This is a genomic window from Streptomyces sp. NPDC051963, from assembly GCF_044593495.1.
GTDB lineage: Bacteria > Actinomycetota > Actinomycetes > Streptomycetales > Streptomycetaceae > Streptomyces.
Genome location: NZ_JBIUCC010000002.1, coordinates 713,025 through 770,695 on the forward strand (window position 1 = coordinate 713,025; position 57,671 = coordinate 770,695).

A 57,671-nucleotide genomic window follows, 5' to 3' on the forward strand; every position below is an offset into this window, starting at 1 on the left:
GGGGGGTGGGCGCCAACCCCCGCCCCTGCCCCGCGCGCTCCCCCCGCCCGGCGCCCCGCGGGGGGGGGGGCGCCGCCGCGGGCGCGGCGGGGGCGGGGGGGGGGGGGGGGGGGTGTCCGTCCTCGGAACGTCGCGAAATCGGTCTCTCACCAACGCACCCGTGTTGACGCGACAACCCTGCGGGCAGACACCCCCCACCCCGCCCCCTTCTCGCCGCGCGCGACAGCGGCTACACGGTGGCCAGGCCTACCGCCGCCCAGCTGCGGGCATTCGTGCGGCTTGGCTGCGCCGCCCAGCTGCGGCTCCCGTCCGCCCGCCCAGCTGCGGGCATTCGTGCCGCCTGGGGCGGCACGGGTGGGCGCAGGCGGCACCCCGGTAGCGCCGGGCTGTGTGACCCACCTCGCCTCCCCCTTGCGCCGGGCGGTGTTTCAATGCCGGGGTGACTGATTACGACGTGGTGCGTGTGTTCTGTGGGGCCGGGGGTGGATACGGGAACGAACTCGGCGTCGTACGGGAAGGTTCCGTCATACCCGAGCGGGCAGACCGCCAGGCGTTCGCGGCGAAACTGGGCTTCAGCGAGACCGTGTTCGTGGACGACCCCGAGCGGGGGGTCATCGACATCTACACGCCGTCCGTGCGGCTGGCGTTCGCCGGATACCCCTGCGTCGGCGCGGCCTGGCTGCTGGACGTTCCGGAGCTGGTGACACCGGCCGGTGTCGTGGGCGCCCGGCTGGACGGGGAGTTCAGCTGGATCGAGGCGCGGGCGGAGTGGCCCGCGCCGCGTACCTTCCGGCAGTACGCCACGGCCGGTGAAGTCGATGACCTCGCCGTACCGCCGCCGGGGGAGTGGGTCTATGCGTGGGCCTGGGAGGACGAGGCGGGGGGACGGGTTCGGGCCCGTGGATTTCCCGGGCGGGGGGACGGGGTGGTGGAGGACGAGGCCACGGGTGCGGCCGCGCTCCAGTTGACCGCGAAACTGGGTCGCGCCCTGAACATCACCCAGGGCGCGGGATCCCAGATCCTCACGGCGCCGCAGCCGGAGGGGTGGGTGGAGGTCGGTGGGCGCGTCGTTCTTGAGCGGTGACCTCAGGCTGAGAGGCGGAACTCCTGGCCCAGCGCCTGGAAGACCCCCGTGTTCAAGGCGAACGCCCTCTTGCACTCCGCGATGATGCGCTGCTTCTCCAGGTCGTCCGCGTGGACCTCGTCCAGCAGCTCCCGGTAACCCCGCTTGAACGCCGCCGGGTTGGCGATCTCCTCGAAGACGTAGAACCGGACCCCGTCGCCCTTGCGCGCGAACCCCCACGTCTTCTCGGCCTTGTCGCGGATGATCTGGCCGCCGGAGAGGTCGCCGAGGTAGCGGGTGTAGTGGTGGGCGATGTAGCCCGCCGGCCAGGTGTCGGCGCACTCGGCGATGCGGGTTGCGTAGGTCCGGGTCGCTGGGAGTGCTGTGAGGGTTGCGCGCCAGTCCGGGCCGCGCAGGTGCTCCAGGTCCCGCTCCAGTGCCGGTAGCCGGAACAGTTCCGGCTGGATGAACGAGCCGGCCGCCGGGTCCGATGTCAGCCGCTCGGCATTGGTCTCCAATGCCTCGTACACGAACCACAACTGCTCGGTGTAGCGCGCGTACGCGTCGACGCCGAGTTTTCCGCCGAGCAGGTCACTCATGAACGTCGAGGTCTCTGCCTCCACGTGCTGTTCGTGGGACGCGGTGCGGATGAGAGTCGAGAAGGAGTCCATGAACCCAGATTTTCTATGGTTAGGCTTACCTAAGTCAACCTCTTCCCGACCTCCTGTCGGGAAACTTGCCGACGGCTTGTCGGTAAAAGGATACCCGTGGTTGGGGTTCGGCACCCATGCATGCGAAAGCCCGCCCTCCTGGGGGAGGGGGGCGGGCTTGGGGGTGTGGTGCTACGGGAGCGTCAGGATTTCCGCTCCGGTTTCTGTCACCACGAGCGTGTGCTCGAACTGGGCCGTTCGTCGGCGGTCCTTCGTGACGACCGTCCAGCCGTCGTCCCACATGTCGTACTCGTGGGTTCCCAGCGTCAGCATCGGCTCGATCGTGAAGGTCATGCCGGGCTGGATGGTCGTGGTGGCGTGCGGGCTGTCGTAGTGCGGGACGATCAGGCCCGAGTGGAAGGAGGAGTTGATGCCGTGGCCCGTGAAGTCCCGGACGACTCCGTAGCCGAAGCGTTTCGCGTACGACTCGATCACGCGGCCGATGATGTTGATCTGGCGGCCCGGCTTCACCGCCTTGATCGCCCGGGTCAGGGACTCTCGGGTGCGTTCCACGAGGAGGCGGCTCTCGTCGTCCACCTCGCCCACCAGGTAAGTCGCGTTGTTGTCGCCGTGCACCCCGCCGATGTACGCCGTCACATCGAGGTTGATGATGTCGCCGTCCCGCAGGACCGTGGAGTCGGGGATGCCATGGCAGATGACCTCGTTGAGGCTGGTGCACAGGGACTTCGGGAAGCCCCGGTAGCCGAGCGTCGACGGGTAGGCGCCGTGGTCGCACATGTAGTCGTGCGCCGCCTTGTCCAGTTCGTCCGTGGTCACCCCGGGGGCGATCAGCTTCGCGGCCTCCGCCATCGCCTGCGCCGCGATCCGGCCGGCGATGCGCATCGCCTCGATCGTCTCGGGCGTCTGCACCTCCGGTCCGGTGTACGGCGTCGGCGCGGGCTTGCCGACGTACTCGGGGCGACGGATGTTTCCGGGCACGGAACGGGTGGGAGACAGCTCCCCTGGTACGAGCAGCGACTGGCCAGACATGCCAGCGAGTCTAACCAGCGGGCGTGGGGCTGATGGTTGCTGGGCAATCGATCGTAGCCACTCTCGACTTGTGTCCCCGGACGAAAACAGGCGTTCCCTCGTCGAATATGTGACCTTTACGGGCGGTGCTCGTTGGGTGCGGTGGGGAGATCTTCGAAGCGGGGGTGAGGTCGCCGAGTGAGCGGGAAGTTCCGGCCGCAGTCCGGGCGTGTGGTGCAGGCCTACAGGTTCGCTCTCGATCCGCACGCCGGGCAGGAGCGGGCGCTGCGCTCGCACTGCGGTGCCGCGCGCGCCGCCTACAACTGGGCTGTGTCGTGGGTGACCGCCTCGTGGTGGCAGCGCAGGGCCGAGGCCACCTACGGCATCGGTGAGGAGGAGTTGACGCCGTGGCGGCCGTGGTCGCTGCCCGCGCTGCGCAAGGAGTTCAACCGCATCAAGACCACCGACGCGAGATTCGCCGACTGGTGGCAGGAGAACTCCAAGGAGGCCTACAGCACCGGCGTCGCGAACGCGTCCGCCGCGTTCGAGGCCTACGCCAAGTCCGAGCAGGGCAGACGCAAGGGCGCCAGGGTGGGCATCCCGCGCCGGAAGCCGAAGCGGAAGGCCCGCCTGGCCTGCCGGTTCACCACCGGCACGATCCGCGTCGAGCCGGACGGCCGGCACGTCACCCTGCCCCGGCTGGGCACGATCCGTACCCACGAACGCACGGTCAAGCTGCTGACCCGCGTTCAGGCCGGAACGGCGCGCATCCTGTCCGCGACCGTCCGGCATGAGCGCGGGCGCTGGTTCGTCTCCTACCAGGTCGAAACCTCCCGGGAGATCAGCCGCGTCGACCGGCCGGACACGGTGGTCGGGATCGACCTGGGCGTCAAGCACCTGGCGGTCCTGGCCGACAGCTCGGGCGAGATCCGCTACGAGCCGAACCCGAAGCATCTGGACGGCGCTCTCAAGCTGCTGCGGTTCCACTCCCGCCGAGTCTCCCGGCGGGAGGGACCGGACCGCAGGACCGGCCGGAAACCGTCGAAACGGTGGGAGAAGGCCAACGCCGAGCGCAACAGGATCCATCACCGAGTGGCGAACCTGCGCACCGACGCACTTCACAAGTTCACCACTCGCATCAGGGCCGAGTACGGCACGGTGGTGGTCGAAGACCTCAACGTCGCCGGAATGCTCCGCAACAAACGGCTGGCCCGCCGTGTATCGGATGCCGGGTTCGGGGAGATCCGGCGCCAGCTCACCTACAAGGGCCGACGCAACGCCTGCCGCACCATCGTGGCCGGCCGCTGGTATCCCTCCTCCAAGACCTGCTCGAACTGCGGCGCGGTGAAAGCCAAGCTTCCGCTGCACGTCCGAGTCTTCGACTGCGACGAGTGCCCGCTTGTGATGGACCGGGACGCGAACGCAGCCCGCAACCTGGTCGCCCTCGCGGCGGCCTGCACCACTGGTACCGGAGTGGCCGGAGACCAGGACACGCCCCGCGTGTCCAAACCCCGTGGAGCCGACCGTAAGACCCGCCGCCAACGCCCCGACCGGAACACCGGCCGAGGCGGGCGGGCAGGTGGCGCAGCCCTGCCGCACCAGCGGCAGACGGAAACGGGAGACCGTCGTCAGGACACCGAAGCGCAACCCACGCTTCGGTGACACCGCCACGGACCTTCCAGACGGAAACGCCTGGAAGACTGAGAGTCACTGAGACTTGAGTAACGGAACATGTCGGTGGCGAGAAGAAGAGGAAGGAAGTTGGTCATGGCGCTGTTCAAGAAGCGGACCGTCGGGAAGCCCGGCGAGTGGTACTACTGCCTCGAACACAAGAAGGTGGAGGAGGGGCCGGAGTGTCCCGCCAAGGACCGCTTCGGGCCGTACGCCACCCGTGCGGAGGCCGAGCACGCGATGGAGACCGCCCGCGAGCGGAACCTGGAGTGGGAGAACGATCCGCGGTGGCACGACGCCTCGGCGGGCGGCAAGACCGACGATGACTGACTGACGATTGCTGATCAGGCCTCTGCCGGTGCCGTGCGCTGGTTGCGCATCTTTGTTGCGTGCTCGTTGGTGCGTACGTCGTACGTCATCAGCTTCGGCAGGCACAGAGCCAGTACCCCTACGGCCCCTGCGCACAGCAGGCCGCCCGACCAGACGGATGCCCGTACGCCCCACAGTGCGGCGAAGCCGCCCGAGCGGACCTGGCCCACGGTCGGGCCGACCGAGTACGACAGCAGTTCGATCCCGGCGAGCCTGCCGCGCAGCTCGTCCGGGATCGTCTGGTTCCACATGGCCGCGCGGAAGATCCCGCTGACCATGTCGCAGCCGCCGGCCACGGTCAGGAACAGCAGCACGAGCCATACGTTGCCGACGACGCCGGCGGCCGCGATCGCCAGGCCCCACAGGGCTGCCGAGACCACCACCATCCGGCCGTGGAAGTGGATCCGTGACGTCCAGCCGCTCGTCCCGCTCACCAGCATCGCGCCGAGCGGGACCGACGCGTACATCAGGCCCAGCGACCACTCGGCGTTCAGTTCGTCCGCGAGGAACGGCAGCACCGCCAGCGGCATCGCCAAGAACATCGCGGCCAGGTCGACGGCGTAGGTGCCGAGGAGTTCCTTGCGGCTCCACGCGTACCGGGCGCCCTCGGCGATGGCCTTCAGGGACGGTTTCGCCGCCTCGTGGGAGGCGGGGGAGGAGGCGATACGGATCATCAGTACGGCAGAGACGGCGAACGTGGCCAGGTCGGCGCCGTACGCCCAGCCCAGCCCCGCGTACGCCACCACCACGCCCGCCAGGGCCGGGCCCGCGACCCCGCCAAGGGTCCAGCGGAAGGCGTTCAGCGAGGCCGCCGCCGGCAGATGCTCATGGGCCACGATCCGGGGCCAGAGGGAGTCCAGCGCGGGCCGCTGCACGGAGAACAGGGCGGACGACAGGGCGGCGACGACGTACAGCGGCCAGATCGCGGGGTCCGGGAGGAGTGCGTTGACCAGCAGTGCCGCGCTGAGCAGGCCCTGGCCGGCCTCCGTCCACACGATCAGCTTCCGCTTGTCCCAGGCGTCCGCGAGCGCCCCGCCGTACAGGCCGAAGACCAGCAGCGGTACGAGTTCCACGGCGCCGATCGCGCCCACCGCCGCCGCCGATCCCGTCAGCTCCTTCAACTGCACCGGCAGTGCGACGAAGGTCAGGAAGCTTCCGAAGTTCGAGATCAGGCCCGACCACCACAGACGCCGGAAATCACGGGACGCCCGCCAAGGGGAGAGGTCGGGGAGCAGGGCTCTGAGGCCGGAAGGGGGGTCGGTGGCGTCGTCGTCGGTCACGGGGGCTCATCGTCGGCGAAGCCCGGGGGAGCGGCAACTGCTTTTACCAGGGGGTCGGTGGCGGTGCGGTCAACTCGTCCGCCAGCCGCGACAGTCTGTCCCGGAAACGCCGCCGCCCTCTGGGCACCGGCAACGCGTTCTCCCCGGCGGCGGCGCTGACGAGGTGCTGCACGGTGTCCAGGTCCAGCTCCGCCGCATCCGGCACGGCCAGCCTTTCGTGTGCCATGGCCGCCAACTCGCCCGCCGCTCCCAGCGCCAGCATCGTCGCCCCGGCCTGGCGTGCGTCGTGCACCCGTTCCAGCAGGGCAGGGCAGGGATCGCCCGGTGACACCACCAGCAGTGTCTCTCCGCGCCGGGCCGCCGTCAGCCGTCCCAGCCCCACCGCCAGGTGCGCCGGATCCGAGGGGCGCGCTTCATGTCGTACGAGAGTCGGCGACAGCTCCGGCGTTCCCGACCAGGCCGCCTCGTCCACCAGATGGGCGGCCAGATGCCACGGCTCGTAGCCGGGCGTGCCGACCAGCAGCAGCCCGCCCCCGTGCGACACCACCGAACCGCGCAACACCCCCGCGAAACGGCGTGTGGCCCCCAACCACTCGGTCCCGGCGAGCACTTCGCGCAGCAGCGCGACACGTACGGCATCCATGCGACGGCATCCTGCCGCAACCCGCCACTCGTGATGTGGAGTTCACCACGAATTCGCCCACCATGGGCAGACGGCGGGATCACCCGCCGCACCATCCATGAGGAGTCCGCCGATGACAGACACCAGCGTCCCCTTCCGCGCCGGCCAGGACGGCTGCGCCAGCTACCGGATCCCGGCGGTCGTCGCCACCGCCTCCGGCGCCCTCCTCGCCTTCTGCGAGGGCCGGGTCGAGTCCGCGAGCGACCACGGCCATATCGACATCGTCCTGAAACGCTCCACGGACGGCGGCCGCACCTGGAGCCCGCAGCAGACCGTCGCCCACAACGGCGCCGACCTCGCCGGCAACCCCGCCCCCGTCGTCCTCGACACCGGCCGCGTCCTGCTCGTCCATGTCCGCAACGCCGCCGGTGCCACCGAGGCCGCGATCGTGCGCGGCGAGGTCAAGGACGAGGACGGGCGCCGGGTGTGGGTGCAGCACAGTGATGACGAGGGGGTGACGTGGTCCGAGCCCAGGGAGATCACCCAGCAGGTCAAGGAGCCGGGCTGGCGCTGGTACGCCACCACGCCCGGCCACGCCCTCCAGCTGAGCACCGGCCGGGTCGTCGTCCCCGCCAACCACACCGTGCCGCCCATCGGCACCGACCTCGGCAACGAGCGCCAGTACAACGGCGGCCACTGCCTGTTGAGTGACGATTTCGGTGAGAACTGGTATCTCGGCTATGTCGACGACAGCCCGACCGACTACCTCAACGCCAACGAGACCACCGCCGCCGAACTCCCCGACGGCCGCGTCTACTTCAACACCCGCACCGACTCCCGCTCACCCGGCAACCGCGCCGACGCCCACTCCGAGGACGGCGGCCGCACCCTGGTGAAGCCGTTCCGCCCGCAGGCCGGTCTGACCGCCCCCGTCTGCGAGGCGAGCGTCCTCCAGATCCGCGACCCCGACCTGCTCCTCTACTCCGGTCCGGCCCATGGCCGCGCCCTGATGACCGTGCGCGCCTCCGTCGACGGCGGCACCACCTGGCGGCCGGTGTTCACGGTCGACGGCCTGCCGGCCGGGTACTCCGATCTCGTCCGCGTCGATGCGTCCACCGTCGGACTTCTCTATGAGACGGGCGACTTCGGCCCTTACGAGACGATCAGCTTCCGGCGTATCCCGGTGACGGAGCTCACCTGACCCTGTGGGGCCGTGGGGGCGGACGTAAAGTCGGCCCATGACCTCTACCGACAGTGCTGCAGAGAAGCCCGCGAAGGCCCCCGCCAAGGACCCCTGGGACCTGCCCGACGTCTCCGGGCTGGTCGTCGGAGTGCTCGGCGGGACCGGGCCGCAGGGCAAGGGCCTCGCCTACCGGCTCGCCCGGTCCGGCCAGAAGGTGATCATCGGTTCGCGGGCCGCCGAGCGCGCGCGGGCCGCCGCCGAGGAGCTGGGGTACGGCGTCGAGGGCGCCGACAACGCCGAGACCGCCCGCCGCAGTGACATCGTGATCGTCGCCGTGCCCTGGGAAGGGCACGGCAAGACGCTCGAATCCCTGCGGGGGGAGTTGGAGGGCAAGCTTGTCGTCGACTGCGTCAATCCGCTCGGCTTCGACAAGAAGGGCGCCTACGCGCTGAAGCCGGAGGAGGGCAGCGCCGCCGAACAGGCCGCCGCGCTGCTTCCGGGCTCGCGGGTGACCGCCGCCTTCCACCATCTTTCTGCGGTGCTGCTGGAGGACCCGGAGATCGAGGAGATCGACACCGATGTGATGGTGCTGGGGGAGGAGCGGGCCGATGTCGAGGTCGTGCAGGCGCTCGCCGGGCGTATCCCGGGCATGCGCGGCATCTTCGCCGGGCGGCTGCGCAACGCCCACCAGGTCGAGTCGCTGGTCGCGAACCTGATCTCCGTGAACCGCCGCTACAAGGCACACGCCGGGCTCCGCATCACGGACGTATGAGCCGATGGGGGACACTGGGCGTCGTAGTTCGGAGTCCGTAGACCCGTAGTCCGTAGTGTCCCCCGACAGGAGCCGACCCCCATGCGCCCCTTGCTCCCACCCGACCCGGCCCGGCGACTCGCCCTCTACTCCCTGGCCGTCTGCCTCCTCGCCGTCGCCGCGGCCGTCGTCTCCTTTGTGCAGGGCAGCTGGCTGGGTGTCGTGTGGGTGCTGCTCGCGGGGCTGTCGTCCAACATGACCTGGTACTACGTCAAGCGCGGCAAGGCCGGCCGACGGCCTGAAGTCACTGGCTGACCTGGCAGAACTCGTTCGTGCCCTGCCAGAAGCGGTACAGGTCCTGGCCGCAGTAGGTCTCGAAGTCGGTGATCCCCATGGCGGACAGGATCGAGTCCACGGCGTCGAAGAACACGCTGTTGATCGACGGCACCCACAGCAGCGCGAACACGAACAGCAGGCCGAACGGCGCGAACGGCTCCACCTGGCGCTTGACGTTGTGCGACAGCCAGGGCTCGATGACCCCGTAGCCGTCCAGGCCGGGGACCGGCAGGAAGTTCAGGATCGCGGCCGTGACCTGGAGCAGCGCCAGGAACGCGAGGGCGTAACGGAAGTCGCGCGGTACGCCGTCGAGGGCGTCGAGCCAGAAGGGCGCGGTGCAGACGGCGGCGAAGAGGACGTTCGTCAGCGGACCGGCCGCGGAGATGAGGCTGTGCCGCCAGCGGCCGCGGATGCGTCCCCGCTCGATGAAGACGGCACCGCCGGGGAGGCCGATCCCGCCCATGATCACGAACAGCACGGGCAGCACGATGCTGAGCAGGGCGTGGGTGTACTTCAGCGGGTTGAGGGTGAGATAGCCCTTCGAGCCGACCGAGATGTCGCCGCTGTGCAGGGCGGTGCGCGCGTGTGCGTACTCGTGCAGACAGAGCGAGACGATCCACGCCGCCGTCACGAACAGGAACACGGCCACGCCGGGCTGTTCGGCGAACCCGGTCCAGGTGGCCCAGCCCGTGACCGCCGTGACGGCCAGGATCCCGAGGAAGACGGGACTGATCCGCCGGTCGCTGCGGCGGGTGGTGGCGGTGGTCATCGGGCTCCCCCTGGACTCATGTGCAATGCGCTGGGACTGCCCGACGGTACCGGGCCCACGAGGAAAACGTCTCCCGATGGGTTGTGGGTTCCGTGGAAACCCTCGCCCCTCGGCTCCTCCCCGTTCATGCGCGTGTAAACCCGGAGGCAGGGACGGGGCGGCAGCAGGGACAATGGGCCCGTGCGCTATCGCATCCTCGGTACCACCCAGGCACTCCGCACCGACGGCACCACCGTTCCGGTCGGCGGTGCGCGCCTGCGTGCGCTGCTGACCGTGCTTGCGCTGCGGCCAGGGCGGACCGTGCCGGTCAGCGTGCTCGTCGACGAGGTGTGGGACGGGGAGGCGCCCGCCGACGCCACGGCTGCGGTGCAGGCGCTGGTGGGGCGGCTGCGCAGGGCGCTCGGGGCGGATGCCGTCGAGTCCGTGGCGGGCGGCTACCGGCTCGCCGCCGCGGGCGACGACATCGACCTGCACCGATTCGAGCGGCTCGTCGGCGACGGCCTGCGCGCCCTCGCCGACGACGACCCCGCCAAGGCGGCCGTGGTTCTCGACGACGCCCTCGCCCTGTGGCGCGGGCCCGCCCTCGCCGACCTCCCCGACCGCACCGCGGAGGCGGCCCGTTGCGAGACCCGGCGGCTGGACGCCCTCCGCGCCCGCCACAGCGCCGCCCTCGCCCTCGGCCAGGCCGAACAGTCCCTGCCCGAGCTGACCGCCCTGTGCGACGGCCACCCCCTGGACGAGCCTCTCCAGGCGCTGCGTCTGCGCGCCCTGCGCGACACGGGGCGGGCCGCCGAGGCGCTGGCCGCCTATGACGACGTACGACAACTGCTGGCGGACCGGCTCGGGTCCGATCCCGGGGCCGAACTGCGGGCATTGCACGGGGAGTTGCTGAACCCCGAGGAGGATGTGCGGGTCCCGGGCCGGCCGGCCGGCAATCTGCGGGCCCGTCTCACGTCCTTCGTCGGCCGGGAGGCCGACATCGATGCCATCCGCGGGGATCTCGCCGCCGCCCGGCTCGTCACGCTGCTCGGGCCCGGTGGGGCGGGCAAGACACGGCTGTCGCAGGAGGCCGCCGAGGCCGTGCGGGACGCGGCCCGGGACGGGGTGTGGCTGGCCGAGCTGGCGCCCGTCGACGACCCCGCCGCGGTACCGGAAGCCGTGCTCACCGCGGTCGGTGCCCGCGAGACCGTGCTGTACGGCGCCGGGGCGGAGGAGATACGGGCCGGTCTGGAGCGGCATGACGACCCCGTCACGCGGCTCGCCGAGCACTGCGGCCGGCGTCGGATGCTGATCGTCCTCGACAACTGCGAGCATGTCGTCGAGGCCGCCGCCCGGCTGGTGGAGCAGTTGCTGGAGCGGTGCCCGGGACTCACCGTCCTGGCCACCAGTCGTGAACCCCTCGGCGTACCGGGGGAGTTGCTGCGGCCGGTGGAGCCGCTCCCGGAGCCCGTCGCGCTGCGGCTGCTCGCGGACCGGGGTGCCGCGGCCCGGCCCGGGTTCCGGATCGAGAGCGATCCCGAGGCGGCCGCCGAGATCTGCCGGCGGCTCGACGGGCTGCCCCTCGCCATCGAGCTCGCGGCCGCCCGGCTACGGATGTTGACCCCCCGTCAGATCGTCGACCGGCTCGACGACCGCTTCCGGCTGCTCACCTCCGGCAGCCGCACCGTGCTGCCCCGTCAGCAGACCCTGCGGGCCGTCGTCGACTGGTCCTGGGATCTGCTCGACGCCGATGAACGGGACGTGCTGTGCCGGCTGTCGGTGTTCGCGGGCGGCTGCGACCTCGCCGCCGCCGAGGCGGTCTGCGGGCCGGCCGCCCTCGACGCGCTCGGCTCCCTCGTCGACAAGTCCCTTGTCGTCGCGGCTCCTTCGGAGGAGGGCGGCGAGATGCGCTACCGGCTCCTGGAGACCGTCGCCGAGTACGCGGGCGAACGGCTCGACGAGGCGGGTGACCGGGCCGCCGCCGAGCGTGCGCATCTGACGTACTTCCGCGAACTCGCCTGTACCACCGACCCGTTGCTGCGCGGCCGGGACCAGGCCGCCGCCATCGCCCGGCTGGAGCGCGAGTACGAGAACCTGCGCACCGCCCTGCGTCACGCCGTCGTCCTCCACGACGAGCAGGAAGCGCTGTGCCTGGTGTTGTCGCTGAGCTGGTACTGGCAGATCCGCGATCTGCGTATCGAGGCCCGCACCTGGTCACGCGAGGTCATGGCTCTCGGCCCCGACCCGTTCGCCGCGCCCGTGCGCACGGTCGAGCCGCTGTGGGAGCGCTGCACGGACGTGCCGCTGCCCTGGACGGGCCTGGTCCTCGACGAGGCGCGGCGCGGCGTCCATCTGATCCATCTCGCCTGCATGGACACCGAGTTGGACGCCTGGCAGACCCCCGAGGCACAGGAGAAACTGCGGGCCATCGCCACGAGCTACGAGCCCGGCCTGCCGCAGACCTGCCGCAGCCCCGGCATGCTCTGGTTCTTCGCCGTGGTGATGACCGGCGACATGCACCGGGTCCGCACGATCGGCGACGCCGCCATCCGTACCTGCCGGAGCGCGCCCGGCTACGAGTGGGAGCTGGCCAGCTGTCTCCAGATGCGCGCCAACCTCCTGGCCAACCGTTCCGACTGGGCGGGCAGCGCCGCCCGCGACGCCGATGAGTCGCTGGAGATCTACCGGCGCCTCGGCGACGCCTGGGGCACCGCGGAGGCGCTCTCCGCCCGCGCCGAGGCCCGCGAACGCGAGGGCGACCACCGCCTCGCCGTCCTCGACTTCGAGGCGGCCATCGAGCAGGCCGACCGGCTCGGCGCCCGCGGCCACACGGCCGTGCTCCGCGCCCGCCTCGGCAGCGCACTGCTGGAGGCGGGCGAGGCCGAGCGCGGCGAACGCATCCTGCGCGACGTCGTCGCCCAGCAGAACGGCTCCCACAACGAGGCCATGCCCGCCGCCCGGCTCTTCCTCGCCGGCTGGCTCGGCATGACCGACCGCGTCCCGGAGGCGCGCGAGCACGTCCGGCTGCTGCGCGAGGATTTCGCCATCGCCCATTTCGTCGTCTTCGACGCCTTCATTCTGGCGGCGGAGGCCTGGCTGGACGCGGTCGAAGGCTGCCACGAGGCAGCCCTCGACAAGATCCGGCGGGCGCTGGAGCATGCCCGGGACCCGCTGTCCGAGGCCATCGCGCCGCACATGCGCTCGGCGTATCTGACCACCGCGGCCGTCGCCCTGGCGGGCCTCGACGGCGGCCGCCGCGCCCGCGACGGCGCCCGCTGTCTCGGCGCCGCCGACGCCGCGCTGCCGCCCCGCCATGTCCCGACCCGCCTGGAGCGCACCGTGCGCGAGCGGTCCGAGCGGCCGCTCCGCGAGCTGCTCGGCGACGAGGAGTACGAGACGGCGTACGCGGAGGGCGGCGGCCTCTCCCCGGAGGAGGCCGCCGCCCTGGTGTGAGGCGGGTCAGTTCTTGGTGCGGAACTTGTGGATCGCGTACGGCGCTGCCACGGCCGTGATCGCCACCGACCAGCCCAGCGTCACCCACAGGTCGTGCGCGACCGGGCCGCCCACCATCAGTCCGCGCGCCGCGTCGGCGAGCGTGGAGAGCGGGTTGTAGTCGGTGAACGCCTGCAACCAGCCCGGCATCGACGCGGTCGGCGCGAAGATCGACGAGCCGAACTGCAACGGGAACAGCACCAGGAAGCCCATCGCCTGCACGGACTGCGCGTTCTTCAGGATCACGCCCAGGGTGAGGAACACCCACATGATCGACGAGGCGAACACCGCGGACAGCCCCACGGCCGCCAGCAGACCGGCCCAGTTGTCGATGTCGAAACCGACCAGCACGGCGACGATCATCAGCACGGTCGTCGCGAACAGCATCCGCACCAGCTCGACCGAGATCTTCGCGAACAGCACCGAGCCGCGCCCGATCGGCAGGGACCGGAAGCGGTCCATGACACCGGAGTTGAAGTCCTGGCTGAAGCCGGTGCCGACGCCCTGGGAGAGCGTCATGCTCATCATCGCGATCATGCCGGGGATCACGTACTGCACATAGCCGTCCTGGCCGCCGCCCAGGGCCTGGCCGATCGAGCCGCCGAAGACGTACACGAACAGCAGGGTGAAGACGACCGGCATCAGCAGCGCGTCGAACATCGACTCGGGGTCCTGCCGGATCCACAGCAGGTTGCGGCGGACCAGGGCCCCGGTGTGGCGCAGATGGCCGCGCAGGGGGATGCGGGCGTCGTCCTTCAGATCTGTCGGCTGGGTGGCGATATCGGAAGGGGCGGCGCGAAGCGCCTCGTTGAGGGTGGTGGTGGGAGACGGGTGGGCGCTCATACGGCGACCTCCTCGCGTGCGTCGGTGGGCGCGGCGTCCTGCGGGGCGCTCGCTCGGTGGCCGGTGAGGGAGAGGAACACCTCGTCCAGGCTGGGCAGTTCGGTGGTGATCGAGCTGATGGTGATGCCCCGGGCGATGACCGCGCCGGTCACGGCGGTGAGCTGCTCGTCGCTGAGGATCGGCACCAGGACGCTGCCGGCCTCGGTGTCGACGGTGGTGGTGGCGAGGCCGGTGATGCCCAGCTCGTCCAGGTCCTGGGCGAGCGGGCGCAGTTGCAGCGGGTCCGCCGGCTTGATCCGCAGGGTGCGGCCGCCGACCTTCGCCTTCAGCTCCTCGATCTCGCCGTTCGCGATGACCTTGCCGCGGTCCACGACCGTCAGCTCGGAGGCCAGCTGCTCGGCCTCCTCCATGTACTGGGTGGTCAGCAGGACGGTCACACCCTCCCCGACCATCCGCTTGACCTCGTCCCACACCTCGTTGCGGGTGCGCGGGTCGAGTCCGGTGGTGGGCTCGTCGAGGAACAGCACCTGCGGGCGGCCGATCATCGACGCGGCCAGGTCCAGCCGTCGCCGCATACCGCCGGAGTAGGTGTTCACCGGCCGGCGGGCGGCGTCGGTGAGCGAGAAGCGCTCCAGGAGCGCGTCGGCGCGGGCCCTGGCCTCCTTGCGCGGGAGGTCGAGCAGCCGCCCGATCATGTACAGGTTCTCCCAGCCGGGAAGCTTCTCGTCCACGGAGGCGTACTGCCCCGTGAGCCCGATCACCCGGCGCAGCTGCCGGGGCTGCCGTACGACGTCGTACCCGGCGACGGTGGCCTGGCCGGTGTCCGGCGTGATGAGGGTGGACAGGATCCGTACGAGGGTGGTCTTTCCGGCCCCGTTCGGCCCGAGCACACCCATCACGGTGCCCTCGCGCACGTCCAGGTCGACGCCGTCCAGCGCCTTGGTCTCGCCGTAGTGCTTGACCAACCCCCGCACGCTCACTGCGACTGTGGCGTTCTTGTCGATTCGCGTCATGGCAGTGACAGTGCCAGGGCCCACCGACAAACCTCCGACAAGCATCCGACAGCACCGACAACTCCCCGACAAGCACCGCAACCATCTATTGAGGAACCACGATGGCGAGCAACCAGTTCCGCGAGAGCGGCGCCGGTTTAGGCGCAAAAAGGGGCGAGCACACCACAGCCCCGCCGACGGGGGAAGATCGGCGGGGCTGCTCGGTGGTGCCGCAGTGGCTCTGTACGTCAGTGGACGGAGTGCTCCTCCAGCGGGAACGTTCCGCCGACGACGTCCTCGGCGAACGCCTTGGCGGCGTTGCCCATGACCGCACGCAGATCGGCGTACTGCTTCACGAACTTCGGCACCCGGCCGCCGGTCAGGCCCAGCATGTCGGTCCAGACGAGGACCTGTGCGTCCGTCTCCGGTCCGGCGCCGATCCCGACGGTCGGGATGTGCAGCGTCCGCGTCACCTCGGCCGCCAGCTCCGCCGGCACCAGCTCCAGCACCACCGCGAACGCACCCGCGTCCTGTACGGCCTTGGCGTCCCGCAGCAACTGGTGCGCGGCCTCCTCGCCGCGTCCCTGGACCCGGTACCCCATCGCGTTCACGGACTGCGGGGTCAGGCCGATGTGCGCCATCACCGGGATCCCGGACTCGACCAGCAGCTCGATCTGCCGGTGCGAGCGCTCGCCGCCCTCCAGCTTGACGGCCCCGACGCCGGCCTCCTTGACCAGCCGGGTCGCCGAGCGCAGCGCCTGCACCGGACCCTCCTGGTAGGAGCCGAAGGGCAGGTCGCCGACGATGAGGGCGCGTGACGTGCCCCGTACGACGGCGGCCGACAGCATGGTCATCTCGTCGAGTGTGACGGGCACGGTCGTCTCGTACCCGAGGTGGCAGTTGCCCGCCGAGTCGCCGACGAGCATGACCGGGATGCCGGCCTCGTCGAAGACGGACGCGGTCATCGCGTCGTACGCGGTGAGCATGGGCCACTTCTCACCGCGCTCCTTGGCGGTGGCGATGTCGCGAACGGTGATACGGCGAGTGCCCTTGCCCCCGTACAGCGCCTTGCTGCCGTCGGAAGGTTTCTGCTGAGCAGTGGGGGCAGCCGAAAGCTGCGTCATGGCAACGGCTCCTTACGTCATCTCGAGGCACCCTGACGGCGTCCCCGGATCACCTCCATGGTGGCACCTCGTGCCAGAGGACGGCTAGAGGACCCTCGTCACGTAAGAGGCGGACCGCACGTAAGGGCTGGGTAAAAGATTTACAATACGAGACGGTCTCGTATCGTAAAGGCCCTACGCTCGACGCCATGACTACCCCTGCCGTCCCCGGAGCTCCCCGCATATCGGAAGCCGTCCACCGGCGCCGCTGGGCGATCCTCGGCGTCCTGATGCTGAGCCTGCTGATCGTGGTGCTCGACAACTCCATCCTGAACGTCGCCATCAAGACGATCTCGACCCCCGCTCCGACCGGTCTGGGCGCCACCCAGAGCGAGCTGGAATGGGCGATCAACTCCTACACCCTGGTCTTCGCCGGACTGCTCTTCACGGCCGGCCTCCTCGGTGACCGCCTGGGCCGCAAGAAGGTCCTGCTCGGCGGGCTCGTCCTGTTCGGCATCGGATCCGCCCTCGCCGCCTTCTCCGGCACACCCGGCGAGCTGATCACCTTCCGTGCGGTGATGGGCTTCGGTGCCGCGTTCGTCATGCCGGCCACCCTCGCCGTCCTCATGCATGTCTTCGAGCGCGAGGAGCAGCCGAAGGCCATCGGCATCTGGGCGGGCGGCGTCGGTCTCGCCATCGCCATCGGCCCGATCACCGGCGGGATCCTCCTGGACCACTTCTGGTGGGGCTCGGTCTTCCTCATCAACGTGCCGATCGTGATCGTCGCGGTCGGGCTGATGGTGTGGCTGGTGCCCGACTCCCGCGACCCGAACCCGGGCCGGATCGACCCGGTCGGCGTGGTCCTGTCGGTGGTGGGCCTGGTCCTGCTCGTCTACGGCATCATCAAGGGCGGCCAGCTCGCCGACTTCGCCGACCCGCAGGTGCTGGCGACGATCGGTGCGGGCCTCGCGGTACTCGTCGGCTTCGTCGTGTTCGAGGCGCGCAGCGACCATCCGTCCATCGACGTCAAGTACTTCAAGAACAAGGTCTTCTCGGCCGCGATCGCCGCCATCGCGCTGGTCTTCTTCGCGTTGATGGGCGTGACCTTCTTCTCCGTCTTCTACACCCAGAGCGTGCGCGGCTACTCGCCGCTTCAGACCGGTCTGCTGATGCTGCCGCTGGCCGTCGCGCAGCTGATCTTCGCGCCCAGGGCCCGGCTGGTGGTCGACCGCTTCGGCAACAGGGCGACGACCACGGCCGGGATGCTGATCATCGCCGCGATGCTGGCCGCGTTCGCCACGCTGGAGGCGGACACGCCGATCTGGATCCTCGAGGTGATCTTCTTCCTGATGGGCACCGGCATGGCGCACATCATGACCCCGACCAGCGTCGTCATCATGCAGGCCCTGCCCCGCGAGAAGGCCGGCTCCGCCTCCGCGCTCAGCAACACCTTCCGCCAGGTCGGCGGCGCCCTGGGCATCGCGGTGCTGGGCTCGGTGCTGTCGACGGCCTACCGCACGGGCATCGAGGACAAGCTGGCCGCCCTCCCCGCGGGCCTGCGCCACACCGCCGGCGAGTCCATCGAGGCCACGCTCGGCGTCGCCGCGAAGCTCGGTCCGCAGGGACAGTCCCTCATCACCCCGGCCAACGACGCCTTCCTGCACGCCATGCACCTCACCGCGCTGTGCGGGGCGGGGGTCGCGCTGATCGGCGCCGTCGTGGTGGGCCTGTTCCTGCCGGGGAAGGTGACGGCACCGCAGAAGGGCGAGGAGCAGCAGGAGTTGGTGGCGGCCGAGTAAGTGCCGTGCCCGGGGGAGAATCACCTCAGGCCACAGAAGGGACGGAGCAACGTGAGCAGCCGCGGCGGGAGCCAGTACAAGCAGGAGGGCCCCGCACGGGGCCGCCCCCGCAGCGAAGCCGTGGAGCGCGCCATCGTCGAGGGCGTCGTGAAGCTTCTGGAGGAGGGCGTGCCGCTCGCGGAACTGTCCATCGAGCGCATCGCCCGCACCGCCGGTGTCGGCAAGGCCACCATCTACCGTCGCTGGAGCGGCAAGGAGGAGCTCTTCGTCGACGTCGTGCGCATGGCCGAGCCACCGGATCCGGAACTTCCCGGCACGTCGATGCGCGACGACCTCGTTGCCCTCCTCGAACAGCTGCGCAGGCGTGGGCTGATGACCCGTTCCTCCGCGCTTCTGCACAACGTCCAGGCCCAGATGAAGAGCAGCCCGAAGATCTGGGCGGCGTACGAGAACAACGTCATCGCCCCCCGCCGCAGGCTCGGCTGCGAAGTCCTGCGCCGCGGTCGGGAGAACGGTGAGCTGCGGACGGACGTCGACATCGAGGTGCTGCACGACATCATCGTCGGCCCCATGCTGGTCAGGGCCGTCATGCGCCCGGACGCCGAACTCCCCGACGGTCTCGCCGAACAGATCGTCGACACGCTGCTCGAAGGAGTACGGCCCGTCAGTTCGCCGCCCGCGTAACCCGCATGTGCGCGTTGCGTCACAGAGCGCGCTTTCCATGCCCGCGACCGGAACTGGCGCCGCCGACTTGTACGTCCTCGTGCCCGTACGGCCGTCGGAGACGGCATGAACGGAACCGAAAATCCCCTAGGGTCTGTAGGGCACGGGGGACGGACGGTGTGCACGGCAGGTAGTGAGGCGACGGTATGGCGCAGCAGGCATACGTGACGGAGACGGACAGCGACGGCTCGGGGCCCGAGTCGCGGATCTCCCGGTTCCGGCGCCTGCTCGGCCGGCTGACCGCCGGCTGGCGCGGAGATCCCCGGATCTGGCGCCGTGGCCTCGTCCTGGCCGCCCTCGCGCTGCTGCTGGCCCTGGTGATGGTGCTGCACTCGCGCATCCCGAACGCGGTCGGCAACCTCGGCAGCCTCACGGAGACGTTCCTGCCCTGGCTGGGACTGGCCATCCCGGTGCTGCTCCTGCTGGCGCTGGTACGGAAGTCGCTGACCGCGCTGATCGCGGTGCTGGTCCCGGCGATCGTGTGGCTGAACATCTTCGGCGGCCTGGTCACCGACAAGACCGGCGCCGGCGGCGACCTCACGGTGGCCACGCACAACGTCAACGCCGACAACGCCGACCCGGCCGGCACCGCCCGTGACGTGGCCGCCTCCGGCGCCGACGTGGTGGCCCTCGAGGAGCTGACCGGCGCGGCGGTGCCGACGTACGAGGACGCGCTGGAGTCGACGTACAAGTACCACTCGGTGGAGGGCACCGTCGGGCTGTGGAGCAAGTACCCGCTCACCGGCGTGCGGTCCGTCGACATCAAGCTGGGCTGGACGCGCGCCATGCGCGCCACCGTGACCACGCCCGCCGGGCAGGTCGCGGTGTACGTCGCCCATCTGCCGTCGGTGCGCGTGAAGCTGGAGGCCGGGTTCACCGCCCGGCAGCGCGACAAGAGCGCCAACGCGCTCGGTGAGGCCATCGCCGACGAGAAGCTGACGAAGGTCGTGCTGCTCGGCGACCTCAACGGCACGATGAACGACCGTGCGCTGAACGCCGTCACCGCGCAGATGCGCTCCACGCAGGGCGCGGCGGGCAGCGGGTTCGGGTTCAGCTGGCCGGCGTCGTTCCCGATGGCGCGGATCGACCAGATCATGGTGAAGGGCGTCGAGCCGATGAGCTCGTGGACGCTGCCGGAGACGGGGAGCGACCATCTGCCGGTGGCGGCGCGTGTGAAGGTCGACACAGACTCTTCCTGAAAGGCCCTGTCAGCGCGGTTTCGGTGGATCGCGGCAACCGTGGCTTAACCTCGCGGAATACTGGCCCTGAGAGGCTTTGTTCCGTACATGAACTTAATATGTACGGAACTCCGCTCCTCTTGAAAGGCTCAGGCACCTCATGCCCCTGGCCCTGCTTGCCCTCGCCGTGGGCGCCTTCGGCATCGGCACCACCGAGTTCGTGATGATGGGCCTGCTGCCCGACGTCGCGGACGACCTGAACATCTCGATCCCCAGCGCCGGCCACCTGGTCTCGGCGTACGCGCTCGGCGTCGTCATCGGCGCCCCGCTGCTCGCCGCCGTCACCGCGCGCATGTCCCGGCGCACGGTGCTGATCGGGCTGATGACCCTGTTCGTGGCGGGCAACGCGCTCTCCGCCTTCGCCCCCGACTACCACTGGCTGCTCGCCGCCCGCTTCCTCAGCGGGCTGCCGCACGGCGCCTTCTTCGGCGTCGGCGCGGTCGTGGCGACCGGCCTCGCGGCGCCCGAGCGCAAGGCGCGCGCGGTGTCGCTGATGTTCCTCGGCCTGACCGTCGCCAACATCGCGGGCGTGCCCGTGGCCACGCTGATGGGCCAGTCCCTGGGCTGGCGGTCCACGTTCCTCGGCGTCAGCGTGATCGGCATCGCGGCCATCGTGTCCCTGGCGCTCCTCGTCCCCCGCGACGGCACGCACGCCCCCTCCGCCGGTCTGCGCGGCGAACTGGCGGCGCTGAAGTCGCTGCCCGTGTGGCTCGCCCTCGGCACCACCGTCGCCGGCTTCGGCGCGCTGTTCGCCGCGTACAGCTACATCACGCCGATGCTCACCGACTCCGCCGGGTACGCCGACTCCAGCGTGACCCTGCTGCTGGCGCTGTTCGGCGTCGGCGCGACCGCCGGCAATCTGCTCGGCGGGCGGCTGGCGGACCGCTCGATGCGGGGCACGCTGTTCGGCGGCCTGATCTCGCTGGCGGCGGTCCTGGCCCTCTTCCCGGCCCTGATGGGCACGGCGTGGAGCGCGCCCCTCGGCGTCGTCCTGCTCGGCACGGCGGCCTTCGTCACCAGCTCCCCGCTCCTGCTGATGGTCATGGAGAAGGCGTCCTCGGCCCCGTCGCTGGCGTCCTCCGCCAACCAGGCGGCCTTCAACCTGGCGAACGCCGGCGGCGCATGGATCGGCGGCCTGGCCCTCGCCGCGGGCTTCGGAGTCACCTCGCCGGCACTCGCGGGCGCGGCACTGGCGGTGCTCGGGCTGGCGGTGGCGGGTGCGGCATACGTCGTCGACCGGCGCCGGGAGCCGCAGGCCGGGCGGGAACGGCTGGTCGCGGGGCATGTGCCGGAGCGGTCGGAGACGGTGCACTTCTGATCGGCACGGACCTTGCCGTAAAGCGCCGGACGGGCAGTCACTGCCCGTCCGGCGCTTTGGTGTGTGGCCTCTGGATCAGCGACAACCCCGTGACCTGTACGTTTTCGAGCTGATCAGAGACTTACGAGGCCAACCGCGCGGGCGCGTCGTGGTCGGTGTCGGTCGGTTCAACGTCACCTTCGGGCCGGCTGATCTCGGCCCACACCGCGTCGAGGGAGAGGCCGAGGACGTCGGCGATCGCCGCGATGGTCGGGAAGGCGGGGGTGGCCACGCGGCCCGACTCGATCTTCCGGAGGGTCTCCGGTGAGACATGTGCGTCGAGCGCGATACGGAGCATCGAGCGCTCCCCCCTGGCCCGACGGAGAAGGGCGCCGAGACGCTGTCCGCGTTCGACCTCTGCGGGAGTGAGCGGCAACCTGACCATGACTCCGATTCTAGTACCGGTATAGTTTGGCCGGGATAGTTATTGGTTGCACAAGAAGGACGCCGCATGATCGAGATCCTGAACCCCACCCTGCTGGCCCGGGCGAAAGACACGGGCGCCCTGGTCGCCGAGATCCTTCAGACGCTGAAGAGCCGTAGTGCGATCGGCACGAACCTTCTCGACATCGACCGGTGGGCCAAGGCCATGATCGTCGAGGCCGGCGCGCAGTCCTGCTACGTCGACTACGAACCGTCCTTCGGACGCGGCCCGTTCGGCCACTACATCTGCACCGCCGTCAACGACGCCGTGCTCCACGGGCGGCCCCACGACCACACGCTTGCCGACGGCGACCTGCTGACCCTCGACCTCGCCGTCTCCAGGGGCGGAGTCGCCGCGGACGCCGCCATCAGCTTCATCGTGGGCGGCGCGCAGCCCCCGGAGAGCGTCGCGATGATCAGTGCCACCGAACGCGCCCTGGCCGCGGGGATCGCCGCCGCCGGGCCCGGAGCCCGCATCGGCGACATCTCCCACGCCATCGGCACGGTCCTCAGTGAGGCGGGGTACCCGATCAACACCGAGTTTGGCGGGCATGGCATCGGATCGACGATGCACCAGGACCCGCACGTTGCGAACACCGGACGACCCGGCCGCGGATACAAACTGCGCCCCGGTCTGCTGCTGGCACTGGAGCCGTGGGTCATGGCGGACACCGCTGACATCGTCACCGACACCGACGGGTGGACCCTCCGAAGCGCGACCGGCTGCCGGACGGCACACAGCGAGCACACGATCGCCATCACCGACGACGGAGCCGAGATCCTCACGCTGCCGAAGAGGGCACAGCCGTGAGGTCGGAGTCCTCGTGCCGACCACTCCGCCCGTCGACGAGTTCACGCACGATGTCGAGGTGGCCGTTGTGTTCAGGTCGTGCTCGGACACCAGGCGACGGTAGCGGGCGCTCTGCTCCTCGTACTCGGCGAGAAGCCGGGGCAACGGGATGTCGACCGCTGTCCGCATCTCAGGATCGGGATCATCGTCGGTCGCCTCGGTGAGCGGACCCGCGAGTTCCTCGCCCAGAAACATCACTTGGAACCAGCGGTACTCGACCCAGCGCAGATGACTGATCAGCCCGCACAACGTCATCAGCGGCGAAGTTGCGCACGCTCGTCCCACGTGGGAGGCGTGTCGGTTCGTTGAGTCATCGCGAGGAGTTTCCCGTCCCTCGGAACGGGTGTCGCCCCAATTGATCGGAAGAACCGTCACGTACCACAGCACCGGCTGCGCTCGGGGGAGAGCCCGGCAGGACTGACGAACTGTGGGCCGACGGATCCACGACCGCCGGCCCCCTCAGCTGCTTCACCGGGCATACCCCTCTGACCTGCGCCTACAGCACCGGCAGAGACTTCCGCAGCTCGAACGCCGTCACCTCGGAGCGGTACTCCTCCCACTCCTGGCGCTTGTTGCGGATGAAGAAGTCGAAGACGTGCTCGCCCAGCGTCTCGGCGACCAGGTCGCTGCGCTCCATCAGGGACAGGGCCTCGCCGAGGTTCTGCGGCAGCGGCTCGATGCCCATCGCGCGGCGCTCGGCGTCGGAGAGGGCCCAGACGTCGTCCTCGGCGCCCGGCGGGAGTTCGTAGCCCTCCTCGATGCCCTTGAGGCCGGCGGCGAGCAGGACGGCGTACGCCAGGTAGGGGTTCGCGCCGGTGTCGAGCGAGCGGACCTCGACCCGCGCCGAGCCCGTCTTGCCGGGCTTGTACATCGGGACGCGGACCAGGGCCGAGCGGTTGTTGTGACCCCAGCAGATGTAGGAGGGGGCCTCGCCGCCGGCGCCGGCGGTGCGCTCGGAACCGCCCCAGATGCGCTTGTACGAGTTCACCCACTGGTTGGTCACCGCGGCGATCTCCGCGGCGTGCTTGAGCAGGCCCGCGATGAAGGAGCGGCCGACCTTGGAGAGCTGGTACTCGGAGCCGGACTCGTAGAACGCGTTGCGGTCGCCCTCGAAGAGGGAGAGGTGGGTGTGCATGCCCGAGCCGGGGTGCTCGGAGAACGGCTTCGGCATGAAGGTCGCCTGGACCCCCTGCTCCAGCGCCACCTGCTTCATGACCAGGCGGAACGTCATGATGTTGTCGGCCGTGGAGAGCGCGTCCGCGTAGCGCAGGTCGATCTCCTGCTGGCCCGGGGCGCCCTCGTGGTGCGAGAACTCGACCGAGATGCCCATCGACTCCAGCATCGTGATCGCCTGCCGGCGGAAGTCCTGGCCGACGTGGGTGGGCGTGTGGTCGAAGTAGCCCGAGTTGTCGGCGGGGGTCGGCCGCGAGCCGTCCAGCGGCTTGTCCTTCAGCAGGAAGAACTCGATCTCCGGGTGCGTGTAGAACGTGAAGCCCAGGTCGGAGGTCTTGGACAGGGCGCGCTTGAGGACATACCTCGGGTCGGCGAAGGACGGGGAGCCGTCCGGCATGAGGATGTCGCAGAACATTCGGGCCGTACCCGGGGCCTCGGCGCGCCACGGCAGGACCTGGAAGGTCGACGGGTCCGGCTTTGCGATCATGTCGGACTCGTACACCCGGGCGAAGCCCTCGATCGCGGAGCCGTCGAACCCGATGCCCTCGTCGAAGGCCTGCTCCAGCTCGGCCGGGGCCACCGCGACGGACTTGAGGAAGCCCAGCACGTCCGTGAACCACAGGCGTACGAAACGGATGTCGCGCTCCTCCAATGTACGGAGCACGAACTCCTGCTGCTTGTCCATCTTCCGCTTCCCCATCCTTGCTGGTCAGGCCGCCTGTCCTCTGCACCGTGGGAGGCGGTCGGGCACCTGAGCATCACACCACAACACCATTTCATGCGCGTTGCCGACCATGATCGCCCCGCCGACCTCGGCGTGAACGCCTCCGAACCGGGAGGTGTACTGCTCAGTGCCCATACTGCCTGCTCGCACCGACATCCGTAATGGCCGACCCCGAAGGTCGCTCATGGCCGACCCCGAAGAGGGGTTGCTATCCGGTCTTTCCTGTGACCTCTCTACGAGAGGTCACCCCTCCCCCATTACGATCAGCTGACCCGACCGTCCCTTTCCGTAGAAGGACACACCCCATGGGCTCCGCCAAGAAGAGCAACTCCGCTGAGCGCAAGGCACGAATAGAGGAGATGCGGCGCGCCGAGCGTGCCCGCGAGCGCCGCAATCGCATCCTCACCATCGTGGCCAGCGCGGTGATCGTCGCCGGTCTCGTCGTCGGCGGAGTCGTGCTCGTGCAGTCGCAGTCCGACGACGACGGCGCGGCGGCGAGCGACTCCAGCACCGGGAAGTTCGTCACGGGCGCGGACGGCGTGAAGACCTGGGACGGCAAGCTGACCCAGACCCACGTCACCAAGACCGTGAAGTACCCGGTGGAGCCCCCGGTCGGCGGCGACCACAACCAGGTGTGGATGAACTGCAACGGCGACGTCTACACCGACGAGATCAACAACATGAACGCCGTGCACTCGCTGGAGCACGGCGCGGTCTGGGTGACGTACACCAGCAAGGCGGCCAAGAAGGACGTGGACGCGCTGGCGGCGAAGGTGAAGCAGACGCCGTACTCCCTGATGAGCCCGGACGAGAAGCAGAAGGACCCGATCATGCTCACGGCATGGGGCCATCAGCGCACGGTGACGAGCGCGGACGACCCGAACGTCGCCAAGTTCTTCGAGAAGTACGTCCAGGGTGAGCAGACGCCCGAGCCGGGCGCCGCCTGCACGGGTGGGCTGGCGAAGTGAAAAGGGCGCAGGCCGGCTGGATCGCGGGGACCGCGGCTGCGGTGCTGGTCGCCGCGGGCGCGATCACCTATGCGGTCGCCGGGGACGGCAACTCCGGTGTCGAGCCGCCGGCCGCCGACTCCGCGGACGCGGGGTTCGCGCGGGACATGGCCGTACATCATCAGCAGGCCGTGGAGATGTCGTACATCGTGCGCGACCGCACCGACGACACGGAGGTACGGCGGCTCGCGTACGACATCGCGCAGACGCAGGCCAACCAGCGCGGCATGCTGCTGGGCTGGCTGACCCTGTGGGCGTTGCCGAAGGTGTCGGCGGACGCGCCGATGACCTGGATGGACATGGGCGGCATGGCCTCCGGCGAGGACGGTGCGCTGATGCCGGGCATGGCGACCAACTCCGAGCTGGAGAAGCTGGGGAAGCTCAACGGCAAGCAGGCCGAGATCTTCTATCTCCAGTTGATGACGGACCATCACAAGGGCGGTATCCACATGGCCGAGGGGTGTGTGGAGCGCTGCTCGGTCGGGGTGGAGAAGGATCTCGCGCAGGGCATGGTCAACGCGCAGGAGTCGGAGATCCAGCTGATGGCGGATCTGCTCAAGGAGCGGGGCGCGAAGGCGCGTTGATCTACTGAGAGACCTCCTGAGAGACCTCCTGAGAGAGCTCCTGAGGGAGCTCCAGAGAGATCTCCCCAGTGGGGACGTATGCCTCAAATCCCCTGTGTATACGGTTCCTTGGGGGCTTCTTGGGTTACCCATTCCCCCCGGATTTCCCTGACATGAACGGTTCATCGCGAGAGTGGCCACCGTCGAGTGATCACTCGCGACGAACCGCATCCAGGGGGTTCCATGAGATCCAACCGCGCCAAGGCGCGCGCCGTGGCGGGCATGGCGGCGACACTGCCGATGCTCGTCGGGGCGCTGGCCTTCGGCATACCCGCGGCGCACGCCGCGGACAACCCGGGCCGGGACCTGCTCGCGGGCACCAAGCCCGCGTGGGCCACGACCAAGGCCGACCAGGGGGCCGCGTCGGACAGTTCCACGGTCTCCGCCCGGGTCTATCTCGCCGGCCGGGACGCCACCGGTCTGGCCGCGTACGCCAAGGCCGTGTCGGACCCGGACTCGGCCTCGTACGGCAAGTACCTGAGCGCCGATCGGGCGCAGGCCCGCTTCGGTGCGACCGCGGCCCAGGTCGCCGCCGTCAAGGCGTGGCTGAAGTCCGCGGGGCTCGCGGTCACCGGTGTCACGCAGCACTACGTCTCCGTGACCGGTGACGTGGCCGCCGCCGAGAAGGCGTTCGGCACCCAGCTGCACAAGTACACCAAGGGCGCGAAGACCTACCGCGCGCCCGCGAAGGCCGCGTCCGCGCCGGACAGCCTCAACGGCGCCGTCCTGACCGTCACCGGCCTGGACAACGCCCCGCACCGGGCGAGCCACGACGACCAGTTGCCCGGGCCGTCCACCGTGTTCAAGAACGCGGGGCCGTTCTCCTCGTACTACGGCTCCAAGGTCGCGACCACGCTGCCGGACGCGTACGGCACGAAGATCCCGTACGCCGTCAAGGGCTACACGGGCAAGCAGCTGCGCGCCGCGTACGGCGCGGGCAAGCACACGGGCAAGGGGGTGCGGGTCGCCATCACCGACGCGTACGCCTCGCCGACGATCGCCTACGACGCGGCCACCTACGCGGCGAAGCACGGCGACGCCGCCTGGAAGACCGGCCAGTTGAGCCAGGTGCTGCCCAAGAACTACACGCACACCGGCGCCGACGAGTGCGACGCCGCCGGCTGGTACGGCGAGGAGACCCTCGACGTCGAGGCCGTGCACGCGGTGGCGCCGGACGCGCACGTCACGTACGTGGGTGGCGCGTCCTGCATGGACGACGATCTGCTCGACTCGCTCAGCACGATCGTCGACAACCACCTGGCCGACATCGTCTCCAACTCCTGGGGCGACATCGAGGCCAACCAGACGCCGGATCTCGCGGCCGCCTACGACCAGGTGTTCCAGTTCGGCGCGGTCGAGGGCATCGGCTTCTACTTCTCCTCCGGCGACAGCGGCGACGAGGTCGCCCACACCGGTACGAAGCAGGTCGACACCCCGGCCAACTCGGCGTGGGTGACGGCTGTCGGCGGTACGTCGCTGGCGGTCGGCAAGGGCGACAAGTACCAGTGGGAGACCGGCTGGGGCACCCAGAAGGCGCTGCTGTCGGACGACGGCAAGAGCTGGGTCGACTTCCCGGGCGCGTACACCTCGGGCGCGGGCGGCGGCACCAGCAGGACGGTCGCCGAGCCCTTCTACCAGAAGGGTGTCGTCCCGAACGCGCTCGCCCGGGCCAACAGCGCCTCCGGCAACCGCGTCGTCCCGGACATCTCGGCCATCGCCGACCCGAACACCGGGTTCCTCGTCGGTCAGACGCAGACCTTCCCCGACGGCTCGCCGCAGTACGGCGAGTACCGGATCGGCGGCACCTCGCTCGCCGCGCCGGTGATCGCGGCGGTGCAGGCGCTGGCACAGGAGGCGCGCGGCGGGAAGGCGATCGGTTTCGCCAACCCGGCCATCTACGCCCGGTACGGCTCGAAGACGTACCACGACGTCACCGACGACCCCACGGGCTCCGGACTCGCCGTGGCCCGCGTCGACTTCGTCAACGGCTATGACGCGAGCGGTGGCCTGGCCACGTCCGTGCGCACCCTCGGCGACGACAGCTCGCTGAAGGCGGTCAAGGGGTACGACGACGTGACGGGCGTGGGTTCGCCCGCGCGGGGATACGTGGAGTCGTACTGACGCCGAGGTGATCGGCCCAGGTGATGCCGTACGCCCGCTCCCGGTTCCCGGGGGCGGGCGTACCCGTATACCCGGTGGGGGTAAGGTGCCTCGTATGACCGGGACGAGGAGAGGGACGTACGGGCGGCTGCTGCTGTTCGCCGTGCTGCTCCTCGGGGTCGTGACGATGCACACGGTGGGGCATCCGACGGAGCACTCCGTGGTCCACTCGCCGGCCGCCATGCACCAGACCCCCATGCCTCAGACGGATTCGGCGCACGACGAGACGCCTCCCATGAGCGGCATGGATCCGGCGTCCGTGTGTCTGGCGGTGCTGGGCGCCTTCGCGTTCGTATGGCTGCTGTCGGCGGCCCTCGGTGGGGGCCTTCGGTCGGCCGTCCGCCCGGTCGTGCCGGTCCGGCTGCTGTACGCCCTCCGGCCGAACCCGCCCCCGCCCCGTCTTCTCCTCGCCCACCTGTCGGTGCTGCGCATCTAGGCCTGCGCACCGGCTGCTTCGGGCTGCTCGCGCGTAGGTGGGAACCTCCGCGCCGTGAGCGGTGTACCAGAAGCAGCAGATGCGTCCAGGCCAACCACCAGCACCACAGGACGAGGTGTCAATCAGTCATGCGTATGCACACGCGCCGCTCCGTACTCGGCGCATCGATCGCCGTCGCCGGGACGGGCCTCCTGGCCGCCTGCTCAGGATCAGGATCAGATTCAGCGTCGGGTCATTCGGGACACGGCGGGGGTGAAGCCCCCGAGGGCTATGTCGACCCGGCCGGCAAGGAAGTCGCCGCCGCCGAGAAGAAGCGCGGCTCCGGGGGCAGCGTCCGCGAGCTGCGGCTCACCGCCGCCCCGACCCCGCTCGACCTCGGCGACCGTACGGTCACGTCCTGGGCGTACGGCGGAGAGCTCCCCGGCAAGGAGGTGCGCGTCACCGCCGGCGACACCCTCGCGCTCACCCTGGCGAACCACCTCCCGGCCGCCACGTCCCTGCACTGGCACGGCCTCGCCCTGCGCAATGACATGGACGGCGTTCCCGGCCTCACGCAGCGCGCGATCAAACCGGGCGCGGACTTCACCTACCGCTTCGCGGTGCCGCACGCGGGCACGTACTGGTTCCATCCCCACTCCGGCACCCAGCAGGACCGCGGCCTGTATGCCCCACTGATCGTCGAGGACCCCAAGGAACCCCTGTCGTACGACACGGAGTGGGTGGTCGTCCTGGACGACTGGGTCGACGGAGTGGACGGATCGACGCCGGACGCCGTGTTCAAGGAGCTGAGCGGCGGTATGGGCGACATGGACGGCACAGGCGACATGGACGGCATGGAGGACTCGGGCCAGGGCATGGAGCACTCGGGGCACGGCATGGACGGCATGGACGACAAGGCAGCGGGTTCCCCGTCCCCATCCCCTTCCCCGTCCGGTCCCTCCCGCATGCTCATGGGCGCCGAGAGCGACCTGCTGGGCGGTGACGCGGGCGACGTCGCGTATCCGTACTACCTGGTCAACGGGCGTACGGCCGCGGCGCCTTCGGTCTTCCGCGCCCGCCCCGGGGACCGGATCAGGATCCGGTTCATCAACGCCGGCGGGGACACCGCCTTCCGCGTCGCCCTCGGCGGCCACGAGATGACGGTGACGCACACGGACGGCTTCCCGGTCCGGCCGGCACGCACGGACGCGCTGCTGCTCGGCATGGGCGAGCGGTACGACGTGCTGGTGACCGCCGGGGACGGCGTCTTCCCCCTGACGGCGCTGGCGGAGGGCAAGGGCCAGTCCGCGCGGGCACTGCTGCGGACCGCGGGAGGTACGGCGCCCGCTGCCTCCGCCCGCCCGAAGGAGCTGGACGGGAAGCTGCTGACCGCGGACCGGCTGCGGGCGGACGATTCCGTGGCGCTCCCGCAGAAGGAGCCGGACCGGACTCTGCGGCTCCGGCTCACGGGCGGTATGGCGAAGTACGACTGGGCTTTCGACAAGAAGCCGTACAGCGCCAAGCAGCGCCACCCCGTGCAGGCCGGTGAGCGGGTTCGGCTGGAGTTCTCGAACTCGACGACGATGTGGCACCCGATCCATCTGCACGGCCACACCTTCTCGCTGGCCAATGTGGAGGGCGGCCCACGCAAGGACACGGCGGTCGTCCTGCCGAACGGCACGCTCACCGTCGACTTCGACGCCGACAATCCAGGGCTGTGGATGATCCACTGCCACAACGTCTATCACTCGGAGGCAGGGATGATGACCGTCCTGGGCTATCGCAGCCGATGAGGCCGTAGGGGCCGGCGTGGGGTGCCCCACACCCCACGCCACCCCATCGCGTCGCTCTGACGATTACACTGGTCGCGTGCCTCAACTTCGCCTCGCTCTGAACCAGATCGACTCACGCGTCGGTGACCTCGCCGGGAACACCGAGACGATCGTCCGCTGGACCCGGCACTCCGCCGAGCAGGGAGCGCATCTGGTGGCGTTCCCGGAGATGGTGCTGACCGGCTATCCCGTCGAGGACCTGGCCCTGCGGTCGTCCTTCGTCGAGGCCTCCCGCGCCGCCCTGCGGGGCCTGGCCGCGCGCCTCGCCGACGAGGGCTTCGGGGAGCTGCCGGTGATCGTCGGCTATCTCGACCGTACGGAGGCCGCCCAGCCGAAGTTCGGCCAGCCGGCCGGCGCCCCGCGGAATGCGGGGGCGGTGCTGCACCGCGGCGAGGTCGTGCTGACCTACGCCAAGCACCATCTCCCCAACTACGGCGTCTTCGACGAGTTCCGCTATTTCGTGCCCGGCGACACGATGCCGGTCGTGCGGGTGCACGGAGTGGATGTGGCCCTCGCCATCTGCGAGGACCTCTGGCAGGACGGCGGCCGGGTGCCGGCGGCGCGTTCGGCCGAGGCGGGCCTCCTGCTCTCGATCAACGCCTCCCCGTACGAGCGCGACAAGGACGACACCCGCCTGGAGCTGGTCCGCAAGCGGGCCCAGGAGGCGGGCTGCACGACGGCGTACCTGGCCATGATGGGCGGGCAGGACGAGCTGGTCTTCGACGGCGACTCGATCGTCGTCGACCGCGACGGCGAGGTGGTCGCGCGGGCGCCGCAGTTCGCGGAGGGCTGTGTGGTCCTGGACCTGGACCTGCCTGCCGCGTCGCGGAACGCGCCCACCGGCACCGTGGACGACGGTCTGCGCATCGATCGGCTGGTGCTGTCCGAGGAGCCCCTCGCCCCGTACGAGCCGGAGCTCTCCGGCGGCTACGCGGACCGGCTCGACGACGAGGAGGAGGTGTACTCCGCGCTGGTGGTGGGCCTGCGGGCCTACGTCGCCAAGAACGGCTTCAGGTCCGTCCTGATCGGCCTGTCCGGCGGCATCGACTCGGCGCTGGTGGCGGCGATCGCATGCGACGCGCTGGGCGCGGAGAACGTGTACGGCGTCTCGATGCCGTCCAAGTACTCGTCCGACCACTCCAAGGGCGACGCGGCCGAGCTGGCCCGGCGGACGGGGCTGAACTTCCGTACCGTGCCGATCGAGCCGATGTTCGACGCCTACATGGGGTCGCTGGGTCTGTCGGGCCTGGCCGAGGAGAACCTCCAGTCCCGGCTGCGCGGCACCATGCTGATGGCGATCTCCAACCAGGAGGGCCACATCGTGCTGGCGCCCGGCAACAAGTCGGAGCTGGCGGTGGGGTATTCGACGCTGTACGGCGACTCGGTGGGCGCGTACGGCCCCATCAAGGACGTCTACAAGACGTCGATCTTCCGTCTCGCCGAGTGGCGCAACCGTGCGGCGGGCGAGCGGGGCCAGACCCCGCCGATCCCCGAGAACTCGATCACCAAGCCGCCGAGCGCGGAGCTGCGGCCCGGTCAGGTCGACACCGACTCCCTGCCGGACTACCCCGTACTGGACGCGATCCTCGAGCGCTACGTCGACCGCGACGAGGGCGCCGACACGATCGTCGCGGCCGGTTTCGACCCCGCGCTGGTCACCAGGACGCTCCGCATGGTCGACACCGCCGAGTACAAGCGGCGGCAGTACCCGCCGGGCACGAAGATCTCCCCGAAGGGCTTCGGGAAGGACCGGCGGCTGCCGATCACGAACGGGTGGCGCGAGACGGCGTAGCCGGGCCGGACGTAGACGTGCCGAAGGTCGGCGTCAGCTCGGCGTGAGCCGGGCGACGTACTCGGCGAAGAGCTCGACGCCGACCTTCGCGCCGTTCGTCCAGGCGACCGGCACAACGGTGAGGCCCTCCCGATCCGCGCGAGCGATTCTCGACTGGGCCGCGGCATAGTCTGCCGCGGACGTTACTCAGTGTGAGGGAGGAGTGGCAATGAAGCTCCGATCGCTCAAGATCCTTCTCGTGGCAGCACTGGCCGCACCGTTCACGGCAACCATGTCGACACCGGCGCAGGCAGCCATCGAGGACTGCCCGCCGCTCAATGCGTTCTGCGTGTGGGAGAACCAGGATTTCACCGGCCCCATGCACCGGCTCCAGGACGACGGATGCCATTCCGCGTCCGAATACGGACTTGCCGCCATCGGTTCGGCGAGAGCCGGACTTGGCGTCATGCGCTTGTTCGTCTACTCGGGCGAGAACTGCACAGGCGAGGAAACCCACGTCCGCCCTGAGGGAGCCGTACTCGACCCACCGGCAAAGAGCCTCATGTGGTGGTCGATATGACCGGCAGCCCCGCGCCCCTGGACGGGCGCGGAAACTGCTCGCCTGTTTTTTAGCGTGCTTATCGTGCCGCCAGTTCGGCCAGCAGCTCGTGCAGCGGCTTCGTCGCCCGCTGGCGGTACTCCTGGATCGACCAGCCGTTGCCGTCCGGGTCCTTGAAGTACATGAACGTCGCGCCGTCGTCGGGGGAGTACTGGATCGGCTCGGAGACCTCCAGCCCTCGTTCGACCAGCTCGGCGTGTGCCGCCTTGATGTCGGCCACGCAGAGCTGGAGGCCCTGGTAGGAGCCGGGTGCGGGCTTGGTCTCGCTCTGGATCAGCTCCCAGACGCTGTCGCCGAGGGCGATCGAACAGCCGGAGCCCGGCGGGGTGAGCTGGACGATGCGCATGCCGGGCATGACTTCCTGGTCGATGTCGACATGGAAGCCGACCTTGTCGCGGTAGAAGTCGCGGGCGCGGTCGATGTCGGTCACGGGCAGAGGGATCACTTCGAGCGTGAAGTCCACGGCTACGCCTCCTGGTCTCCGCCGAACCGCCAGCGGGTCTGGCTGAACGGCTCCCCCTTACCGAAGCCGAAAACTGTGACCGGCGCCACCGAAAAGACATAGGCGTGACCCGCGCCGTGATGGAAGCAGTCGTTCCGCACTTCGTAGTGCCAGAAGGGGCCGTACTTCGCCTCCCAGAGCGCCGCCAGTTCGCGCAGCTCCGCCTCGTCCGTCACGCGCCGGGCCACGCCCTCGACCACGAGGTCGTACCCCTTGTCCCAGGTGTTCGTGCCCGTCGTCAGGACGACGTGCGGGTTCTCGGCCAGGTTGCGGGCCTTGCGCTCCTCGGGGCCGGTGCAGAAGTGCAGGGCTTCGTGCACCCAGACCGTGGGCAGCGGGGTGACGTGCGGGCGCCCGTCGGGTCGTACGGTCGAGATCCAGGACAGCTCGGCCTCGGCGAGCCGCTTCTCGGCCTCCGGCCAGGGGGTCGCGGTCGCCGTTTCCTCGCTGTAGCGGGTGTCGAGCCGGGTCTGCGGGTTGTTGTCGGTCATGAGCTGCCTCCAGCCGCCGGATGTCCCTTCGACAGGGCAGACTGCGCACGCCCCCCGAAGTCATCGGAAGCCATCGGCTCACGGGGCTTGCGCAGTCATCGGCTCACAGGGTTTCCGCCTCCGGGAACACCCGGGCGACGGCTGCCGTACGGCTGGAGACGCCGAGGCGGGCGAAGGCGTTTTCCAGGTGCTTGCGGACGGTGCTGGGCGAGACGACGAGCTGTTCGGCGATCTGCGGGGTGGTGAGGCCGAGGGCCACGCAGCGCAGGACGTCCAGTTCCCGGTGGGTCAGCCGTACGGAGGGGCGAGTGCGGCGGGCGGCGTCCTGGTAGATCCCGTACAGGTGCGGGGCCATCAGCCGGAGCGTGGTCATCTCGTGGTCGGTGAACGGTTTGCCCTCCTCGCGCAGGAACTGGAAGACGCGGGTGCGGTTCGGCGCGGTGGGCAGGGCGACGGCCGCGATGACCTTGAAGGGACGCAGATGCTCGGTGTAGATCGGCAGGTTCATCAGCTCGCGCAGTGACATGTAGTCGGTCAGCTGTGTGGCCTCGGGCGCACTGTGCGGCCCGGCGACCCACAGGCACTGAAGATGCTGGTGCCGCCATCGCCAGTAGCCGTCCAGCGTGCCGTCCTCGCCGCCGATGTTCGACCAGTTGTCGTACGGCGTCTCCTGCTCGTTGACATGGATCCGGGTCGGGACGTCCAGTTCGGAGAAGCACGCGCAGTCGCAGGGGACCAGGCGCTGCATGCCGAGCAGCAGGGACTTCGGCGGCACCGCGTCGGAGGGGTCCTCGCGGGCCTCTTCCAGGACGTCCGCCATACGCCGCAGATGGACCTCGGCCGTCGTACGCGCTGCTGCCATGGCGGCCTCCCGGGGCCGGTTCTCGCCTTCTGCGAAGGTACGCCCCGTGCGGGCCCGGGGCGCCCGGGATTCGTCAAATGACGAATGGGCTACGGCCGTTGCGGGGTGCACCGTCGACACAGGCGGCCGGACCGGCTGCCGGGAGAGACGGAGGCAGCCCATGCGTACCCACCTTCGACCCGCGGCCCTGGTCGCGGGCGCCGTCCCGCTGGTCGCCGCCCTGCTGGTCACCGGGTGCGACGCGCCGTCCACCGCGACCGCCTCGGTGCCGGACGAGGCCTTCTCCGGGGCCGGGTTCACACTCGGCCCCCGGGGCGGCATCGAACTCTCCGGCGCCTCCCGCGAGGCGGTCACGCCGGCCGGGTCCTACCCCGTCACCGCGGGCCGCGCCCACACCTTCGCCCGTCCCGACGACAAGCTCCTCGTCGTCCTGCGCCACTGGCCGCAGGAGCGTGCCGCACGCGGCGCCGCACACCGGATGCCACCCCTGGACGAGCCCGCCGTCGAGACCGCATTCCTCGTCGACACCGCGAACTGGGCACTGGCCGAACTGGACGGGCACCCGCTCCAATGGCTGCGCCGCGCCACGATCCGCGTCGACACCACCAGCGCCACCGTCGGCGACCTCACCCACCTCACCCTGTCCGGACCGAACGGGGGTCGGCCCGGACAGCCGGTGAAGCCACCGAACGACCCCGCATGTGCGGGACTCGACCCCTCGGTGAACCGACGCGTCGTCCTACCCGACGTCAAGCCCGGCACCGCCGTCACACAGGTCCTGACGCACCTGCGCAGGCAGTGCCTGAACATCCAGTACGCCTCCCGACCCGACAGCGGCGCACGACCGGGCACCGTCCACAGCATCGTGGTTCCGGTCGCCGGGCAGTCGGCCCCGGTGACGGTCGTGCCGGCGTCGGCGCCAGGCCCGGGGGCAGGCGACTCGGTGCTCGCCGAGCCGTCCCGTCCGGTCACGGTGGTGGTGGCTCGGTGAGGCACCCTGGCGCCTGTACCGGGTCCCGGCCCGGTGGCGGGTGGTCCGGCACCGCGCTCAACGTCGTGGCACCGGTCGCAGGGCGGTCGGCCCCGGTGGCCGTCGTGCCGGGGCGCGGGGCCGGTGACTCGGTGCTCGCCGAGCCGTCCCGTCCGGTCACGGTGGTGGCTCGGTGAGGCACCCTGGCGCCTGTACCGGGTCCCGGCCCGGTGGCGGGTGGTCCGGCAAGGTGCTCAGCGTCGTGGCACCGGTCACCCGGTGGCCGCTCCAGCCGTCGTCGTGTCGGGCGAGAGCCGGGGGCATGGTGCTCGCTGATCTGACATGTCCGGTCACGGGTGGCGGTGGCCGGGTGAGGCACCCTGGCGCTTGCTCCGCTTCCCGGCCCGGCGGCGGATGGTCGGGCCTGGTGGTCTTGTGCCGGGGTCCGGGGTCCGGGGTCCGGGGCGCGGGGCCGGTGACTCGGTGCTCGCCGTGCCGACCCGTCCGGTCACCCTGGTGGTGGCCGGGTGAGGCACCCCGGCGCTTGCTCTCGCTCCCGGCTCGGTGGGCGGGGGTCGGGGCCCGTGCCCCGTCTCGTCGCGCTCGTTGCGTCGCCCCCTCACGTCACGGTGGTGGCCCGGTGAATCACCCCGGCGCTTCCCCCGGCTTCTCCGGTTAGGCTCAAGGCCGTAGGACCTTGATCCGACAGGAGGCCGGGGATGACGGCGCCGGGGCGCAGGAGCAGTACCTTCACGCGGCTGCTGCGGCACGGTTTCACCGATCCTTCGGCCGCCGAGCGGCTGCTCGACAGCGTGGAGCTCGCGCCCATGCGCAGTGATCCGGTGCTGTTGGAGGCGCTGGGTGCGACCGCCGACCCGGATCTCGCGCTGCACGGGCTGGTGCGGCTGCTGGAGGTGCAGCCCGGCCCGCTGGCGCAGCGCGAGCTGCTCGACACGGTGATAGCGGCGAAGCCGCTGCGTGACCGGCTGCTCGGTGTGCTCGGGGCTTCGGCCGCGCTTGCCGACCATCTGGCCCGGCATCCCCGCGACTGGCAGGCGCTGGCCATGTACGAGCCGCGCGACCTCCACCCCGGCGTGGAGGAGTTCGAGCGCGGTCTCGCCGAGGCCACCGACCCCGTCGCCCTGCGCGTCGTCTACCGGCGCTGTCTGCTGTCCATCGCCGCCCGTGACGTGTGCGGCACCACCGATCTCGCCGAGACCGCCGCCGAACTCGCCGACCTGGCCACCGCGACCCTGCGCGCCGCTCTCGCCATCGCCCGAGCCGCCGCGCCCGACGACGCCGCGCTGTGCCGGCTCGCCGTGATCGCGATGGGCAAGTGCGGCGGACACGAGCTGAACTACGTGTCCGACGTCGATGTGATCTTCGTGGGCGAAGCCGTCGACGGCGCGGACGAGACCAAGGCGCTGCGCTCCGCCACCAAGCTCGCCTCGCACATGATGCGGATCTGCTCCGAGACCACCGTCGAGGGATCGATCTGGCCCGTGGACGCCAATCTGCGGCCCGAGGGCAGAAACGGTCCGCTGGTGCGCTCGCTCAGCAGCCACCTCGCCTACTACCAGCGCTGGGCGAAGACCTGGGAGTTCCAGGCGCTGCTCAAGGCCCGCCCGGTGGCCGGCGACATCCAGCTCGGCGAGGAGTACGTCGCCGCCCTCGAACCCCTCGTCTGGAAGGCCGCCGAACGCGAGAACTTCGTCGCCGACGTCCAGAAGATGCGCCGCCGGGTCATCGAGAACATCCCGGCCGCCGAGGTCGAACGGGAACTGAAGCTCGGTCCCGGCGGCCTCAGAGACGTCGAATTCGCCGTGCAGCTGCTCCAGTTGGTGCACGGACGCGCCGACGCCTCCCTCCGCAGCGGCACCACCCTGGACGCCCTGCAAGCCCTCGCCGCCGGCGGTTACGTCGGTCGCGCCGACGCCGTCCAGCTCGACAGCGCGTACCGCTTCCTGCGCTCCATGGAGCACCGCATCCAGCTCTACCGGCTGCGCCGCACCCACCTCGTCCCCGAGGACGAGGCCGACCGGCGCCGCATCGGCCGTTCACTGGGCCTGCGCACCGACCCGGTGGCCGAGCTGAACCGTGAGTGGAAACGGCACACTAGTGTCGTACGACGGCTGCACGAGAAGCTCTTCTACCGGCCGCTGCTCGACGCCGCCGCCCAACTCGCCCCCGGCGAAGCCCGGTTGAGCGCCGAGGCGGCCCGCGAACGCATGGTCGCCCTCGGCTACGCCGACCCCGCCGCCGCCCTGCGCCACCTGGAGGCGCTGGCCTCGGGCGTCACCCGCAAGGCCGCGATCCAGCGCACCCTGCTGCCGGTGCTGCTCGGCTGGTTCGCGGACTCCGCCGACCCGGACGCGGGACTGCTCAACTTCCGCAAGGTGTCGGACGCGTTGGGCAAGACGCCCTGGTATCTGCGGCTGCTGCGCGACGAGGGCGCGGCGGCGGAGAACCTCGCCCGCGTCCTGTCGGCCGGCCGTCTCGCCCCCGACCTCCTCATGCGCGCGCCGGAAGCCGTGGCGCTGCTCGGTGACGGAGACGGTACCGGCGGCGGCCTCGCCCCTCGCTCCCACGCCCATCTGAACCAGGAGATCCTCGCCGCCGTCGGTCGCGCCGACGGTGCCGTCCAGGCGGTCACAGCCGCCCGCGGCGTCCGCCGCCGCGAGCTGTTCCGTACGGCGGCCGCCGACATCGTCGGCTCCTACGGCACCGAGACCCAGCCCGTCGAGGCCGACCAGGGCGCCCTGGTCGACCGCGTCGGCGGTGCGATCTCCGACCTGACGGCCGCGACCCTGGCCGGCACCCTGCGTGCGGTCGTCCGCGACAACTGGGGCGACGAGCTGCCCACCCGGTTCACGATCATCGGCATGGGCCGCTTCGGGGGGCACGAACTCGGCTACGGTTCCGACGCGGACGTCCTGTTCGTGCACGAGCCCCGCGACGGAGTCGACGAGCGCGAGGCCGCGGACGCCGCGAACAAGGTCGTCTCCGAGATGCGCCGCCTGCTCCAGATCCCGAGCGCCGACCCGCCGCTGCTGATCGACGCGGACCTGCGACCGGAGGGCAAGTCGGGGCCGCTCGTCAGGACGCTGAAGTCGTACGAGGCCTACTACCGCCGCTGGTCCCTGGTCTGGGAGTCGCAGGCACTGCTGCGGGCCGAGGTCGTGGCCGGTGACGAGGACCTGGGCCGCCGCTTCATCGAGCTGATCGATCCGCTGAGGTATCCGGCGGAGGGACTCGGCGACGACGCCGTCCGCGAGATCCGGCGCCTGAAGGCCCGTATGGAGTCCGAGCGGATGCCGCGCGGCGTCGACCCCAAGCTGCACACCAAGCTCGGGCCCGGCGGGCTCTCCGACGTCGAGTGGACCGTCCAGCTCTTCCAGCTGCACCAGGGCTGGGCCGAGCCGGGCCTGCGCACCACCCGCACCCGCGAGGCCCTCGCCGCCGCCTGCGCCGCCGAGCTCATCTCCGGCGAGGACGCGGCGACCCTGGACGAGGCATGGGTACTGGCGACACGGGTGCGGAACGCCGTGATGCTGGTCCGCGGGCGGGCCGGCGACACCTTCCCGTCCCACGGGCGTGAACTGGCCGCGGTGGGGCGGTACTTGGGGTACGGCCCCGGTCACGTGGGCGACATGCTCGACGCGTACCGGCGTACGGCGCGGCGGGCGCGGGGTGTGGTGGAGGAGCTGTTCTACGGGGCGTGAGCCCACCGGGTCCGGCGAACGGGCGCCCCTACACCTTCCCCGGCAACAGCGCCCCGCCGGTCCCCTGCACGGGCACCAGCTTCGGCAGCGCGTACGGCAGCGTTCCGTACCAGACCCGCGCCACTGCGTAGCCGAAGGCGAGGCACATCAGGCCGCCGACGGCGTCCAGCCAGAAGTGGTTGGCGGTGGCGACGATCACCACCAGCGTGGCCACCGGGTAGAGCAGACCGAGGACACGGACCCACGGGACGGAGGCGAGCGCGAAGATCGTCAGGCCGCACCACACCGACCAGCCGATGTGCATCGACGGCATCGCGGCGTACTGGTTGGACATGTTCTTCAGGTCGCCGGAGGCCATCGAACCCCAGGTCTGGTGGACCATCACCGTGTCGATGAAGCTCTGTCCGTTCATGAGGCGCGGCGGGGCGAGCGGATACAGGTAGTAACCGACGAGGGCCACACCCGTCGTCGCGAAGAGCACCAGCCGGGTCGCCGCATAGCGGCCGGGATGACTGCGGAACAGCCACACGAGGACACCCAGAGTGACCACGAAGTGCAGTGTCGCGTAGTAGTAGTTCATGCCGACGATGAGCCAAGACACCGAGTTCACGGCGTGGTTGACCGACTCCTCGACGGCGATCCCGAGATGGTGCTCGAGCCGCCAGAGCCAGTCGGCGTTGCGCAGGGCCTGTCCCCTCTGTTCCGGGACGGCGTTGCGGATCAGTGAGTACGTCCAGTAACTCACCGCAATCAAAAGGATCTCGAACCACAACCGGGGCCGACGCGGAGCGCGCAGTCGACCCAGCAGACCGGGCCTGGTCTCGACCGTGACAGGCTGCGGAAGGGCCGCCTCGCGGCCTTCCCCGGTGGTCGTCACGGTCGTCTCACCCATAGGCACAGAGTCTGCCAGAAAAGCCTTCCCCCACCGATCATCCCCCGGTCGGGTTCGGGGCGCACGTTCTACGACGACCGTATGCCCGCAATCTCCTACCAGCGCACTGCTGGGGAGAGGGGTTCTCCGCCTCAGGGACGATTCCGGTCCCCGGTCCGCTCACCAGGCGCCGAAGCCGTGGAACCGCGTACCACCAGCTCCGGCATGAACACGAATTCACTGTGCGGCGCGGGCGTCCCGCCGATCTCCTCCAGCAACGTCCGCACCGCCGCCTGTCCCATCGCCGGAACCGGCTTGCGGACCGTCGTCAGGGGCGGGTCGGTGAAGGCGATCAGCGGGGAGTCGTCGAAGCCCACCACCGAGATGTCCCGGGGGACTTCCAGACCGTGCTGCCGTGCCGCGCGTATCGCGCCCAGCGCCATCATGTCGCTGGCGCACACCACCGCCGTACAGCTGCGGCCGATCAGTGAGGTGGCCGCCGCCTGGCCGCCCTCCAGCGTGTAGAGGGAGTGCTGGACCAGTTCCGACTCGACCGTGTCCGCGGCCAGCCCGAGCTGGTCCTGCATGGTGCGGACGAAGCCCTCGATCTTCCGCTGGACCGGCACGAAACGCTTCGGGCCGAGCGCGAGGCCGATCCGGGTGTGGCCCAGCGACACCAGATGCGTGACCGCCAGCGTCATCGCCGCGCGGTCGTCCGGCGAGATGAACGGCGCCTGCACCTTGGGGGAGAAGCCGTCCACCAGCACGAACGGCACTCCCTGCGCACGCAGCTGTTCGTAGCGCTGCATATCGGCGGAGGTGTCCGCGTGCAGTCCGGAGACGAAGATGATCCCGGCGACGCCCCGGTCGACGAGCATCTCCGTCAGCTCGTCCTCCGTCGAACCGCCCGGGGTCTGGGTGGCCAGCACCGGAGTGTAGCCCTGCCGCGTCAGGGCCTGGCCGATCACCTGCGCCAGCGCAGGGAATATCGGGTTCTCCAACTCCGGCGTGATCAGGCCCACCAGGCCCTCGCTGCGCTGCCGCAGCCGCACGGGACGCTCATAGCCGAGCACATCCAGTGCGGCCAGCACGGACTGGCGGGTGGTGGCGGCGACGCCCGGCTTGCCGTTGAGGACGCGGCTGACGGTCGCTTCGCTCACCCCCGCCTGAGCAGCGATGTCGGCAAGCCGTGTGGTCACGGGAGTGGACTGTACCGGCCGCCCCGCGCCTTGCACACCAATCCGGCGTCGTGGGCGACCTGTTGGCCGGCCCGGCCCGGGCTGCTGGGTCATCGCGCTCCCTCGTGAAAGTGATGGCAAGAGCTTGCAGAGTCTTGCACAGGCTGCCCCAACCGCTCTACGACCGTAAACAAGCGTCTCACGACGGTCGCCGTCCGGTCACGCCCGGATAACTTCGGTGATCGCTTGCACTTTTTTGCAGCAAGGTCTTTCGCCACGCTTGCAACCTTGTTACGTTCACGTCGCCCGGCGGCGGCAACGGCGCAGTCGGCAAGTCGACAGGAACGGCGGACGGGACCGCTTCCTGTGAGCACACGGGCTTACACCCTCAAGGAGAACTCATGCGGCGTGGCATAGCGGCCACCGCGCTGGTGGCGTCCCTCGCCCTCGCGGCGACGGCCTGCGGCGGAGACGGCGACAGCGGCGACAAGGCCGACGGCCCGGTCACCATCACCTGGTGGGACACCTCCAACGCCACCAATGAGGCACCGACGTACCAGGCCTTGGTCAAGCAGTTCGAGGCCGCCAACAAGGACATCAAGGTCAACTACGTCAACGTGCCCTTCGACCAGGCGCAGAACAAGTTCGACACCGCCGCCGGCGCCTCGGGCGCCCCGGACGTGCTGCGCTCCGAGGTCGGCTGGACGCCCGCCTTCGCCAAGAAGGGCTTCTTCCTTCCGCTGGACGGCACCGAGGCCCTCGCCGACGAGAGCAAGTTCCAGCCCAGCCTGATCGAGCAGGCCAAGTACGAGGGCAAGACGTACGGCGTGCCGATCGTCACCGACACCCTCGCGCTCGTCTACAACAAGGACCTCTTCGAGAAGGCCGGCGTCGAGGCCCCCAAGACCTGGGACGACCTGAAGACGGCCGCCGCCACGATCAAGGACAAGACCGGCGTCGACGGCTACTGGGGCTCCACCGCGGGCTACTACGCCCAGCCGTTCCTCTACGGCGAGGGCACCGACACCGTCGACGCCGACGCCAAGAAGATCACCGTCAACTCGGCCGAGGCCAAGAAGGGGTACGGCACCTGGCTCGGCCTCTTCGACGGCAAGGGCCTGCACAAGGCCGACACCACCGCCGACGCGTACGCCCACATCCAGGACGCGTTCGTCAACGGCAAGGTCGCCGCGATCGTCCAGGGCCCGTGGGAGATCACCAACTTCTACAAGGGCTCCGCGTTCAAGGACAAGCAGAACCTCGGCATCACCACCGTCCCGGCCGGCTCCAGCGGCGAGGCGGGTGCCCCGACCGGCGGCCACAACCTCTCCGTGTACGCCGGCTCCGACGAGGCGCACCAGAAGGCCGCGCTGAAGCTCATCAACTTCATGACCTCGGCGAAGTCCCAAGAGACCATCGCCCTGAAGAACTCCACGCTGCCCACGCGTGACGACGCCTACACCGCCGAGGTCAAGGCCGATCCGGGCATCGCCGGCTACCAGGGCGTCCTCTCCGCCGCCCAGCCGCGCCCCGCGCTGCCCGAGTACAGCTCCCTCTGGGTCCCGCTGGACGGCGAGCTGCCCAAGATCGCCGGCGGCAAGGAGTCCCTGGACAAGGGTCTGGGCAACGCCGAGACCGCGATCGCCAAGCTGGTCCCGGACTTCGGCAAGTGACCCGAATGGCCGCCGGATCCCCCTGAAATGGGGGGAGGGATCCGGCGGCCATCGGCCTGTGCGTCGTAACCCTCGAGCTTCCAGAAAGTGCCGAACATGACAGTCGCCGTCCAGCGCCTGAAGCACAGCTACCAGAAGTACTGGTACGCGTACGCGATGATCGCCCCCGTGGTCATCGTGCTCGGCGTCCTCGTGCTGTATCCGCTCGCGTACGGTTTCTACCTGACGCTCACGGACGCCAACAGCCTCAACACCGGTCGTACGATCGGCGTCAACGAGATCGAGGCCACCTACAAGTTCATCGGTTTCGACAACTACGCCGACATCCTGTGGGGCGAGACCTCCTACGACCGCTTCTGGTCGCACTTCATCTGGACGGTCTTCTGGACGGCGGCCTGTGTCGCCCTGCACTACTGCGTCGGTCTGGGCCTGGCGCTGCTGCTCAACCAGAAGCTGCGCGGCCGCACCTTCTACCGGCTGATCCTGGTCCTGCCGTGGGCCGTGCCCACCTTCGTCACCGTCTTCGGCTGGCGGTTCATGCTCGCGGACGGCGGCATCATCAACTCCGCCCTGGAGACCCTGCACCTGCCGACGCCGCTGTGGCTGGAGGACACCTTCTGGCAGCGGTTCGCCGCGATCATGGTCAACACCTGGTGCGGTGTGCCGTTCATGATGGTCTCGCTGCTCGGCGGCCTCCAGTCCATCGACTCCACGCTGTACGAGGCCGCGGAGATGGACGGCGCCACCCCCTGGCAGCGGTTCCGCTACGTCACCCTGCCCGGCCTGAGGTCCGTCAGCTCCACCGTCGTACTCCTCGGCATCATCTGGACCTTCAACCAGTTCGCCATCATCTTCCTGCTGTTCGGCGACACCGCCCCGGACGCCCAGATCCTGGTCACCTGGGCTTATTACCTCGGCTTCGGACAGCAGCCGCGCGACTTCGCGCAGTCGGCGGCCTACGGCATGCTGCTGCTGGCCATCCTGATCGTCTTCACCTCCTTCTACCGCCGCTGGCTGAACCGCAATGACCAGCAGCTCGCGATCTGAGGCGGGAGCCCCCATGAGCACTACGACCGTCAAGACGTCCGCTCCGGCGGGCCGGCCCCCCTCGTCCGACGCACCCCGCAAGGCGCGCCGGCGCGGAGAGCGCGGCCCCGGCGCGTCCCTCGTATCGCACGGCCTGCTGATCGTCGCGAGCCTGATCGCGCTCTTCCCGATCGCCTGGCTGGTCTTCCTCTCCCTCGGCCCGGACAAGGACGACTACCTCCACCCCGGCGGGATCTGGGGGAAGATGACGTTCGACAACTACTCGTTCGTCCTGTCGGACACGAACTTCTTCGACTGGCTGAAGAGTTCGCTCATCGTCTCGCTGGGTGCCACGGTGATCGGTGTGCTGGTCGCCGCCACCACCGGATACGCGGTCTCCCGGATGCGCTTCCCGGGCTACCGGAAGTTCATGTGGGTGCTCCTGGTCACCCAGATGTTCCCGGTAGCCGTACTCATGGTGCCGATGTACCAGATCCTGTCGGAGCTGAAGCTCATCGACAGCTACGGTGGCCTCGTCCTCGTCTACTGCTCGACCGCGGTGCCGTACTGCGCCTGGCTGCTCAAGGGCTACTTCGACACCATCCCGTTCGAGATCGACGAGGCCGGACGCGTCGACGGGCTGAGTCCCTTCGGCACGTTCGCGCGGCTGATCCTGCCGCTCGCCAGGCCGGGACTGGCCGTGGCCGCGTTCTACAGCTTCATCACCGCGTTCGGCGAGGTCGCCTTCGCCTCGACGTTCATGCTGTCCGACACGAAGTACACCCTTGCGGTCGGGTTGCAGAGCTTCGTCAGTGAGCATGACGCGCAGCGGAACCTGATGGCTGCGACGGCCGTGCTGATCGCGATACCTGCGGCTGCGTTCTTCTATCTCGTGCAGAAGAACTTGGTGACCGGGCTTACTGCCGGTGGCACTAAGGGGTGAGACGGGTGATCTTTCGGCTGCGGCTCCGTTGTGGCTGGTCGCGCAGTTCCCCGCGCCCCTAAAAGAAGGGCGTTGCCCTTCCGTTCCTGAATACCCGAGGCGGCCGCTGTGGCCATCCGACCCCGCTGTCATCGCGGCCGCCTCGTCAATACCCCACATCCTCGTATCAAGGACGCCATGAGCCAGCACTCCGCCGACCCGGCCGACAACTCCGCCCTCGCCACCGTCGCCCAGCGCCGCGACTGGTGGCGGGACGCGGTGATCTACCAGGTCTATCCGCGCAGCTTCGCCGACAGCAACGGCGACGGCATGGGGGATCTGGAAGGCGTACGAACCCGGCTGCCGTATCTGCGCGACCTGGGCGTCGACGCGGTGTGGCTGAGCCCCTTCTATGCCTCCCCGCAGGCCGACGCCGGTTACGACGTCGCCGACTACCGGGCCGTCGACCCGATGTTCGGCAACCTCCTCGATGCCGACGCACTGATCCGCGACGCCCATGAGCTGGGGCTCAGAATCATCGTGGACCTGGTCCCCAACCACTCCTCCGACCAGCACGAGTGGTTCAAGCGGGCGGTCGCGGAGGGGCCGGGTTCCCCGCTCCGGGACCGCTACCACTTCCGGCCCGGCAAGGGCGAGAACGGCGAACTCCCGCCCAATGACTGGGAGTCGATCTTCGGCGGCCCGGCCTGGACGCGGGTGGCGGACGGCGAGTGGTACCTCCACCTCTTCGCCCCGGAGCAGCCCGACTTCAACTGGGAACACCCGGCCGTCGGGGACGAGTTCCGCTCGATCCTGCGCTTCTGGCTCGACATGGGAGTCGACGGATTCCGCATCGACGTGGCGCACGGCCTGGTGAAGGCGGAGGGCCTCCCCGACCTGGGTTCGCACGACCAACTGAAGCTTTTGGGCAACGATGTCATGCCGTTCTTCGACCAGGACGGCGTGCACGCGATCTACCGCCAGTGGCGCACGGTCCTCGACGAGTACGCGGGAGAGAGGATCTTCGTAGCGGAGGCCTGGACCCCGACCGTCGAGCGCACCGCCAACTACGTCCGTCCGGACGAACTCCACCAGGCCTTCAACTTCCAGTATCTGAGCACCGATTGGGAGGCGAAGGAACTCCGCAAGGTCGTCGACCTCACACTGGAGGCGATGCGCCCGGTCGGTGCCCCCGCCACCTGGGTGCTGTCCAACCATGACGTGACCCGGCACGCCACCCGCTTCGCCAACGAGCCCGGCCTCGGCACGCAGATCCGCCTGGCGGGCGACCGCGAACTGGGCCTGCGCAGGGCACGTGCGGCGACCCTGCTGATGCTGGCGCTGCCCGGCTCGGCGTACATCTACCAAGGTGAGGAACTCGGCCTGCCGGACGTCGTCGACCTGCCCGACGAGGTGCGCCAGGACCCCGCCTACTTCCGCGGCGCCGGCCAGGACGGCTTCCGGGACGGCTGCCGGGTGCCGATCCCGTGGACGCGCACGGGATCGTCGTACGGCTTCGGCGTGGGCGGCAGTTGGCTGCCGCAGTCCGCGGGGTGGGGCGAGCTGAGCGTCGAGGCCCAGACGGGCGAGCCGGACTCGACCCTTGAGCTGTACCGCTCGGCCCTCGCCGTCCGCCGTTCCCGGCCCGAACTGGGCGCGGGCGACTTGGTCGAGTGGCTCAAGGCCCCCGAGGGCGTCCTCGCCTTCCGCCGCGGCGACTTCGTGTGCGTCGCGAACACCGGCGGCGAGTCGGTCACCGTGCCCGCACACGGACGCGTGCTGCTCGCCAGCGGTGAGGTGACGGAGGCGGACGGCGAGGCGAAGGTGCCGGCGGACACGACCGTATGGTGGGCCACCGCCTGACGGGCACCGTCCGCACGCGCTGAAAGTTCTTGCATCAACTTCACACGGCCCGCTGCCTTTTCAGGCAGCGGGCCTTTAACATCTCCGTCACCGCAAGGTTGCTGCAAGATTTCGGCAACTTCCTTCAACGGAGAAGGACCCCCACATGGCAACGAGCAGAACACTTGCGGGCGCGCTCGCGCTCGCCGCCGCGGCCGCAGTCATGGCGTCCCCCGGCACCGCCTACGCCTCCCCGCCCGGCACCAAGGACGTCACCGCCGTGATGTTCGAGTGGAACTTCGCCTCGGTCGCCCGGGAGTGCACCAACACCCTCGGCCCCGCCGGTTACGGCTACGTCCAGGTCTCGCCGCCCGCGGAGCACATACAGGGATCGCAGTGGTGGACGTCGTACCAACCGGTGAGCTACAGGATCGCGGGGCGACTGGGTGACGCCACCGCCTTCCAGAACATGGTCAACACCTGTCACGCGGCCGGGGTGAAGGTCGTCGCCGACGCCGTCATCAACCACATGTCCGCGGGCGGCGGCACCGGCACCGGCGGTTCGTCGTACACGAAGTACAACTACCCGGGCCTGTACTCCTCGGCCGACATGGACGACTGCACGTCGGCCATCTCCGACTACACCAACCGCTCCAACGTCCAGAACTGCGAGCTCGTCGGCCTCGCCGACCTGGACACGGGCGAGGACTACGTCCGCTCCGCCATCGCCGGCTACATGAACACCCTGCTCGGCTACGGCGTCGACGGCTTCCGTATCGACGCGGCCAAGCACATGCCGGCGGCCGACCTCGCCAACATCAAGTCGCGGCTGAGCAATTCGTCCGTGTACTGGAAGCAGGAGGTCATCTACGGCAGCGGGGAGGCCGTCCAGCCGACCGAGTACACGGGCAACGGTGACGTCCAGGAGTTCCGGTACGCGTACGACCTCAAGCGGGTCTTCAACAACGAGAACCTCGCCTATCTGAAGAACTACGGCGAGGGCTGGGGGTACATGAGCAGCGGTGTCTCCGGTGTCTTCGTCGACAACCACGACACCGAGCGCAACGGCTCGACCCTCAACTACAAGGACGGCGCCAACTACACGCTGGCCAACGTCTTCATGCTGGCCTACCCGTACGGCGCCCCGGACATCAACTCCGGCTACGAGTGGTCCGACACGGACGCGGGCCCGCCCAACGGCGGTACGGTCAACGCCTGCTGGCAGGACGGCTGGAAGTGCCAGCACGCCTGGCCGGAGATCATGCGCATGGTCGCCTTCCGCAACGCCACGCGCGGTGAGGCCGTCTCCAACTGGTGGGACAACGGCGCCGACGCGATCGCCTTCGGACGGGGCGCCAAGGGCTACGTCGCCATCAACCACGAGTCGAGCAGCCTGAGCCGGACGTATCAGACCTCGCTGCCCGCCGGGACGTACTGCAACGTGCAGAGCAACACGACCGTGACGGTGAACTCCAGCGGGCAGTTCACGGCCACGCTCGGAGCCAACACCGCCCTCGCGATCTACGCGGGCAAGTCCAGCTGCTGAAAGTTCTTGCCGTTCGTTTCAAGACTCTTGCTGTAAGCCTTGCGGCGGCGATACGGTCGCGCGGGGTCGGACCCGAAGAGCCGTACATCGCAAGGAGTCCAGGTCTTGATACCGAGATGGCCGGTGGCGTCGAGGCGCCGCACCGCGTATGCCGGACGGGTCGCTGCGGTCACCGTGACCGCGCTGGCCGCAGCGCTCGTCCAGCCCCTCGCGGCCGGGGCCGACACCCCGCCCGCACCCCCCTCCGACGCACGACTCGCCGCCGAGCCCGCCCGGCACGACGCCACCCGCGAGCAGTTCTACTTCGTCCTCCCGGACCGCTTCGCCAACGGCGACACCGGCAACGACAAGGGCGGGCTCACCGGTTCACGGCTCTCCACCGGCTACGACCCCACCGACAAGGGCTTCTACCAAGGCGGCGACCTCAAGGGCCTGACCCGGAAGCTCGACTACATCAAGGGCCTGGGCACCACCGCCATCTGGATGGCCCCGATCTTCAAGAACCAGCCCGTACAGGGCACCGGAACCGACGCCTCGGCCGGCTACCACGGTTACTGGATCACCGACTTCACCCAGGTCGACCCGCACTTCGGCACCAACAAGGACCTTCAGACCCTCATCTCCAAGGCCCACGGCAAGGGCATGAAGGTCTTCTTCGACGTCATCACCAACCACACCGCCGATGTCGTCGACTACGAGGAGAAGTCCTACGACTACCTCTCCAAGGGCGCCTTCCCGTATCTGACGAAGGACGGCGAGCCCTTCGACGACGCCGACCACGCGGACGGCACGGAGGACTTCCCGGCGGTCGACGCGGACTCCTTCCCGCGCACCCCGAAGACCACGAGGAACACCAAGGTCCCGTCGTGGCTCAACGACCCCACGATGTACCACAACCGCGGCGACTCGACCTTCGCCGGTGAGAGCTCCACGCACGGCGACTTCGGTGGCCTCGACGACCTGTGGACCGAGCGGCCCGAGGTCGTGCGGGGCATGGAGAAGATCTACCAGCGCTGGGTCAGGGACTTCGACATCGACGGCTTCCGGATCGACACCGTGAAGCACGTCAACATGGAGTTCTGGACGCAGTGGGCCACGGCCCTCGACTCCTACGCGGCCGAGCAGGGCCGCGACGACTTCTTCATGTTCGGCGAGGTGTACTCGGCCGACACCGCCGTCACGTCGCCGTACGTCACCGAGGGCCGCCTCGACTCCACGCTCGACTTCCCGTTCCAGGAGGCGGCCCGGCAGTACGCCTCCCAGGGCGGCAGCGCGCAGACGCTGTCCAAGGTCTTCGGCGACGACTACAAGTACACGACCGACAAGGCCAACGCCTACGAACAGGTCACCTTCCTCGGCAACCACGACATGGGCCGCATCGGGTACTTCCTCGACCAGGACGCCCCGGACGCGACCGACGCCGAACTGCTCAAGAAGGACAAGCTCGCCAACGAGCTGATGTTCCTCAGCCGCGGCAACCCCGTCGTCTACTACGGCGACGAACAGGGCTTCACCGGCTCCGGCGGTGACAAGGACGCCCGCCAGTCGATGTTCGCGTCCACCACCGCCGACTACCTGGACGACGACCAGCTCGGCACCGACCGCACCCACGCGAGCGACGCCTACGACACAAAGGCACCGCTCTACCGGCAGATCAGCGCTCTCGCCGAGCTCCGCAAGGCCAACCCGGCCCTCACGGACGGCGTCCAGACCGAGCGGTACGCGGCGGACGGCGCCGGAATCTACGCCTTCTCCCGCACCGGCGGCACCGAGTACCTCGTCGCCTTCAACAACGCCGGTGAGGCGAAGACGGCGACCATCCCGGTCGGCTCCGCGGACATGACGTACAAGGGCGTCTACGGGAGCAGTGCCGCCCTGAAGAGCGACGGCGACAAGAAGCTCACCGTCACCGTCCCGGCCGGTTCGGCGGTCGTCCTCAAGGCTGCCGGCCGGCCCGGCAAGCCCGCGACCGCGCCCACGATCACCCTCAAGGCCCCCGCCACCGGCGCCGTCGGCACGGTGGAGATCGGCGCCGACCTCGACGGCGGCCGGCTCAACCGCGTCGTCTTCGCCGCCCAGGTCGGCAACGGCAAGTGGCGGACGCTCGGCTCCGCAGACCACGCCCCGTACAAGGTCACCCAGGTCATCGGGAAGGACGTACCGGCCGGAACGGCCTTGCGCTACAAGGCGGTTGTCATCGACTCGGCCGGGCGCACGGCGAGCGCCACGGCCTCGTCGGCCACCGGTACGCCGCCCGCCGAAGAGGTCCCGAGCGCGTCCTCGCGCGACTACGCGATCGTCCACTACAAGCGCACCGACGGCGACTACACCGACTGGGGCCTGTACGCCTGGGGCGACCTCGCCGACGGAGAGTCGACGACCTGGCCGGACAGCCACCCCTTCATCGGCCGGGACGCGTACGGCGCCTTCGCCTACGTCAAGCTGAAGCCGGGCGCCTCCGGTGTCGGCTTCCTGGTGATCGACAAGGACGGCAACAAGGACGTCTCCGCCGACCGGACCATCGATGTCACCGAGACCGGCGAGATCTGGATCGAGCAGGGCAAGGAGGCCGTGCTCACGGAGAAGCCCGACTACCCGGAGCAGGACAGGACCAAGGCCGTCCTGCACTACCACCGCGCCGACGGCGACTACGACGGCTGGGGCCTCCACACCTGGACGGGCGCCGCGAACCCCACCGACTGGTCGAACCCCCTGAAGCCGGTGCGGACCGATGCCTATGGCGCGGTCTTCGAGGTACCGCTCACCGACGGTGCCACCAGCCTCAGCTACATCATGCACAAGGGCGACGAGAAGGACCTGTCCGCCGACCAGTCGCTGGACCTCACGGCCGACGGCCATGAGGTGTGGCTGTTGAACGGCCAGGAGAAGTACCTGCTCCCGCAGCCCGCCGGCTCAGCGGCCGCGCTCGACCTGACCACCTCCAAGGCGGTCTGGATCGACCGGAACACGGTCGCCTGGAACGGCTCCGCCGCGGCCGCCTCCACCCAGCTGCTGTACTCCCGCACCGGCTCGATCGCCGAGCGGGACGGTGCGCTGACCAGTGACGACGAGCGCTGGCTCCGGCTGTCCCGGACCGGCCTCACCGACGCCCAGAAGGCCAAGTTCCCCCACCTCAAGGACTACACCGCCTGGTCCGTCGACCCCCGTGACCGCACCCGGGTGCGCGAGGCCCTGCGCGGCCAGGTCGTCGCCTCCCAGCGGGCCGCCAACAGCGCCGTGCTGGCCGCGACCGGCGTCCAGATCGCCGGCGTACTCGACGACCTCTACTCCGGCGCGACCAACGCCGACCTCGGCGCGACCTTCGACAAGGGCCGCCCCACGCTGGCCGTCTGGGCGCCGACCGCGCAATCGGTGGCACTCGATCTGGACGGCTCGCTCACACGGATGCACCGCGATGACGCCACCGGCGTCTGGTCCGTCACCGGCCCCAAGTCCTGGAAGAACAAGCCCTATCGGTACGTCGTGAAGGTCTGGGCGCCCAGCGTCGGCCAGGTCGTCACCAACAAGGTCACCGACCCGTACTCGGTCGCCCTGACAGCCGACTCCGAACGCAGCCTGGTCGCGGACCTCGACGACAAGTCCCTCGCCCCCAGCGGCTGGACGTCACTGAAGAAGCCCAAGGCCGTGCCGCTCAAGGACGCCCAGATCCAGGAGCTGCACATCCGCGACTTCTCGGTCGAGGACAAGACGGCCGCGAACCCCGGCACCTATCTCGCGTTCGCCGACAAGTCGAGCGACGGCTCCCGGCACCTCAAGCAGCTTGCCGAGTCCGGGACTTCGTACGTCCATCTCCTGCCCGCCTTCGACATCGCCACCATCCCCGAGAAGAAGGCCGACCAGGCGACCGTCGACTGCGACCTCGCCTCCTTCGCGTCCGACTCCGACAAGCAGCAGGAGTGCGTCGCGAAGACCGCCGCCAAGGACGCCTACAACTGGGGCTACGACCCGTACCACTACACGGTTCCCGAGGGCTCGTACGCCACGGACCCGGACGGCAGCGGCCGTACGGTCGAGTTCCGGAAGATGGTCAAGTCGCTGAACGAGGACGGCCTCAGGGTCGTCATGGACGTCGTCTACAACCACACGGCGGCGAGCGGCCAGGCGGCGACGAGTGTCCTCGACCGGATCGTGCCCGGCTACTACCAGCGGCTCCTCGCCGACGGCGCGGTCGCGAACAGCACCTGCTGCGCCAACACGGCCACCGAGAACGCCATGATGGGCAAGCTCGTCGTCGACTCGATCGTCACCTGGGCCAAGGAGTACAAGGTCGACGGCTTCCGCTTCGACCTCATGGGCCACCACCCGAAGGCCAACATCCTCACGGTGCGCAAGGCGCTCGACGCGCTGACCCTCGCCAAGGACGGCGTCGACGGCAAGAAGATCATCCTCTACGGCGAGGGCTGGAACTTCGGCGAGGTCGCCGACGACGCCCGGTTCGTGCAGGCCACGCAGGCGAACATGGCCGGCACCGGCATCGCGACCTTCTCGGACCGGGCGCGGGACGCCGTACGCGGCGGCGGGCCCTTCGACGAGGACCCCGGCGTCCAGGGTTTCGCGTCCGGGCTGTACACCGACCCCAACTCCTCTCAGAACAACGGGAGTACGGCAGAGCAGAAGGCCCGCCTCCTGCACTACCAGGACCTGATCAAGGTCGGCCTCTCCGGCAACCTGGCGACATATCGCTTCACCGACACCGACGGCAAGGAGGTCACCGGCGCCGAGGTCGACTACAACGGCTCGCCCGCCGGCTACGCGGACGCGCCCGGCGACGCCCTCGCCTACGCCGACGCGCACGACAACGAGTCCCTGTTCGACGCGCTGACCTACAAGTTGCCCGCCACGACCGGTGCCGCCGACCGCGCCCGGATGCAGGTCCTCGCCATGGCCACGGCCACGCTCTCGCAGGGCCCGGCCCTCTCCCAGGCGGGCACCGACCTGCTGCGCTCCAAGTCCCTGGACCGCAACTCCTACGACAGCGGGGACTGGTTCAACGCCGTCCACTGGAACTGCGCGGACGGCAACGGCTTCGGGCGCGGGCTGCCGATGGCGGCCGACAACGCGTCCAAGTGGCCGTACGCCACACCCCTGTTGGGCACGGTGAAGGTCGGCTGCGAGCAGATCGAGGGCGCGTCCGCGGCGTACCGGGATCTGCTGAGAATCCGTACGACCGAGAAGGGGTTCTCCCTCGACACCGCCGACCAGGTGCAGTCGGCGCTCGCCTTCCCGCTGTCCGGGAAGGGCGAGACGCCGGGAGTGATCACGATGGCGCTCGGTGACCTGGTTGTCGTGTTCAACGCGACGCCCGAGAAGCAGGAACAGCGGATCGAGGCGATGGCCGGCAGCGGTTACCGGCTGCATCCGGTGCAGGCGTCAGGGGCGGACCCTATCGCCAAGTCGGCTTCGTATGAGCGCATATCGGGCACGTTCGCCGTTCCGGGGCGGACCGTAGCAGTATTTACCCGGACTTCCTGATAAGGGCATTACCTTGGTGGGGCAGACCGTACATCCTGGTCTGCCCCACCGGTGCTGTCCCAAGGGCTGACACATGGACGTCAACGGCAAGCGAACCGACACCACCGTGCTCGTCGTCGACGATGTCGCGGCCAGCCGGTACGCCATGGGCGCCATGCTGCGCCGCGCCGGATACCAAGTGGTCCCGGTCGCCACCGGCCACGAGGCGCTCGTCGAACTCGACGTACGGCTGCGCAAGGGGCATCTGCCCGATGTGGCCCTGGTCGACGTCGACCTGCCGGACATGAGCGGCTTCGAGCTGTGCCGCCGGCTCAAGGCACGGGCGCACATGGCGGGCCTGCCGGTCGTGCACTTCTCGGCCACCGACGCCGCCACCGGTGATCGCTGCCGTGGCCTCGAAGTGGGCGGGGAAGCCTATCTGACGGTGCCCGCCGAGCCCGAGGAGATCGACGCGGTGATCCGGGCCGCGGTGCGGGCGGCGAGACTTCGGGCGGACGACCAGGCGCAGGCACGGCGGCTGATGATGCTGTCGGAGACGATCGTCACCATCCAGGCGGCCCGCTCCCTTCAGGAACTCGCCGACGCCGCCGCCGACGGCACCGCACGCTTCACCGGCTCGCCCGCCGCCGTCTTCGTCCTCGGCCCGGACGACGAGCTGTACCGCGCCACCTCCCGGGACCGCACCTCCCTCGCGCTGCCGGACGCGGGCGCCCACCGGACCGTGGCCGCACTGCTGCGCCGGCTCGCCCGTGGGCAGGACGGCGTACGGATCACCACCGTGCCCGCTCCGCTGTGGCCCGCCGGGTTCTTCCGGCCCGGCGTGCAGCACGACGCCCGGCTGGCGCTGATCCGTACCCAGGACGGCAAGGCCGCGGTGTGCCTGGCCATGCCCACCCGCGGGATGCACCGGGTGAACCCGGCCGACGAGACCCTGGTGGCCCGGCTCGCCCAGGCCACCGCGCTCGCCGCCGAGCCGCTGCTCATGTACCAGGTCGAGCGGCATGTCGCCCTCACCCTCCAGCACAGCTTCCTGCCCCAGCCGCACCGGCTGCCCGAGCTGCCGGGCATCGACGTCGAGGTCCGCTATGTGCCCGCGTCGCAGCAGACCGAGATCGGCGGCGACTTCTACGCCGCACTGCGCACCCGGGAGGGGGTGCTCGCCGCGGTCGGCGATGTCGTCGGACACTCGCTGGAGGCGGCCACGGTCATGGTCGAGATCCGGCACGCGCTGCGTGCCTACTGCGTCGACGAGAGCGACCCGGCCGTGCTCGCCGAGCGCCTCGACCGGATGCTCATGCACTACCACCCCGAGGTCACGGCCACCGTCTGTCTGGTCCTGATCGACCCGAGCACCGGGCGCACCCAGGTCGCCAACGCGGGGCACATCCCGCCGCTGATCATCCGGGACACCGACAGCGCCGACTACGCCAAGGCGTCCGGCCCGCTGCTCGGCGTGGGCCTCTCGCACCCGCCGCCGACCGAGCTGTTCCTCGACCCCGAGGACCGGCTCCTCATGGTCACCGACGGTCTCATCGAGACCCGGGGCACCGATCTGGAGGCCTCGATGGAACACCTCCGCACGGCCGCCGCCGACGCCCCGCCCGGTCTGGACGCCCTGTGCGACACCCTCCTGGCCTGCTTCGGCCACGACCGCGAGGACGACATCGCGATGCTGGCGCTCCGGCTAAGGTGAGCCCTGCCGACCTTGCCGAACAGGAGTGCCCATGCCGCAGATCACCGTCGACTACTCCGAGCAGCTGACGGACGGCTTCGACCGACCCGGATTCGCCCAGGCGCTGCACACCGCCGTGGTCGAGATCGCGGCCGCCAAGCCGCCGGCGTGCAAGACGCAGTTCCGGCGCACCGAGGACACGACGGTCGGCCCCGACACCGCCGGCCACGCCGTCGTGCATGTCACCCTCGGGCTGCTCGCCGGGCGCACGGACGAGACGAAGGTCCAACTCACCGAAGCGGTACTGGAGTTGGTGAAGCAGTACGTGAAGCCCTCCGAGGGCCTGGCACTGCACGCCTCCGCGGAGGTACGCGATCTCGACCCGTCGTACCGGAAGTTCGAAGGCTGAGGCCTACCGAACCTGCCTATGACGCCAGCGCGATCAGCCGGGTGACCAGGTCGCTGAACGGGCCCTCCGTCGGCTCTTCCTTCAGCATGCGGCGTAGCAGGGCGGCCATTTCCTCGTCGTAGGCGGCGCTCACGGCGGCCAGTGCGGCGAAGTCGTGGACCAGTTGGGCCTCCAGTTCGGCGCGTGGAATGCGTCGGCCGTCCAGCCAGATCAGGGCAGTGGACTCGGCGAGCGAGATCCAGGTGCGGACGACCAGTTCCAGTCGCGCGGGCGGGTCCTCGACGTTCAGGTGCGAAAGGATTTGGACATACGCGGCCTGCCGTACGGAGTCGATGAGCGCGTTCCTCGTCGACGAGCCGACGGCCGGGCCGCCGCGCATCAACGCGGAGAAACCGGGCCCGTGGTCCTCCACGAAGTCGAAGTACCGGCGCATCACCCGCAGCAGCCGGGCACCCAGCGGGCCCTCGTGCGGTTCGACGAACCGGGCCGCCAGTTCGTCCGAGGCCCGCCTCAACGCGGCCTCGTACAGGCTGAGTTTGCCGGGAAAGTAGTGGTAGACCAGCGGCCGCGAGATGCCGGCGGCCGACGCTATCTCGTCGATGGAGACCTCGTCGGGCGAGCGACGGCTGAAGAGTTCGAGAGCGACCCCGATCAGCTGCTGCCGTCGCTCCTCGACGCCCATTCTGCGACGTACCCCGGTACTCATACGAACACCTTACCGATCGGATCCGGCCCCGAACGGACCGGTCCCGACCGCCGCGTTCACATGAACCCGTCACATATCCAGCACCAGCCGATCACTTCGGGCCCTCGACACGCAGAGCAGCATCGAGTCACCGCGCTCGGCGTCCGTCAGCAACTCGTCCCGGTGCTCCACCTCGCCCGCCAGCACCCTCTGTCGGCAGGTCCCGCAGAACCCCTGCTCGCAGGAGTACGGGGTGTCGGGCAGCTCGGCCCGTACGGTGGCCAGGACGGTGCTGTCGGCGTCCACCGTCAACGTCCGTCCACTGCGCCGGAGTTCGACCTCGAAGGAGCCGTTGCCCTCGGTCGAGGTGTGCGGCGCGAACCGCTCCAGGCGGACGTCGGGGAACCGCTGCTCGACGGCCGCCATCAGGCCCTCGGGCCCGCAGCAGTACACGGCGGCACCGTCGGGCGCGTTCGCGAACAGCTCGTCGAGGTCGGGCCGCCCCTCCACGACGGTCACCCGGTCCGCACCGAGCCTCTCGACCTCCTCCAGAAACGGCATCGACGCCCGCGACCGCCCGCAGTACAGCAACCGCCACTCGACACCCGCCGGCAGGGCCCGCACCATCGGCAGGATCGGCGTGATCCCGATACCGCCGGCGACGAAGACATACGAGACCGCCTCGGCCAGCGGGAACCGATTGCGCGGCCCCCGCACCTCCAACTCCACGCCCACCCGCACCTGTTCGTGCACCTCCCGCGAACCACCCCGCCCGTCCGGCACCAGCCGGGTCGCCACGGTGTACGACGAGGTGTCCGCCGGATCCCCGCACAGCGAGTACTGCCGGACCAGCCCCGACGGCAGCACCACATCGAGATGCGCCCCGGGCTTCCACCGCGGCAACTCCCGCCCTTCGAACCGCAGTTGTACGACACCCTCGGCGACCGTCTCGCAGGAGGCG

Annotated in this window: 45 protein-coding genes and 2 pseudogenes (1 of these 47 only partly in view); 29 read left to right on the forward strand and 18 right to left on the reverse strand. The window is 69.8% G+C overall.

Annotation, left to right across the window (positions count from 1 at the left end):
* Nucleotides 1–439 precede the first annotated feature (439 nt).
* Nucleotides 440–1,084 (forward strand): PhzF family phenazine biosynthesis protein, encoded by a 645-nt coding sequence (locus ACIHFB_RS09650; RefSeq protein ID WP_365276969.1) that lies wholly within the window; start codon nucleotides 440–442, stop codon nucleotides 1,082–1,084.
* Between the two features lie 2 nt (nucleotides 1,085–1,086).
* On the opposite strand, the gene ACIHFB_RS09655 is transcribed toward ACIHFB_RS09650, so the two are convergent.
* The gene (locus ACIHFB_RS09655; protein ID WP_400126219.1) at nucleotides 1,087–1,734 is read right to left on the reverse strand and encodes a heme oxygenase (biliverdin-producing); all 648 of its coding nucleotides are present in this window, start codon (nucleotides 1,732–1,734) and stop codon (nucleotides 1,087–1,089) included.
* A 171-nt stretch (nucleotides 1,735–1,905) separates the two neighbouring features.
* The gene (gene map, locus ACIHFB_RS09660) at nucleotides 1,906–2,763 is read right to left on the reverse strand and encodes a type I methionyl aminopeptidase (RefSeq protein ID WP_400126221.1); all 858 of its coding nucleotides are present in this window, start codon (nucleotides 2,761–2,763) and stop codon (nucleotides 1,906–1,908) included.
* Nucleotides 2,764–2,940: 177 nt separating this feature from the next.
* On the opposite strand from map (ACIHFB_RS09660), the gene tnpB reads away from it, so the two are divergent.
* Both tnpB and ACIHFB_RS09670 read left to right on the forward strand, forming a co-directional pair.
* Complete coding sequence (gene tnpB / locus ACIHFB_RS09665) at nucleotides 2,941–4,404, forward strand: IS607 family element RNA-guided endonuclease TnpB (protein WP_400126223.1); 1,464 nt, start codon at nucleotides 2,941–2,943, stop codon at nucleotides 4,402–4,404.
* A 105-nt stretch (nucleotides 4,405–4,509) separates the two neighbouring features.
* Nucleotides 4,510–4,743 carry a hypothetical protein gene (locus ACIHFB_RS09670; RefSeq protein WP_210586862.1) on the forward strand — a complete coding sequence of 78 codons (234 nt, stop codon included), beginning with the start codon at nucleotides 4,510–4,512 and terminating at the stop codon, nucleotides 4,741–4,743.
* Nucleotides 4,744–4,757: 14 nt separating this feature from the next.
* Here the strand turns inward: ACIHFB_RS09670 and ACIHFB_RS09675 are convergent, their stop codons facing one another.
* Together ACIHFB_RS09675 and ACIHFB_RS09680 are read right to left on the reverse strand one after the other, a co-directional pair.
* On the reverse strand, nucleotides 4,758–6,062 hold the full coding sequence (locus ACIHFB_RS09675; RefSeq protein WP_400126224.1) for an MFS transporter: 1,305 nt from the start codon (nucleotides 6,060–6,062) through the stop codon (nucleotides 4,758–4,760).
* Between the two features lie 43 nt (nucleotides 6,063–6,105).
* Nucleotides 6,106–6,705: a hypothetical protein gene (locus ACIHFB_RS09680; protein ID WP_400126226.1), complete on the reverse strand. Its 600-nt coding sequence runs from the start codon at nucleotides 6,703–6,705 to the stop codon at nucleotides 6,106–6,108.
* Between the two features lie 112 nt (nucleotides 6,706–6,817).
* Between ACIHFB_RS09680 and ACIHFB_RS09685 the strand changes: the two genes are divergently transcribed.
* From ACIHFB_RS09685 to ACIHFB_RS09695, 3 genes are all read left to right on the forward strand, one after another.
* Entirely contained in the window at nucleotides 6,818–7,885 is a 1,068-nt protein-coding gene (locus tag ACIHFB_RS09685) for an exo-alpha-sialidase (RefSeq protein WP_400126228.1), read from the forward strand.
* Between the two features lie 37 nt (nucleotides 7,886–7,922).
* Nucleotides 7,923–8,639, forward strand: a complete 717-nt coding sequence (npdG, locus tag ACIHFB_RS09690) for an NADPH-dependent F420 reductase (protein WP_400126230.1) — start codon at nucleotides 7,923–7,925, stop codon at nucleotides 8,637–8,639.
* Between the two features lie 81 nt (nucleotides 8,640–8,720).
* On the forward strand, nucleotides 8,721–8,933 hold the full coding sequence (locus ACIHFB_RS09695; protein WP_400126231.1) for a hypothetical protein: 213 nt from the start codon (nucleotides 8,721–8,723) through the stop codon (nucleotides 8,931–8,933).
* On the opposite strand, the gene ACIHFB_RS09700 is transcribed toward ACIHFB_RS09695, so the two are convergent.
* Nucleotides 8,923–9,723 (reverse strand): site-2 protease family protein, encoded by an 801-nt coding sequence (locus tag ACIHFB_RS09700; protein WP_365276994.1) that lies wholly within the window; start codon nucleotides 9,721–9,723, stop codon nucleotides 8,923–8,925. The genes ACIHFB_RS09695 and ACIHFB_RS09700 overlap by 11 nt on opposite strands.
* Before the next feature lie 180 nt (nucleotides 9,724–9,903).
* Between ACIHFB_RS09700 and ACIHFB_RS09705 the strand changes: the two genes are divergently transcribed.
* The gene (locus tag ACIHFB_RS09705; RefSeq protein WP_400126233.1) at nucleotides 9,904–13,155 is read left to right on the forward strand and encodes a BTAD domain-containing putative transcriptional regulator; all 3,252 of its coding nucleotides are present in this window, start codon (nucleotides 9,904–9,906) and stop codon (nucleotides 13,153–13,155) included.
* A gap of 6 nt (nucleotides 13,156–13,161) precedes the next feature.
* Here ACIHFB_RS09705 and ACIHFB_RS09710 read toward each other — a convergent pair whose 3' ends face one another.
* From ACIHFB_RS09710 to panB, 3 genes are all read right to left on the reverse strand, one after another.
* The gene (locus ACIHFB_RS09710; protein WP_365276999.1) at nucleotides 13,162–14,037 is read right to left on the reverse strand and encodes an ABC transporter permease; all 876 of its coding nucleotides are present in this window, start codon (nucleotides 14,035–14,037) and stop codon (nucleotides 13,162–13,164) included.
* A complete protein-coding gene (locus ACIHFB_RS09715) occupies nucleotides 14,034–15,050 on the reverse strand; it encodes an ATP-binding cassette domain-containing protein (RefSeq protein ID WP_400126235.1) in 1,017 nt (338 codons plus the stop codon). The genes ACIHFB_RS09710 and ACIHFB_RS09715 overlap by 4 nt, the downstream gene beginning before the upstream one ends.
* Nucleotides 15,051–15,277: 227 nt before the next feature.
* Nucleotides 15,278–16,153: a 3-methyl-2-oxobutanoate hydroxymethyltransferase gene (gene panB / locus ACIHFB_RS09720; protein ID WP_365277005.1), complete on the reverse strand. Its 876-nt coding sequence runs from the start codon at nucleotides 16,151–16,153 to the stop codon at nucleotides 15,278–15,280.
* A 188-nt stretch (nucleotides 16,154–16,341) separates the two neighbouring features.
* On the opposite strand from panB, the gene ACIHFB_RS09725 reads away from it, so the two are divergent.
* From ACIHFB_RS09725 to ACIHFB_RS09740, 4 genes are all read left to right on the forward strand, one after another.
* Nucleotides 16,342–17,931, forward strand: coding sequence for an MFS transporter (locus ACIHFB_RS09725; protein ID WP_365277008.1), 1,590 nt, complete (start codon nucleotides 16,342–16,344; stop codon nucleotides 17,929–17,931).
* Nucleotides 17,932–17,982: 51 nt separating this feature from the next.
* Nucleotides 17,983–18,615, forward strand: a complete 633-nt coding sequence (locus tag ACIHFB_RS09730) for a TetR/AcrR family transcriptional regulator (protein WP_365277011.1) — start codon at nucleotides 17,983–17,985, stop codon at nucleotides 18,613–18,615.
* A 185-nt stretch (nucleotides 18,616–18,800) separates the two neighbouring features.
* Nucleotides 18,801–19,853: an endonuclease/exonuclease/phosphatase family protein gene (locus ACIHFB_RS09735; RefSeq protein WP_400126239.1), complete on the forward strand. Its 1,053-nt coding sequence runs from the start codon at nucleotides 18,801–18,803 to the stop codon at nucleotides 19,851–19,853.
* Between the two features lie 139 nt (nucleotides 19,854–19,992).
* Nucleotides 19,993–21,210 (forward strand): MFS transporter, encoded by a 1,218-nt coding sequence (locus ACIHFB_RS09740; RefSeq protein WP_400126240.1) that lies wholly within the window; start codon nucleotides 19,993–19,995, stop codon nucleotides 21,208–21,210.
* Between the two features lie 121 nt (nucleotides 21,211–21,331).
* On the opposite strand, the gene ACIHFB_RS09745 is transcribed toward ACIHFB_RS09740, so the two are convergent.
* Complete coding sequence (locus tag ACIHFB_RS09745; protein ID WP_400126242.1) at nucleotides 21,332–21,634, reverse strand: helix-turn-helix domain-containing protein; 303 nt, start codon at nucleotides 21,632–21,634, stop codon at nucleotides 21,332–21,334.
* Nucleotides 21,635–21,700: 66 nt separating this feature from the next.
* Here ACIHFB_RS09745 and map (ACIHFB_RS09750) point away from each other — a divergent pair, with 66 nt between their 5' ends.
* Entirely contained in the window at nucleotides 21,701–22,483 is a 783-nt protein-coding gene (gene map, locus ACIHFB_RS09750; protein WP_400126243.1) for a type I methionyl aminopeptidase, read from the forward strand.
* Here map (ACIHFB_RS09750) and ACIHFB_RS09755 read toward each other — a convergent pair.
* Nucleotides 22,455–22,836: pseudogene (locus ACIHFB_RS09755) on the reverse strand (DUF664 domain-containing protein). The gene map (ACIHFB_RS09750) and the pseudogene ACIHFB_RS09755 overlap by 29 nt on opposite strands.
* 182 nt (nucleotides 22,837–23,018) lie before the next feature.
* A complete protein-coding gene (locus ACIHFB_RS09760) occupies nucleotides 23,019–24,380 on the reverse strand; it encodes a glutamine synthetase family protein (RefSeq protein WP_365277025.1) in 1,362 nt (453 codons plus the stop codon).
* 344 nt (nucleotides 24,381–24,724) lie between these two features.
* Here ACIHFB_RS09760 and ACIHFB_RS09765 point away from each other — a divergent pair, with 344 nt between their 5' ends.
* The 7 genes from ACIHFB_RS09765 (at nucleotide 24,725) to ACIHFB_RS09795 (ending at nucleotide 32,807) form a co-directional block, all read left to right on the forward strand.
* Complete coding sequence (locus ACIHFB_RS09765; protein ID WP_365277028.1) at nucleotides 24,725–25,387, forward strand: DUF3105 domain-containing protein; 663 nt, start codon at nucleotides 24,725–24,727, stop codon at nucleotides 25,385–25,387.
* Nucleotides 25,384–26,010: a DUF305 domain-containing protein gene (locus ACIHFB_RS09770; RefSeq protein WP_365277031.1), complete on the forward strand. Its 627-nt coding sequence runs from the start codon at nucleotides 25,384–25,386 to the stop codon at nucleotides 26,008–26,010. The genes ACIHFB_RS09765 and ACIHFB_RS09770 overlap by 4 nt, the downstream gene beginning before the upstream one ends.
* 222 nt (nucleotides 26,011–26,232) lie before the next feature.
* Nucleotides 26,233–28,170, forward strand: a complete 1,938-nt coding sequence (locus tag ACIHFB_RS09775; RefSeq protein WP_400126246.1) for a protease pro-enzyme activation domain-containing protein — start codon at nucleotides 26,233–26,235, stop codon at nucleotides 28,168–28,170.
* A gap of 94 nt (nucleotides 28,171–28,264) precedes the next feature.
* The gene (locus tag ACIHFB_RS09780; protein WP_400126247.1) at nucleotides 28,265–28,645 is read left to right on the forward strand and encodes a DUF6153 family protein; all 381 of its coding nucleotides are present in this window, start codon (nucleotides 28,265–28,267) and stop codon (nucleotides 28,643–28,645) included.
* A 128-nt stretch (nucleotides 28,646–28,773) separates the two neighbouring features.
* Nucleotides 28,774–30,417 carry a multicopper oxidase family protein gene (locus ACIHFB_RS09785; RefSeq protein ID WP_400126249.1) on the forward strand — a complete coding sequence of 548 codons (1,644 nt, stop codon included), beginning with the start codon at nucleotides 28,774–28,776 and terminating at the stop codon, nucleotides 30,415–30,417.
* Between the two features lie 76 nt (nucleotides 30,418–30,493).
* Entirely contained in the window at nucleotides 30,494–32,248 is a 1,755-nt protein-coding gene (locus ACIHFB_RS09790; protein ID WP_365277041.1) for an NAD+ synthase, read from the forward strand.
* Nucleotides 32,249–32,456: 208 nt separating this feature from the next.
* Complete coding sequence (locus ACIHFB_RS09795) at nucleotides 32,457–32,807, forward strand: peptidase inhibitor family I36 protein (protein ID WP_365277044.1); 351 nt, start codon at nucleotides 32,457–32,459, stop codon at nucleotides 32,805–32,807.
* A 58-nt stretch (nucleotides 32,808–32,865) separates the two neighbouring features.
* On the opposite strand, the gene ACIHFB_RS09800 is transcribed toward ACIHFB_RS09795, so the two are convergent.
* The 3 genes from ACIHFB_RS09800 to ACIHFB_RS09810 all read right to left on the reverse strand — a co-directional run bounded on the left by ACIHFB_RS09800 (nucleotide 32,866) and on the right by ACIHFB_RS09810 (nucleotide 34,701).
* Nucleotides 32,866–33,309, reverse strand: a complete 444-nt coding sequence (locus tag ACIHFB_RS09800; RefSeq protein WP_365277046.1) for a VOC family protein — start codon at nucleotides 33,307–33,309, stop codon at nucleotides 32,866–32,868.
* Between the two features lie 2 nt (nucleotides 33,310–33,311).
* The gene (locus tag ACIHFB_RS09805; protein WP_400126252.1) at nucleotides 33,312–33,839 is read right to left on the reverse strand and encodes a pyridoxamine 5'-phosphate oxidase family protein; all 528 of its coding nucleotides are present in this window, start codon (nucleotides 33,837–33,839) and stop codon (nucleotides 33,312–33,314) included.
* Between the two features lie 103 nt (nucleotides 33,840–33,942).
* Nucleotides 33,943–34,701, reverse strand: coding sequence for a helix-turn-helix transcriptional regulator (locus ACIHFB_RS09810; RefSeq protein WP_365277051.1), 759 nt, complete (start codon nucleotides 34,699–34,701; stop codon nucleotides 33,943–33,945).
* A gap of 160 nt (nucleotides 34,702–34,861) precedes the next feature.
* Here ACIHFB_RS09810 and ACIHFB_RS09815 point away from each other — a divergent pair, with 160 nt between their 5' ends.
* The gene (locus ACIHFB_RS09815; RefSeq protein ID WP_400126254.1) at nucleotides 34,862–35,692 is read left to right on the forward strand and encodes a hypothetical protein; all 831 of its coding nucleotides are present in this window, start codon (nucleotides 34,862–34,864) and stop codon (nucleotides 35,690–35,692) included.
* A 698-nt stretch (nucleotides 35,693–36,390) separates the two neighbouring features.
* On the forward strand, nucleotides 36,391–39,393 hold the full coding sequence (locus ACIHFB_RS09820; RefSeq protein WP_400126256.1) for a bifunctional [glutamine synthetase] adenylyltransferase/[glutamine synthetase]-adenylyl-L-tyrosine phosphorylase: 3,003 nt from the start codon (nucleotides 36,391–36,393) through the stop codon (nucleotides 39,391–39,393).
* A 28-nt stretch (nucleotides 39,394–39,421) separates the two neighbouring features.
* Here ACIHFB_RS09820 and ACIHFB_RS09825 read toward each other — a convergent pair whose 3' ends face one another.
* Nucleotides 39,422–40,285: a phosphatase PAP2 family protein gene (locus ACIHFB_RS09825; protein WP_365277060.1), complete on the reverse strand. Its 864-nt coding sequence runs from the start codon at nucleotides 40,283–40,285 to the stop codon at nucleotides 39,422–39,424.
* 131 nt (nucleotides 40,286–40,416) lie between these two features.
* Complete coding sequence (locus ACIHFB_RS09830) at nucleotides 40,417–41,463, reverse strand: LacI family DNA-binding transcriptional regulator (RefSeq protein WP_365277062.1); 1,047 nt, start codon at nucleotides 41,461–41,463, stop codon at nucleotides 40,417–40,419.
* A gap of 380 nt (nucleotides 41,464–41,843) precedes the next feature.
* Here ACIHFB_RS09830 and ACIHFB_RS09835 point away from each other — a divergent pair, with 380 nt between their 5' ends.
* The 8 genes and pseudogenes from ACIHFB_RS09835 to ACIHFB_RS09870 all read left to right on the forward strand — a co-directional run bounded on the left by ACIHFB_RS09835 (nucleotide 41,844) and on the right by ACIHFB_RS09870 (nucleotide 56,025).
* Nucleotides 41,844–43,115: an extracellular solute-binding protein gene (locus tag ACIHFB_RS09835; protein ID WP_365277065.1), complete on the forward strand. Its 1,272-nt coding sequence runs from the start codon at nucleotides 41,844–41,846 to the stop codon at nucleotides 43,113–43,115.
* A 114-nt stretch (nucleotides 43,116–43,229) separates the two neighbouring features.
* Nucleotides 43,230–44,162: pseudogene (locus ACIHFB_RS09840) on the forward strand (carbohydrate ABC transporter permease); the annotation flags it as partial.
* A gap of 13 nt (nucleotides 44,163–44,175) precedes the next feature.
* The gene (locus tag ACIHFB_RS09845) at nucleotides 44,176–45,084 is read left to right on the forward strand and encodes an ABC transporter permease subunit (RefSeq protein ID WP_365277067.1); all 909 of its coding nucleotides are present in this window, start codon (nucleotides 44,176–44,178) and stop codon (nucleotides 45,082–45,084) included.
* A 177-nt stretch (nucleotides 45,085–45,261) separates the two neighbouring features.
* On the forward strand, nucleotides 45,262–46,926 hold the full coding sequence (locus ACIHFB_RS09850) for a glycoside hydrolase family 13 protein (RefSeq protein WP_400126260.1): 1,665 nt from the start codon (nucleotides 45,262–45,264) through the stop codon (nucleotides 46,924–46,926).
* Nucleotides 46,927–47,071: 145 nt separating this feature from the next.
* Entirely contained in the window at nucleotides 47,072–48,451 is a 1,380-nt protein-coding gene (locus ACIHFB_RS09855) for an alpha-amylase family protein (protein WP_365277072.1), read from the forward strand.
* 105 nt (nucleotides 48,452–48,556) lie between these two features.
* Nucleotides 48,557–53,944 (forward strand): pullulanase-type alpha-1,6-glucosidase, encoded by a 5,388-nt coding sequence (gene pulA, locus ACIHFB_RS09860; protein WP_400126262.1) that lies wholly within the window; start codon nucleotides 48,557–48,559, stop codon nucleotides 53,942–53,944.
* Nucleotides 53,945–54,017: 73 nt separating this feature from the next.
* Entirely contained in the window at nucleotides 54,018–55,637 is a 1,620-nt protein-coding gene (locus tag ACIHFB_RS09865; protein ID WP_365277077.1) for a fused response regulator/phosphatase, read from the forward strand.
* 31 nt (nucleotides 55,638–55,668) lie between these two features.
* Nucleotides 55,669–56,025, forward strand: coding sequence for a 5-carboxymethyl-2-hydroxymuconate Delta-isomerase (locus ACIHFB_RS09870; RefSeq protein WP_365277080.1), 357 nt, complete (start codon nucleotides 55,669–55,671; stop codon nucleotides 56,023–56,025).
* A 16-nt stretch (nucleotides 56,026–56,041) separates the two neighbouring features.
* On the opposite strand, the gene ACIHFB_RS09875 is transcribed toward ACIHFB_RS09870, so the two are convergent.
* Both ACIHFB_RS09875 and ACIHFB_RS09880 read right to left on the reverse strand, forming a co-directional pair.
* Entirely contained in the window at nucleotides 56,042–56,731 is a 690-nt protein-coding gene (locus tag ACIHFB_RS09875; protein ID WP_400126264.1) for a TetR/AcrR family transcriptional regulator, read from the reverse strand.
* Between the two features lie 69 nt (nucleotides 56,732–56,800).
* Nucleotides 56,801–57,671 carry the 3' portion of a PDR/VanB family oxidoreductase gene (locus tag ACIHFB_RS09880; RefSeq protein ID WP_400126265.1) on the reverse strand. 158 nt of this gene lie beyond the right edge of the window, so 871 of the gene's 1,029 nt are visible here — the last part of the coding sequence; its start codon lies off the right edge, out of view; its stop codon occupies nucleotides 56,801–56,803.

Excerpts from the sequence above, each read along its gene's own strand:
- ACIHFB_RS09845 (WP_365277067.1), top strand. The coding sequence starts at position 44,176 with ATGAGCACTACGACCGTCAAGACGTCCGCTCCGGCGGGCCGGCCCCCC.
- ACIHFB_RS09700 (WP_365276994.1), bottom strand. The coding sequence starts at position 9,723 with ATGACCACCGCCACCACCCGCCGCAGCGACCGGCGGATCAGTCCCGTC.
- ACIHFB_RS09810 (WP_365277051.1), bottom strand. The coding sequence starts at position 34,701 with ATGGCAGCAGCGCGTACGACGGCCGAGGTCCATCTGCGGCGTATGGCG.
- ACIHFB_RS09785 (WP_400126249.1), top strand. The coding sequence starts at position 28,774 with ATGCGTATGCACACGCGCCGCTCCGTACTCGGCGCATCGATCGCCGTC.
- ACIHFB_RS09865 (WP_365277077.1), top strand. The coding sequence starts at position 54,018 with ATGGACGTCAACGGCAAGCGAACCGACACCACCGTGCTCGTCGTCGAC.
- ACIHFB_RS09725 (WP_365277008.1), top strand. The coding sequence starts at position 16,342 with ATGACTACCCCTGCCGTCCCCGGAGCTCCCCGCATATCGGAAGCCGTC.
- ACIHFB_RS09655 (WP_400126219.1), bottom strand. The coding sequence starts at position 1,734 with ATGGACTCCTTCTCGACTCTCATCCGCACCGCGTCCCACGAACAGCAC.
- ACIHFB_RS09855 (WP_365277072.1), top strand. The coding sequence starts at position 47,072 with ATGGCAACGAGCAGAACACTTGCGGGCGCGCTCGCGCTCGCCGCCGCG.
- ACIHFB_RS09815 (WP_400126254.1), top strand. The coding sequence starts at position 34,862 with ATGCGTACCCACCTTCGACCCGCGGCCCTGGTCGCGGGCGCCGTCCCG.
- ACIHFB_RS09680 (WP_400126226.1), bottom strand. The coding sequence starts at position 6,705 with ATGGATGCCGTACGTGTCGCGCTGCTGCGCGAAGTGCTCGCCGGGACC.
- ACIHFB_RS09765 (WP_365277028.1), top strand. The coding sequence starts at position 24,725 with ATGGGCTCCGCCAAGAAGAGCAACTCCGCTGAGCGCAAGGCACGAATA.
- panB (WP_365277005.1), bottom strand. The coding sequence starts at position 16,153 with ATGACGCAGCTTTCGGCTGCCCCCACTGCTCAGCAGAAACCTTCCGAC.
- map (WP_400126221.1), bottom strand. The coding sequence starts at position 2,763 with ATGTCTGGCCAGTCGCTGCTCGTACCAGGGGAGCTGTCTCCCACCCGT.
- ACIHFB_RS09745 (WP_400126242.1), bottom strand. The coding sequence starts at position 21,634 with ATGGTCAGGTTGCCGCTCACTCCCGCAGAGGTCGAACGCGGACAGCGT.
- map (WP_400126243.1), top strand. The coding sequence starts at position 21,701 with ATGATCGAGATCCTGAACCCCACCCTGCTGGCCCGGGCGAAAGACACG.
- ACIHFB_RS09685 (WP_400126228.1), top strand. The coding sequence starts at position 6,818 with ATGACAGACACCAGCGTCCCCTTCCGCGCCGGCCAGGACGGCTGCGCC.
- ACIHFB_RS09820 (WP_400126256.1), top strand. The coding sequence starts at position 36,391 with ATGACGGCGCCGGGGCGCAGGAGCAGTACCTTCACGCGGCTGCTGCGG.
- ACIHFB_RS09795 (WP_365277044.1), top strand. The coding sequence starts at position 32,457 with ATGAAGCTCCGATCGCTCAAGATCCTTCTCGTGGCAGCACTGGCCGCA.
- ACIHFB_RS09695 (WP_400126231.1), top strand. The coding sequence starts at position 8,721 with ATGCGCCCCTTGCTCCCACCCGACCCGGCCCGGCGACTCGCCCTCTAC.
- ACIHFB_RS09775 (WP_400126246.1), top strand. The coding sequence starts at position 26,233 with ATGAGATCCAACCGCGCCAAGGCGCGCGCCGTGGCGGGCATGGCGGCG.
- ACIHFB_RS09875 (WP_400126264.1), bottom strand. The coding sequence starts at position 56,731 with ATGAGTACCGGGGTACGTCGCAGAATGGGCGTCGAGGAGCGACGGCAG.
- ACIHFB_RS09780 (WP_400126247.1), top strand. The coding sequence starts at position 28,265 with ATGACCGGGACGAGGAGAGGGACGTACGGGCGGCTGCTGCTGTTCGCC.
- ACIHFB_RS09825 (WP_365277060.1), bottom strand. The coding sequence starts at position 40,285 with ATGGGTGAGACGACCGTGACGACCACCGGGGAAGGCCGCGAGGCGGCC.
- ACIHFB_RS09715 (WP_400126235.1), bottom strand. The coding sequence starts at position 15,050 with ATGACGCGAATCGACAAGAACGCCACAGTCGCAGTGAGCGTGCGGGGG.
- ACIHFB_RS09740 (WP_400126240.1), top strand. The coding sequence starts at position 19,993 with ATGCCCCTGGCCCTGCTTGCCCTCGCCGTGGGCGCCTTCGGCATCGGC.
- ACIHFB_RS09670 (WP_210586862.1), top strand. The coding sequence starts at position 4,510 with ATGGCGCTGTTCAAGAAGCGGACCGTCGGGAAGCCCGGCGAGTGGTAC.
- ACIHFB_RS09870 (WP_365277080.1), top strand. The coding sequence starts at position 55,669 with ATGCCGCAGATCACCGTCGACTACTCCGAGCAGCTGACGGACGGCTTC.
- ACIHFB_RS09805 (WP_400126252.1), bottom strand. The coding sequence starts at position 33,839 with ATGACCGACAACAACCCGCAGACCCGGCTCGACACCCGCTACAGCGAG.
- ACIHFB_RS09710 (WP_365276999.1), bottom strand. The coding sequence starts at position 14,037 with ATGAGCGCCCACCCGTCTCCCACCACCACCCTCAACGAGGCGCTTCGC.
- ACIHFB_RS09735 (WP_400126239.1), top strand. The coding sequence starts at position 18,801 with ATGGCGCAGCAGGCATACGTGACGGAGACGGACAGCGACGGCTCGGGG.
- ACIHFB_RS09760 (WP_365277025.1), bottom strand. The coding sequence starts at position 24,380 with ATGGACAAGCAGCAGGAGTTCGTGCTCCGTACATTGGAGGAGCGCGAC.
- ACIHFB_RS09835 (WP_365277065.1), top strand. The coding sequence starts at position 41,844 with ATGCGGCGTGGCATAGCGGCCACCGCGCTGGTGGCGTCCCTCGCCCTC.
- npdG (WP_400126230.1), top strand. The coding sequence starts at position 7,923 with ATGACCTCTACCGACAGTGCTGCAGAGAAGCCCGCGAAGGCCCCCGCC.
- ACIHFB_RS09850 (WP_400126260.1), top strand. The coding sequence starts at position 45,262 with ATGAGCCAGCACTCCGCCGACCCGGCCGACAACTCCGCCCTCGCCACC.